Source organism: Hamadaea sp. (assembly GCF_013362815.1).
Lineage (GTDB): Bacteria > Actinomycetota > Actinomycetes > Mycobacteriales > Micromonosporaceae > Hamadaea.
In genome coordinates, this window is sequence record NZ_JABFVK010000033.1 from 1 (window position 1) to 47,769 (window position 47,769).

The window sequence follows — 47,769 nt, forward strand, 5'->3', positions numbered from 1 at the left end:
AGGCGGCGGCGAGCGCAAGCCCGGCGAGCGAGGCGAAGGCGGGAACAGCGAAGGCGCCGCCATAGCCGTAGGCGTCGGCGAGCCGGCCGGCCACGGCAGCCCCGGCGGCGACCCCGGCCACGACACCGGAGGCGACCAGCGTCATGACCGCCGACGCGCGCCGGGCGGGCCCGATCGCGCTGGCCAGGGCGTTGACCGCGATCAAGTACGGCGCGCTGACGACGCCGAGCACTGCCATCGCCACCAGTACGCTGGTCAACGAAGTGCCGAGGAAGGCGAGCGCGATCGCACCTCCGGCGAGGGCGACTGCGGCCGTGGCGTACCGCAGGATCGGGCCCCACCGGGCGGGCAGCCACGCGGTGGCTACTCCGGCCGCTGCGCTGCCTACGCCGAGTACTGCGTAGATCAGCCCGGCTGCGCCCGGCATACCCGACTCCTCCGCGTACGCCATGACGCCGGTCTGGGTGGCGCCGAAGAGCACGCCGATGACGGCCATCGCCGCCACCAGCAACGCAACCGCGCCCTTCGGCAGCCGGTCGCGGCGGTGCGACGGAGCGGCGGCGCGTACGGGTGGAACGGCGGTTCGGTGCAGTGCGAACGGGATCGCCGCCACGAGCAGAAGTCCGGCGGCGACGATCAGCGGCAGTCCCGGCGGCCCGGCGAGCGCGATGATTCCGACCAGGGCCGGACCGGCCATGTAGGACAGTTCGTCGGCCGCACCTTCGTAGGAGAACGCGGTGGGCAACGTCCGGCTGCGGCTCGGGTCACTGAACAAGCCCGCCCACCTGACGCGTACAAGTGGACCCACCTGGGGATTCGCGAAGCCCGCGAGCGCGGCGACCAGCGCGACCACGACGGGTGCCGCGTCGAAGGTGACCGCGAGCACCACGGCGGCCAGCGCCATCGCGTCGATCACCGCGGCCGTGACGCCGACGAGACGCTGCCCGTGGCGGTCGGCGAGGGCGCCCACGATCGGGCCGCCCACCGCCGCACCCAGCCCGAACGCGGCCGCGACCGCACCGGCGACGGCGAAGCTGCCGGTGGAGACGGCGACGAGGGTGACCACACCGAGCGGACCCATGGCGGCCGGTAGGCGCGCGAAGAACGCCATGACGAGGAAGAACGGTCCGGCGGTCTGGACCAGCGCGCGATAGCGAGACAAGCGAGGGCTCCGAAGTAAGAGTCTTCGCGCACCGTCCCACCCAACCGGTACGCCCCTTACGGCCCTGAACTCGGCAAGGCTACCCGACGGAGGAGGGTGACTGCGAGGTGTAAAGGCGCGAGATCACATCTTCGATCTCGGGTTCGGCGATGGTCACGTCCCGCAGGCCGCCGACCGCGACGAGCCGGGCCAGCAGGTCGCCGACCTCGGCCGTGCTGTCCAGCGCGAACTCGACGCGAGCCCCCTCGACCCGTTCCAGGGTGACGCCGGGCACCTCGACGGAGAGCCCGGTCACGGCGGCGGCGAAGTCGACCGTGACGCGGCGGCGCGAGCCGTAGCGCGCGTGCAGTTCGGTCAGCGAGCCGTCGTGGACGACCCGGCCGTGGTCGATGACCACGATCCGCCGGCAGAGCCGCTCGATGTCGGCCAGGTCGTGCGTCGTCAAGACGATCGTCGTGTCGCCGCGCGCGCCGAGTTCACCGAGGAACTCCCGCACCGCCTGCTTGCTCAGCACGTCGAGCCCGATCGTCGGCTCGTCGAGGAAGATCACCTGCGGCCGGTGCAGCAGCGCCGCGGTCAGCTCACCCCGCATCCGCTGCCCGAGCGACAGCTGACGGACCGGGGTGTCCAGGAAGGCGTCCAGGTCCAGCAGGCTCCGGCAGCGGCGCAAGGCCGCTTCATGATCACTCACTGGTACGCGATAGACGTGGCGCAGCAACGTGAACGACTCCCGCAGCGGCAGGTCCCACTGGAGCGCCGACCGTTGGCCGAAGACGACGCCGATCTGAGCGGCGAGCTTGCGCCGTTGCGGCACCGGGGTCAGCCCGCACACGCTCAGTTCGCCCCCGCTAGGCGTGAGTACGCCGGTCAGCATCTTCAGCGTCGTGGACTTCCCCGCGCCGTTGGGACCGAGGTAACCGAGCAGTTCCCCGCGTTCCACGGTCAGGTCGACGCCGTCCACCGCGCGTACTTCGGTGGCTTCCCGGCGGAAGCGGCCCACCTTCTTGCGTACCGTGAAGTGCTTGCTGAGCGAGCGAACCTTGATGACTGTCATGATCCCGTGCTCCTGTAATGCCGGACTCCGGTACGCCAGATGAGCGCCGCGACGACGGCGGCGAGCGGGCCGGTCAGCGGGGCGGCCCAGCCGGTCCAGGCCGGCAGCCCGACCGGGTCCGGCTCGCCCAGCAGGACCAGCGCCGGATAGTAGGAGATGAAGCCGAGTCCCAGCACGAAGCCGAAGAGCCGCCGGAACCAGGCCCCGTAGATGGGCAGCGGATACGAGGTGAAATCGCGGCCGCCATAGGTGACGATGTTGCCGAGTTCGCCGGACTCGATCCACCAGAAGGCGACAGTCGCCGTGGCGACGAAGACCGCCGAGAAGAAGAGCGCCCCCGAGACCAGCGCGACGGCGAGCAGCAGAACCTTGCCCGGCGTCCAGGAGATGCCGGCGAGATGCAGCGCGACGCCGAGGATGACCGACCCGTACACGATCCGGCTCAACCGCCGGATGCTGAAATCCACCGCGAGCAACTGCCCGAGTACGCCCAACGGCCGCACCAGCACGGTGTCCAGCGTCCCGGTCCGGACGTAGACGCGGATGCGCTCGATGTTGCCGACCGCCAGATCGGCCAGCGAGAAGGCGACCGCGGTGATCCCGAACATCACCAGCACCTGCGGCCGGGTGAAGCCGCCGAGGTCGTCGGTGACCTGGAACATCACCAGGAGCGCCAGCAGATCGGCGGAGAGCACGACCAGATTCCCCGCCATGTCGAGCCAGAACGACAGCCGGTATGACGCCTGGCTGCGTACCTGGGCGGCGGCGAGCGCGAGATAGGGCCGGTCAGCCACCTTGCACCACCAGCTTCCGCTCGGCCCGGCGCTGGACGAGCTCGCAGGCGCCGATCAGCAGCCCGGCCCACCACAGTTGCAGTCCGACGATCAGGAACGGTCCGGGCTGTCCGGCGTACTCGGAGATGACGTCGAGCGGCGCTTGCAGCAGGGACGGGAAAGGCGTCGCCACCCAGAGGGTCCACATCAGCGGCTCCGGCAGGAAGTGCAGCGGGAAGTACAGGCCGCCCAGCAACCCCGAGCAGAACAGCCACAACATCATGGGCCCCCGGTTGTCGAGCAACCAGTACGCACAAGCGTTCACCAGGTAGCGGCAGCAGAAACACACGACGACCGACAGCAGGATGGAGAGCAGTCCGAGCGGATAGGTCCAGAGGTGCTGCGGCGCGGCCAGGCCGAAGACGAGGCTCGCCACGATCAGCGGCGGGGCGAACCGGATGAGCATGGCCAGCCCGGCGCGGCCGAGATCCTGGGCGAGATAGGTGGTCAGCGCGCGCTGTGGGCGTAACAGATCCATCACGACGTCGCCGCTGCGGATGCGGTCGGCCAGCTCGGTCCAGCCCCAGAGCTGGACGACGCCGAGGAGGCCCTGGCCGAGCCAGACGAAGGTCAGCAGCTGCTCGGTGGAGTAGCCGGCCGCCATCCCCGTTCCGGCCGAGACCGCGAGCAGGACGTAGGACCGCAGGAACCCGAACATCGTGTTGGTCGCCAGGGAGGCGAGGGCGGCCTGCCGATAGGTCGCGTAGCGACGGAAGCCGATTGCCGCTAATGCCCCGAATCGTCCCACCACTTCGGAGAAGTTTCGGAAAGGTACCCGAGCCACAGTGGCGGTGACATTCGGCACGCCGTACCCTCCCGTTGCAACCGCATCTTCTCTGCCGGCCGGGGTGACCCTATCGTCGTCAGAGAGCGGCGGGACAGCCGATTTCGCCGGGCCCCCGGCGACCCGATCTTCACGAGGTGTGGCGTGACCATCGAGCGCACCAACGACCGGCCCGGTTCGGACGTCCCAGCTTGGGCTGGCTCGCCGACCTCGCCGTGGTCGAAGGTGCCCGCTCCGCGCCAGACCGAGGAGAACACCGATCCGCAGGCGCGCGGCCAGGCCACCCCACCAGGACCGTTCCCGCCCCGGGCCACCGGGACGGCGCAGCCGTTCCCGCCGGGCGGGCAGCCCGGCCCGAACGGGCACGGGCAACATCCAGGTCAGCCGCACCACCAGGGGCAACCGCCGCAGCCCGGTCAGCACCAGCATCCGGCAGCCGGCTTCGCCCAGCCCGGCTACGGCCCGCAAGGACAGTTCCCGCCGGGCCAGTTCCCGCCCGGTGGACCGCAGCCCCCGCACGGGCAACCGCCGCAGGGACCGCAGTACGGGCCGCCGCCTGGCCAGCCCGGCTACGGCCGCGGACCGCAAGGCCCCGGGCAACCGCAGGGTCCGGGACAGCCCGGCCAGCCCGGTGTCGGCCAGCCCGGCCCCGGACAGCCCGGCCAACCCGGTCACGGTCAGCCGGGACAGCCCGGTATGGGGCCGGGTCACGGGCAACCGCCGCAGGGACCGCAATACGGGCCGCCGCCTGGCCAGCCCGGCTACGGCCGCGCGCCGCAAGGCCCCGGCCAGCCTGGATTCGGTCAGCCGGGTCAGCCCGGTCAGCCGGGTCAGCCGCAAGGACCAGGCCAGCCGGGACCGGGCCAGGGCCAGCCCGGACAGCCGGGCCAGCCGCAAGGTCAGGGCCAGCCCGGACACGCGCAGCCGGGCCACAGCCAGCCGCAGGGCCAGCCGGGTCAAGGCCAGGGCCAGCCCGGTCAGGGGCAGCCGCACGGCCAGCCAGTCCAATCGGGCCAGCAAGGTCAGGTCTACGGCCAGCCGGGACGGGCCGCGCACGGTTCAGCAGCGGTGCCGCAGGCAGCTGCCGCGCCGCCGATGTCGGCTCCCCCGATGTCCGCTCCGCCGAGCGCGCCGCCCGCAAACGTCGCGTCGCCGGTCAGCGCCCCGCCGCCGGTCAGCGCCGTCCCCACCAGCGCCGCGCCCATTAGCGCGGTGCCCGCGAGCGCCGCTCCAGTGAGTGCCGTCCCGGTCAGCGCGGCTCCGACCAGCGCCGCTCCGGCCAGTGGCGTACCGGTCAGTGCCGCACCGACCGACCAGGACGGCTCGGACGCGCCGGTCTCGCCCGCCGCGGTGGCCACGCCCGACACCGTGCTTCCGGTCGCCGCCAGTGCGAGCGGCGCGGCTCCGGCACTGTCCGCGCCGACGATGTTGCATCCACTGGTACGCCCGAAGACGCTGGCCGACGTGACGGCGGCCGAGGAGCAGGCGGCCGAGGTCGAGCCGAGCCCGGCTGCGGAGACGCCCGAGGAGCCCGAGTCCGCCGAGGAATCGTCGGCCGAGGAGAAGACGCCGGACCCGGAGCAGGAGCTGGCCGCGATCGAGTGGCGGTTCCACCATGACACCCTCCGCGAGCTCGTCGACGATCCCGATCTGCTGCGGGAGCTGCGGGATCGGCTGACCACCAAGCTCACTCCGGCGACCGACAACGCCGTACGCGCCCGGCTGTTGAGCCTGCGCGCCGTGGTCTCCCGGATTCTCGGCGACCTGAGCAAGGCGCTGTCGGACGCCAAGATGGCGCTGATGCACGCCGAGGCGACCGGTGAGCTGCGCCGGATCGCGATCGCTCAGGCTCGCTTGGCGCACGTGATGCAGTGGCGGGGCGACTTCGCCGACGCCGACCAGCTCTTCGCCGAGGCGAACTCGCCTGAGCTGCCCGACCGGCTGCGCGCGACGATGCACGAGCACGCCGGGAAGTCCTGCTACGACCAGGGCCGCTACATCGAGGCGTGCAACCACTTCGAGAAGGCGCTTGAGCTGCGCAAGGTCGAGGACCCGGAGTTGATGGCCCGAACCGAGATCGCGCTCGACGCCGTCTTCCGCAAGGTCGCCGAGAACGGCTGGGGCCCCTATCCGCGTACGCGGGACGAGATCCTGCGGGTGCACAAGCCGCCGATTCCGCAGTTCGACGACAAGAAGCAGTGCTGGGGTTACGTGGATCCGTCCGGCACCACCGGGATCACCCCGGCGTTCGCCGACGTCCAGCCGTTCCGCGACGGAGTCGCCTGGGTACGCCGGCCGGAGTCGGAGACCTGGGAGCTGATCGACGAGGCCGGGCTGCGCCTGATCGACGCGCAGGCGGGCTGGCTCGGCGTCGGCTCGTTCAACGAGGGCCTGGCCTGGGTGTCCCGGGACGGTCACAGTGGCTGGGTGGCGATCGACAAGAAGAACCGGATCGTGATCCCGGGCGGCTTCGACGACGTGCGGCCGTTCCGCCGCGGAGTGGCCGCCGTACGCCGCGGCGGTTGGGGCGCGGTCGACAAGACCGGCAAGGTCGTGGTGCCGACGCAGTTCGCGGCGTTCGCCACCGCGCTGACCGACGGCCGCTACGTCGACGGCTTCACCGACGAGGGCCTGGCGATCGTCGACAACGGCGGCCGCAAGGGCGTCGTCGACAAGACCGGGAAGATGGTCGTCCCGCCGGTGCATCCGGCGCTGGTCATCCACCCGGTCGCGTTCCTGGTCGCCAGTCCGCAGGGCAAGTGGGGCGCGCTCGACCGGCGCGGCCGGCCCCTGATCGACATGGAGCTGGGCAGTCGCATCGCCGTCATCGAGGAGATCGACCGGCTGCTGGCGGACACCAAACCGGTGCTGTGACGGCCCTCCCGGCGGCTCACCCGAGAACCTGTCCGGCGGAGCTGACCCGATAGGGTCGGTGCCATGGAGTTCCGTCATCTCGGCCGCTCTGGCCTGCTCGTCAGTGAAATCTCCTACGGCAACTGGATCACGCACGGCTCTCAGGTCGAGGAGGAGGCCGCGCAGGCGTGCGTACGCGAAGCGCTCGACCTCGGCATCACGACCTTCGACACCGCCGACGTGTACGCCGGGACCCGCGCCGAGGAGGTGCTGGGCCGCGCGCTCAAGGGCGAGCGCCGGGCGGGGCTGGAGATCTTCACCAAGGTCTACTGGCCGACCGGGCCGGGCCGCAACGACCGCGGTCTGTCCCGCAAGCACGTCATGGAGTCGATCGACGGGTCGCTGCGCCGTCTGCAGACCGACTACGTCGACCTGTACCAGGCTCACCGCTTCGACTACAGCACGCCGCTCGAGGAGACGATGGTGGCGTTCGCCGACATCGTCCACGCGGGCAAGGCACACTACATCGGCGTCTCGGAGTGGACCGCCGAACAGATCCGGCAGGCGCACGCGCTCGCGACCGAGTTGCGCATCCCGCTCGTCTCCTCGCAGCCGCAGTACTCCATGCTCTGGCGGGTCATCGAGGCCGAGGTCGTCCCCACCTCCGAGGAGCTGGGGCTCGGCCAGATCGTCTGGTCGCCGATGGCGCAGGGCGTCCTGACCGGCAAGTACCTGCCGGGCCAGCCGCCGCCCGCCGGTTCCCGGGCGACCGACGAGACCAACTCGCACTTCATCCAGAAGTGGCTCGCCGACGACGTGCTGACCCGGGTGCAGCAGCTCAAGCCGATCGCCGAGCAGGCCGACCTCACGCTGGCCCAGCTCGCGGTGGCCTGGGTGCTCCAGAACCCGAACGTGTCCAGTGCGATCGTCGGCGCGACCCGGCCCGAGCAGCTCCGGGACACCGTCAAGGCGTCCGGCGTCAAGCTCGGCGCGGACCTGCTCAAGGCGATCGACGAGGTGCTGGAGCCGGTCGTCGAGCGCGACCCCGGCCAGACTCAGTCGCCCGCGCAGCGCCCCTGACCCCGCCCCGTTGGCACCAGATCCACCACACGTGAGCGCTGGATCAGGGTTCCGGGTCGAATCTTGGGTCAAGATTCGACCCGGAACCCTGATCCAGCGCGATAACCCGAGCGCGAAGCGAACGCGGGAAGCTACGGAGCGAGGAGGCTCATCCGGTACTCGACCCGGTCGTCCTCGACGAGTATCGCGGTGGCCGCACCGGCCGCGACCGCCTCTTTCCAGGTCTGACCCAGCCAAGACTCGGCGTCGGCCTGCCCGCCGAACGACTCGGCCGGGTGTTCGACCGGTTTGCCGTCCGCGTCCTCATAACGCCATGTCCACGCCATCGCCGTGCCTCCCTCGCTGCGGGCAAGACCAACAAGCCATTAGATTACGTGCCATGGCTCATGACCAGTGGACGGCCACGCTCGTGCTGGGCGGCATCCGGTCCGGCAAGTCCGACTTCGCCGAGACGCTCGCCGCCGAGGCGGCGGCCGGCGGCCCGGTGCGCTACGTGGCGACGGCGCAGACCGATCCCGCCGACGAGGCATGGCAGCAGCGCATCGAGGCGCACCAGTCCCGGCGCCCGGCCGAGTGGACCACCGAGGAGCTTGAGGACTCCACGGATCTGCTGGTCGCGCTGCGTACGGCGGAAGCAGGTGAGGTGCTGCTCGTCGACGATCTCGGTGGCTGGGCGACCCGGCTGCTGCCGCTGACCAAGGAGGAGCGCCGGGAGCGGATCGACGCGCTCGGGCGTTCGGTCGCGGCGTGCCCGGCCAAGGTCGTGCTCGTCAGCCCGGAGGTCGGGCTCAGCCTCGTCCCCGCGACGGAGTCCGGCGCGGACTTCGCCGATCTGGTCGGGGAGATCAACCAGATCGTGGCGGACGCCACCGAACAGGTCGCCCTGGTCATCGCCGGGCAGACCACCTGGTTGAAACCGCAAGGCGCTCCGGCGGCCGAGAGCCGGCCGGCCCGCCCGGTGATCACCTCGCAGCCCGCTCAGGCGGTCGAGATGGACGTCCCGGAGGTCATCACGCCGGTCGCGGAGCCCGACTCCGCTGAGGCGCCGGGCGCGCTCACCGCGCCGACGATGGCGCTGCCGATGATCGCGACCGGGCTGGTCATCCAGGCCAACATGGAGCTGCCGCTGCCGGACGAGGAGGCCGAGCGGGACGCCAAGGCCCGGCTCGCCGCGCTGGACCTGCCAGGCTCGGGCTTCGGCAAGCTCGCCAAACCGATCCAGTTCGCCGCGGCGACGCAGCGGACGGCGACGCCGCATCCCTGGCGCTCGGTACGCATGATGCTCCTGTACGCCGACCACGAGGGCAACATCGCGGCCGGCGTGGAGCCGGGCGACTCCGCGCACTGGGCCGCACAGGCGCGCTCCGGCACCGGCCCGATCGGGCTGCTGGCCGCGCGTACCGGGGCGACCATCCAGGTCGTCGACGCGGCGACCGCGGGTGACATCGAATGGGTCGACGCGGCGACGCCCGAGGCCGTGGAGGCGGGGCTACGCCACGGCTGGCGGCTCGCCGAGGAGGCGGTGGACGCCGGGGTCGACCTCGTCGTGCTGGGCGCCTGCGGCGCGGGTGCGGACACCGTGGCGGCGACCCTCGTCTCGGCGATGACCTCGGGTGAGGTCGCCGCCTTGCTCGGCCGCCGGGTGAGCGCCGACGGCCGGGTGGACGACAACTCGTGGATGAAGCGTTGCGCCGCCGCTCGCGATGCGCTGAGCCGGCTGCGCAACGACTCGCTGTCGCCGAAGACGTTGCTGGCCCGCATCGGTGGCGTCGACTTCGCCATCGCGGTCGGCATGCTGCTGGGCGCGACCGCACGGCGTACGCCGGTCATGATCGACGGGCCGGTCGGGGTGGCTTCCGCCCTGCTCGCCCGGGATCTCGCCGGACAGGTGCGGCACTGGTGCCTGCTGCCCGACGCGGGTGGCGATCCGGCCACGATCCAGGGTGCCGACGTCCTCGGCCTCGATCCGTTCCTCGACCTGCGGCTCGGCCTGGGCGAAGGCTCCTCGGCGCTCGCTGCGCTGCCCATCGTCCAATCCGCGATCAGCCTCGCCCAGACCGCGATGGCTGCCGGGGCGCCCGCCACCGGACGGGCCACCTTGCCGGAGACGGCTGACGGCGTACCAGCTGAAGAAGCGGAAGAGAAGGCGGAGATCGATGCCGCCGACGGCCTGGAGTGACGCGCTACGCCTGGCGCTGACGACTTTCACGGTCGCGCCGGTCCGGACCGGCGTCCTGGACCGGCGCGTGGCCGGGCGGGCGATGGCCCTGGCGCCCTGGCTGGGCGCGCTGCTCGGGGCGCTGCTGGGTGCGGTGCTCGCGGGTCTGCGCGAGGTGACCGCCGCGCCGATCGCCGGGGCGCTGACCGTGGGTCTGGCCGCGCTGCTGACCCGTGGCCTGCACCTGGACGGGCTCGCGGACACTGTGGACGCCATCGGGTCCTATCGCGACCGTGAGCGGGCCTTGCGCATCATGAAGTCGCCCGAGGTCGGCCCGTTCGGTGTGGTCGCGCTCGTGCTGGCGCTGCTGCTCCAGACACTCACGCTCGCTCAGGCTCCCTTCTGGACGGTGGTTGCGGCGTTCGCGGCCGGCCGCTGCGCCATCACGCTGGCCTGCGCGCAGGGCATCCCCTCGGCCCGGCCGGACGGGCTCGGCGCGTTCGTGGCGGGGACGGTGCCGCGGGTGGTCGCGCTGCTCAGCGCACTCGCGGTGGCAGCGCTCGCGATCCCCGCCGTGCCGGGCCGTCCGTGGCAAGGCCCGGCCGCCGTCGCCCTCGCCCTGCTCGCGGTGCTTCTTCTCCTGTTTCATCTGGTACGCCGACTGGGCGGGATCACCGGAGACGTCTTGGGCGCGGCGACCGAGATCGCCGTGACGGCGGCCCTGATCGGCTTGACCCTGCACTAGAACACGTGTTCTAATCGACGTATGCGATGGCTCGGCCAAGCTGCTTCTTCAGCTTCACCCTCCCCAGAGTTTCCGGCTGCATCGGCGACCCCACCCCTGCCGCCGATGCAGCCGGGTTTGTTCGACATACCGGGCGCGGTCGCACGGACGTTCGACACGCCGGGCTTCGCCGGGATGACGTTCTACGAGATCAACGCCAAGTCGCTGCTCAACCGAGTGCCCAGCCAGTCGCAGGTGCCGTTCGAGTGGACGGTCAACCCCTATCGCGGCTGCTCGCACGCCTGCGTCTACTGCCTCGCGGGCGATACCCAGATCCTGATGGCCGACGGCCACACCCGTCCGCTGGCCGAGCTGCGGGTCGGCGACAAGGTCTACGGCACCGTCCGGTTCGGGTCGCGCCGCCGCTACGCGGTGACCGAGGTGCTCGACCACTGGATCGCGTACAAGCCCGCGTTCCGGGTGACCCTGGCCGACGGCACCCAGCTCGTGGCGAGCGGCGATCACCGGTTCCTCACGACGAAGGGCTGGCGGCACGTCGCCGAGGGCGACCGGCTCGCCGGATTCGGTCAGGAACCGCCGGCCGGCCCGCTGGAGGGCGCGTACGTGAGCTCCATCGGCGGTCTCGACGTCGTGCACGTCGAACCGCTGGAGAAGCGGCAGAACCTGTTCGACATCACCACCGGCTCGGGCGACTTCATCGCCAACGGGGTGGTCAGCCACAACTGCTTCGCCCGCAACACCCACACCTACCTCGACCTCGACTCGGGGCACGACTTCGACAGCAAGGTAATCGTCAAGGTCAACGCCGGTCAGGTGCTCCGCCGGGAACTGGCCCGGCCGTCCTGGACCGGCGCGCCGATCGCCATGGGCACCAATGTGGACTGCTATCAGCGGGCCGAGGGCCGCTACGGGCTGATGCGCGAGATCCTGACCGCGTTGCGCGACTTCGCGAACCCGTTCTCCATCCTGACCAAGGGCACGTTGATCCTGCGCGACCTCGACCTCCTGAAGCAGGCCGCCGCGGTGACCACGGTCCGGCTCGCGCTGTCCATCGGCTTCGTCGACGAAACCCTCTGGCGCACCGTCGAACCGGGTACGCCGAGCCCGCAGCGCCGCCTCGACGTGGTGCGCCGCTTGTCCGACGCCGGATTCGAGGTCAACGTCCTCATGGCACCGATCCTGCCCGGGCTCACCGACACCGAGGAGTCGATCGGCGAGACCGTTTCGGCGATCGCGGCCGCGGGAGCGGCCGGAGTGATGCCGATCCCGCTGCATCTGCGTACCGGGGCGAAGGAGTGGTATGCCGCCTGGCTCGCCCGCAACCACCCCCATCTGCTGCCCCGCTACCGTTCGCTGTACGGGTCGCGGGCGTACCTGAGCCAGGATCAGCAACGCGTCATCAGCGCTCGGGTGCGGGCCGCCGCCCGGCGATGCGGACTGCTGCCGCCCACTCCCCTGCGTACCGCCTGACGCCCCCGTCCTTTCCGCGCGATCATGAACCTCTTTCCGCGCGATCATGAACTATCGGGCATGATCCACCGGTGTGTCGTGTCCCGGGCGGCCTGATCGTTTCCCTACGAGACTGATCGACTTCGCCTCAGGCGCGGCGGGGCCAGACGGTGCGGAGGGCGACGAAGACGAGGAAGCCGGCGAAGAGGCGATCCGCCACCGCCTGCGGGAGGCGTACGGACAACTGAGCTGTCGCGAGCGCGGCGAGCATCCCGGAGCAGCCGATCCAGAGCGCCTCGGGCAGCGATCCCAATCCGTTGCGGAGGTTGCGCCAGCTGCCCAACGCCGAGGTCGGCAGGATCACCAGCAACGACGTCCCCTTGGCGAGGACGGCGGACAGGCCGTAGCCCAGCTGCATCAGCGGCACCATCGCCGCCCCGCCGCCGACGCCGGTCAACGCGGCCAGCACGCCGATCGCGATCGCGACGGGGACCAGCCACACCAAGCGCCAGCCGTGATCGACCGCTCCCGCCGCCTCGCCGGTGCCGAAGGCCATCCGGATCGCCATGCCGAACGCGAAGACCGCGAAGATCCAGCGCAGTACGCCGACCGGCAGCTTCGTGAGCAGATGGGTGCCGATCCACGCCCCGATCAGGGAACCGGCGATCAACGGGAGAGCCACGACGACGTCGACCTGGCCGTGGACGGCGTACCCGATCATGGCGGCGAGCGACAGCGGGCCGATCGCGAGGAACGAAGTGGCGACGGCCTGCCGCTGATCCCGCCCGCACCACGCGACCAGCGCCGGGACGACGACCGCGCCGCCACCGACGCCGAACAGCGCCGACATGACGCCCGCGAGCAGCCCGATGCCGACCAGCACCGGCCGCCGAGCCGTCATCGGGCTTCGTCGTACTGCTTGACCAGCTTCTTCGGAGCGGTACGCCGCCACGCCTCGACGACGAGCTCGTGCAGTTCGTCGGGATCCACCTTCGCGAGGTCCACCTGAACCCAGCCGAACCGGCCCACGTACGCGGCGAAAGCGTACACGTCAGGCTGGGTGGCCAGCAGCTGCTCCTGCTCGTCCTTGCTCGCCTTCACCGTGCAGGTCGGACTGTCCGGCGACCCCGAGGCGAACATCTTGCCGTTGACCCGGAGCGTCGGGTGGCCCCACTCGGCCACCATGACCTCCTCGCCGCCGGGCAGGTCGAGAACCCACTGCTTGAGCTGCTCGTACGTCACCGCCATACCGGCGACCCTAGCCGACGGCGATCTCCCCGACTGCCGCCCGGTGTCGCTCTTCCAACTGGTGGAGCAGCTGCATCGCCGCCGTCGCCGACACGAGCTGCGGATCCGCCAAGCCGATCTCGTCCCGGCGCCAGACTCCGACCATCGGATACCGTTCCCCGCTCAGCAGATCGATCCACAGCACCTCCGTCACCTTCCTCGGCGTGAACGCCTGGCTCCGCCTGGTCGCGAAGGCGCTGACCTCCGACCAGGGCACCGTGAGCGAGATGACGCTGTTGCGAACTCTCACCTGCTCGGCATCCGCATACACGCCCAACCTGGGCGACCGGATCAACGGAACGAGGAATAGGACGCCGAGGAAGACGAGGACGGTCGCCGGCTTGCGCAGGAATGCGGCGATGTCGAGGACCAACAAGAGTGCGACGAGCCCATGTAGAACGTAGAAAGCAGGTCCGCGAGGGTGAAGGCGCTTCATGGATGAAGGCTAATGGAACCGCGTCCGGCGCGGGGGTTGCCGCTGGGAGCGCTCTCAGCTGATGATGTCGCGATGGAGAGCATCACCAAGCGCAGACTGACCCCCGACGACATCCGGGAGTTCGTCCGCGCCGGTCTCGGCTCGGCCGCCGAGGTCGTCACGCATGCCGAGTTTACCGAGGGCTTCTACGCCGCCGTGTACGGTGTGGCGCTCGCCGACGGCCGGCAGGTGGTGCTCAAGGTCGCCCCCGATCCGACGCTGCGTCAGCTGCGGTACGAGGTCGACCTGATGCGTACGGAGATCGAGTTCTACGAACGGGCGGCTTCGGCCGGCGTGCCGCTCCCCCGGCTCTGGTACGCCGACCCCGACACCGGCTTCATGATCATGGAAAGGCTCGGGGGCAGCCTGTTCTCCGAGGCGAAGAAGGAGATGAGCGCCGAGGAGATCCGGGCGGTCCGGCGGCGTATCGGTGAACTCAGCGCGCGGCTCAACGGCGTACGCGGAGAGTTCTTCGGGTATCCGCGCCGCGATGGGCGTACCAGATCAGCCAGCTGGCGCGAGGCGTTCCAGGCGATCATCGCGGACATCCTGGCCGACGCGGAGGAGTTCGAGCGTGACCTGACCCGGCCGGTAAGCGAGGTGCGGGCGTTGTTCGAGCGGCATGGAGCCGCGCTGGACGTGGTGACCGAGCCGGCGTTGGTCCACTTCGACCTGTGGGACGGCAACATCTTCGTCCGCCGCGACCCCGACGGCTGGGCGATCGAGGGCGTCATCGACGGCGAGCGGGCGCTATACGCCGATCCGATCCTGGAGCTCGTCTCGCTGATCACGTTCTGCGGCGAGGACGAGGCCGACGCGGTCGTCGACGGCTACCTCGGGCGGCCGCTGACCGACGACGAGCAGCTCCGGCTGTGCCTGTATCGGGTGTACCTGTGGCTGATCCTGGTGGTCGAGCCCGCCGTGCGGCGCTACCCGCCGGAAGAGGAGCAGCGGGTGCTCGACTGGGTTCTGCCGAACCTCAGCCGGGACCTGGACCGCCTCGCCGGCACCTGATTTCGCGCTGGATCAGGGTTCTGGGTCGAATCTTGAGCGAAAATACGACCCAGAACCCTGATCCAGCGCGCCTGACGGGAGCGGACCTAGCGGACCGAGGGGGTCACGAACGGCGGCCGGGTGACGGTCATGATCGAGCGGCGGCCCCGGATGTCGACCTCGACGGTGTCGCCTTCGACCAGTCCGGCGGCGGCGTCGATCAGGGCCAGCGCGATGCCGATCTTGCGGGTCGGCGAGAAGGTGCCGCTGGTGATCTCGCCGACGATGTCGTCGCCGACGTAGACGCTCATGTGCGGACGCGGGATGCCCCGATCGGTGGCGACCAGGCCCCGCAGCGTACGCACAGAGCCGGCCTCCTTCTCCGCCAGCAGCACGTCCCGGCCCCAGAACTCCGGCTTGTTCCAGCCGACCGCCCAGCTCGACCGCGCCTCGACCGGGCTGATCTCGGGCGACAGATCCTGCCCGTGCAGCGGATACCCCATCTCCGTACGCAGCGTGTCCCGGGCGGCGAGGCCGCAGGCGCGCGCTTCGATCGGCGTACCGAAGATGGCGTCCCACACTTCGGCGGCCCGGGCGGCCGGGACGACCAGTTCGTAGCCGTGCTCGCCGGTGTAGCCGGTCCGGCAGACGGTCAGCTCGACCAGGCTGTCGCCGACGGCCAGCGTCGCGGTCTCGAAGCTCATGTAATCGTGCTCGGTCGGCAGTCCGAGGGCGGCCAGCAGGTCGGCCGACTTGGGGCCCTGCACGGCGAAGACCGCGAAGTCCTCGTGCTCGTTGGTGACCGTGATCCCGGCCGGGGCGGCGGCGGTCAGCCGGCGGACGACCTCGGTCGTGTTCGCCGCGTTCGGGATCAGGAAGACGTGATCGTCGGCGAACAGGTACGCGATGATGTCGTCGACGACGCCACCGGTCAGGTTGTCGCAGCACAGCGTGTACTGCGCCTTGCCCGGCTTGATCCGGTTGAGGTCGTTGGTCAGGCACGCGTTGACGAAATCGGCGGCGCCCGGTCCGGCGATGCGCGCCTTGCCGAGGTGCGACACGTCGAACACGCCGACGGCCTCCCGGACCGCGGTGTGCTCCTTCAGGACGCCGCCACCGGCGTACTCGAGCGGCATCTCCCAGCCGCCGAAGGGCGCGAACTTGGCCCCCAGCGCCACATGGCGCTCGTGCGCGGGCGAGCGGCGGAGAGGCTGGTGAGCGTCGCTGGTCACGTCAGACATGGGGACGAACTTACCCGGTGCCCGACATGTGGTTAGAGTCGCAGGGTCAGGATCAATCTGTGATTCGGAGAACCCGGGTGACCACCTCTATCGCACTGAGCTTGTTCGACACCGACCCCGCGGAGCTGGCCGTGGACGCCGTCGTCATCGGGGTGCACAGCCCCGGCGAGGACGCCGAGTCGCGTGATCTCCTCCTGGCGTCGGGCGCGCAGAGCGTCGCCGCCGCGTTCGACGGGCGGCTGAGCGCCACGCTGAGCCTGCTCGGGGCGACCGGTTCGGCCGGCGAGGTCACCAAACTCGCCACGCTGGGCGCGATCACCGCTCCGCTCGTCGTGGCGGTCGGCCTGGGTCCGGAACCGACCGGGGCCGCGCCCGCCGCCGAGACCCTGCGGCGCGCCGCAGGAAACGCCGCCCGTGCGCTCGCCGGGACGGCCAACGTCGCGTTCGCGCTGCCGCTGTCGGACGACGACTCCGTTCCCGCCACCCCGTCGCTGCGAGCCGTCGTCGAAGGCGCGCAGCTGGGCGCGTACAAGTTCGCGGGATACAAGTCCAAGCCGCAGCCCAGCCGCAAGGACCCCGTCGACGCGATCTCCGTCCTCGTAGCGGATGCGAAGGACGAGGCGGCCCAGGCCGAGCTCGACCGCGCCGCGATCGTGGCGGCCGCCGTCTACCGCACCCGCGACTGGGTGAACACGCCCGCCAACCAGCTGCGCCCGCCGGTGCTGGCCGAGCAGATCGCCGACGTCGCCAAGGCCGCCGGGCTCGACGTCGAGGTGCTCGACGAGGCGGCGCTGATCGACGGCGGCTACGGCGGCATCCTCGCCGTCGGCCAGGGCTCCGACGCCGAACCCCGGCTGGTACGCATCGCGTACCGCCCGGAGGGTGTCGCCGACCCGGTGAAGGTGGCCCTCGTCGGCAAGGGCATCACGTTCGACACCGGCGGCGTCTCGATCAAGCCCGGTCAGGGCATGTGGGAGATGAAGAGCGACATGGCGGGTGCGGCCGCGGTCGCCAGCGCGATGGTCGCGATCGCCGCTCTGCGCCCGTCCGTGCAGGTCACCGCGTATGTTCCGATCGCCGAGAACATGGTCTCGGGTTCGGCGTACCGGCCAGGTGACGTCGTCACGATGCGTGGCGGCAAGCGGGTCGAGGTGCTCAACACCGACGCCGAGGGCCGCATGATCCTGGGTGACGCCATCGCCCGCGCCTGCGAGGAGTCCCCGCAGTACCTGCTCGAGACCTCGACGCTCACCGGCGGTCAGGTGGTGGCGCTCGGCAAGCGAGTGTCCGGCCTGATGGGCACCGAGTCGCTTACCGCCCGCATCAAGGCGGCCGGCGACTCCGTCGGCGAGGCGGCGTGGCCGATGCCGCTGCCGGACGACATCCGCAAGACGATGGAGTCCGAGGTCGCCGACATCCTCCAGGTCAGCGCCGGGATGGAGCGCTCAGGCCACATGCTGCAGGGCGGCATCTTCCTGCGTGAGTTCGTGACCGAGGGCGTCGACTGGGCGCACATCGACATCGCCGGCCCGTCGTTCTCCAGCGACACCAACGGTTACATCGCCAAGGGCGGCACCGCGGTTCCGCTGCGTACGCTGCTGGCCGTCATCGACGACATCGCCGCCAACGGCTGATCCACTCCTCGGTGGCGGTATCCCGGATAACGCGGTCTTCCTTCGCGCGGAGGCCGCGTTATCTCCGGATGACGCGGGCTGGCGTCGCCGCAGTCGAAGCGGGTGCCGCGGGCGCCGCGGGCGCCGCGGGTGCCGTGGGCGCCGCGGGTGCCGTGGGCGCCGCATCCCGGGACAACGCGGCTTTCCGTCGCGCGAAGGCCCCGCTATCCCGGGATAAACGCGGCCTAGCGTCGCCCTATCCGGAGAATGAAGGGCTCAAGCCGTCCGGCGCTGCCGGGCGTTGTAGTCGCGCATCCGTTGCGGATAGCCGGTCAGGTGGACGTCGTAGACCGGGATGTTGAGCGACCGGCCCCATCGCCACGCGACCTGTGGTGAGCCGACCCGGCGGCGGGTCCACTCGCCGTCGTGCGCGATCAAGATCACCGTGGTCTGAGTCACCGTGGTCTGCGGCTCGATGTACGCCTCGACGCCGTACTTGTTCCGGGCAAACCACTCAAGATGCGACAAATCAACCGGCTGCTGCCGGGTGGTGCTCCCCGAAGGCGTCTGGTCGCCGTCGAGAAGCCGCCGAAGCCATCCCACTGACGCTCCTCATCCGTTGTCGAAGACGGATCCGTTGTCGAAGAGGTCCAAGAGTACGCGGGGGTAACGTGTCCTTGGGCACCTCTGTGCGCGGCGTGGGCCGCCGAGTGACAAGATGACCGGCGTGGGGTGTGCTCTCACGAAGAGCCGCCCGGCTGGCAGCGACGCACTCGGTGGGAGATGACGTGAGCGACACGTTCGATGTGGTGATTCTCGGCGGTGGCAGCGGTGGTTACGCGACCGCGTTGCGCGCGGCGCAGCTGGGCCTGAGCGTCGCCCTGATCGAGAAGGACAAGCTGGGCGGCACCTGTCTGCACCGCGGATGCATTCCGACGAAGGCACTGCTGCACGCCGGCGAGGTCGCCGACCAGACTCGCGAGGCCGCCGCGTTCGGGGTGAAGGCGGAGCTGATCGGCGTCGACATGAGCGGCGTCAACGCGTACAAGGACGGCGTCGTCGCCGGTCTCTACAAGGGTCTGCAGGGCCTCGTCAAGGCGGCCAAGGTGACCTACGTGGAGGGCACCGGCAAGCTCGTCTCCCGCGACACCGTCGAGGTGAACGGCCAGCGGTACACCGGCCGCAACGTGGTGCTCGCCACCGGCTCCTACTCCAAGACGCTGCCCGGCCTGGAGCTGGACGGCGAGCGGGTCATCGCCAGTGAGCATGCCCTGACGATGGACCGTGTCCCCGCGAGCGCGATCGTGCTCGGCGGCGGCGTCATCGGCGTCGAGTTCGCCAGCGCCTGGAAGTCGTTCGGCGCGGAGGTGACCATCGTGGAGGCGCTGCCCCGCCTGGTCGCCGCCGAGGACGAGGACATCTCCAAGCAGCTCGAGCGGTCGTTCCGCAAGCGCGGCATCGCGTTCAAGACCGGCAAGCCGTTCGAGAAGGTCGAGAAGACCGACAGCGGCGTGAAGGTAACCATCGCGGGCGGCGAGACGCTGGAGGCCGAGGTCCTCCTGGTCGCCGTCGGCCGGGGCCCGGCCACTGCCAACACCGGTTACGAGGAGCAGGGCGTAGGCATGGAGCGCGGGTTCGTGCTCACCGACGACCGCCTGCGTACCAACCTCCCCAACGTCTTCGCGGTCGGCGACATCGTCCCCGGCCTGCAGCTGGCCCACCGCGGCTTCCTCCAGGGCATCTTCGTCGCCGAGGAGATCGCCGGGCTCAACCCGGTGGCGCTCGTCGAGTCGGGCATCCCGCGCGCGACCTACTGCGACCCGGAGATCGCCTCCGTCGGCATCACCGAGGCGCAGGCCAAGGAGAAGCACGGCGCGGAGAACGTCACGACCTACAACTACAACCTCGCGGGCAACGGCAAGAGCAAGATCCTCGGTACGCAGGGCTTCGTGAAGCTGGTCCGGGTCAAGGACGGCCCGGTGGTCGGCGTCCACATGATCGGCGCGCGGATGAGCGAGCAGGTCGGCGAGGCTTCCCTCATCGTCAACTGGGAGGCGTTCCCGGCCGAGGTCGCTCAGCTGATCCACGCGCACCCCAGCCAGAACGAGGCGCTCGGCGAGGCGCACCTGGCTCTTGCCGGGAAGCCGCTGCACGCCCACAACTGAGCTGTCTACGATCGTCACAGAGAAGATCGAATAACGAGGAGTCTGGACTCATGCCGGTATCGGTCACGCTTCCCGCACTTGGGGAGAGCGTCACGGAGGGCACGGTCACCCGCTGGCTGAAGAGCGTCGGCGACCGGGTCGAGGTCGACGAGCCCCTGCTGGAGGTCTCGACCGACAAGGTCGACACCGAGATCCCGTCGCCCAGCGCCGGTGTCGTGTCGCAGATCCTGGTCGCGGAGGACGAGACCGCCGAAGTCGGCGCTGTGCTCGCCGTGATCTCCGAGGACGGGGCTCCGCAGGCTGAAGCGCCCGCCCCGCAGCAGGCGGAGGCCGCCGCGCCGCAGCAGGCTGAGGCGCCCGCGGCGGAGCAGGCCGAAGCGCCCGCCCCGCAGGCTGCCGCACCGGCTGCCGCGCCGCAGGGTGGCGGCGAGGGCACTCCGGTGACCCTCCCCGCGCTCGGCGAGAGCGTCACGGAGGGCACGGTCACCCGCTGGCTGAAGAGCGTCGGCGACTCCGTCGAGGTCGACGAGCCCCTGCTGGAGGTCTCGACCGACAAGGTCGACACCGAGATCCCGTCGCCGGTCGCCGGGACGCTGCTGGAGATCAAGGTCGCCGAGGACGAGACCGCCCCGGTCGGTGCGGTGCTCGCACTCGTCGGCGCGGCCGGTGGCGCGCCCGCCGCCGCTCCGGCCCCCGCCGAGGCCCCGAAGCCGGCCGCGGAGGCACCGAAGCCCGCGGCAGAAGCCCCGAAGCCGGCGGCTCCGGCCCAGCCGGTCGCGGAAGCCCCGAAGCCCGCAGCTCCGGCGGAGGCCCCGAAGCCTGCCGCGCCCGCGCAGCCGGCGGCCGGTTCGCAGGTCAACGGCGACGCCGGTGGCTACGTGACCCCGCTGGTCCGCAAGCTCGCGGCCGAGCACGGGGTCAACCTGGGCAGCCTGAACGGCACCGGCGTCGGCGGCCGCATCCGCAAGCAGGACGTGCTCGACGCGGCGGAGAAGGCGAAGGCCCCGGCTCCCGCCGCTCCGGCTCAGCCCAGCGCGGCGCCGAAGGCGGCCCCGGCGAAGGCCGAGCCGAGCCCGCTGCGGGGGCGTACCGAGAAGCTGACCCGGATGCGCGCGGTCATCGCCAAGCGCATGGTCGAGTCGCTGCAGGTCTCGGCGCAGCTCACCACGGTGGTCGAGGTCGACGTGACCAAGGTCGCCAAGCTTCGCGAGCAGGCCAAGAAGGACTTCCTCGCGCGCAACGGCGTGAAGTTGTCGTTCCTGCCGTTCTTCGCGCTCGCCGCGGTGGAGGCCCTGCGCCAGCACCCGTCGGTCAACGCGAAGATCGACGTGGAGGCCGGCACGGTCACCTACTTCGACGTCGAGCACCTGGGCATGGCGGTCGACACCGAGGACGGCCTGATGGTTCCGGTGATCCACAACGCCGGTGACCTCAACCTCGCCGGGCTCGCCAAGCGCATCGGCGATATCGCCGAGCGCACCCGCAGCAAGAAGCTCACCCCGGACGAGGTCTCGGGCGGCACGTTCACGCTGACCAACACCGGCAGCCGGGGCGCGCTGTTCGACACGCCGATCATCAACCAGCCGCAGGTCGCGATCCTCGGCACCGGTTCGGTGGTCAAGCGCGCGGTCGTCGTGGACGACCCGGACCTGGGCGAGCTCATCGTCCCGCGCTACATGGTCTACCTGGCCCTCTCCTACGACCACCGGCTGGTGGACGGCGCCGACGCGGCCCGCTACCTGACCACGGTCAAGGAGCGCCTGGAGGCGGGCAACTTCGAATCCGACCTCGGTCTCTGAGCGACGACGGATCAGCCCCCGGCCACCACGGCCGGGGGCTTTTCTATAGCTTGATCGCATGAGGATCGTCGTCGCCGGGGCCTCGGGCTTCCTGGGCCGGCCACTGATCGCGTACCTGCGGTCCGCGGGTCATCAGGTCACTCAGCTGGTACGCCGAGAGCCCGACCAGCCGAGTCAGCTGCGTTGGGACCCCACCCGACCGGTACGCCTCCCGGCCGGCACGGACGCGGTGGTGAACATCGGCGGGGCGGGCGTCGGGGATCACCGGTGGACGAAGGCGTACAAGGATCTGATCTATCGCAGCCGCGTCGTGCCCACCACCACGATCGCCAATGCCGTACGCGAACAGGGCATCCCGCTGCTGGTGAACGCCTCCGGCGTGGCGGGGTACGGCGATCGCGGCGACGAAGTGCTGACCGACGACGCCACGACCGTCACCGGGGACTTCCTCGCCGATCTCAGCGTCGACTGGGAGAGTGCGGCGATGTCGGCCGCCCCGGCCCGGGTGGTGGTTCTGCGTACGGGGCTTCCGTTGCACCGCAGCGGTGGCCTGCTCAAACCGCTGCTGCTCGCCTTCCGGCTCGGCGTCGGCGGCAAGCTCGGCAACGGACGGCAATGGCTGCCCTGGGTGTCCCGGGAGGACTGGCTGCGGGCGGTCGGCCACATCCTCACGACCGATGAGGTCGCCGGGCCGGTGAACGTGGCCGGGCCGACCCCCGCCACCAACGCCGAGTTCACGAAGACGCTGGGCGGGCTGCTGCACCGGCCGACGATCATGCCGATCCCGGAATTCGGCGTACGCCTCCTGATCGGCGAATTCGCTGACGAAGCGTTCAAGAGCACCCGGCTCGTGCCGGAAGCGTTGCAGCGCACTGGTTTCGAGTTCCACCACCGAACGATCCGGGAGGCCCTGGTCGCAGCCCTGCACGATTGATCCACTCGGGGTCTGGTGCCACCGAGCCGTTAAGAATATTCTGCGGCTTGGCCATTCTCGTGAAACATTCACGATATTCCCCCTCCCCCGAAGGAAACGTTCATGGCACTCACCCCCAGCCGCCGTTCCTTGTTCAAGGGCGGCCTGGTCGCGGGCGCGGGCGCGCTGCTTCCGCTGGCCGCCACAACCGCGGCGTACGCCGACGACGCCTCGCTCGACTTCATCATCGACTGCGATGAGTGGGGCGCCCGGCCGCCGTCGAGCGCGCTCGTCATGCGTACCGGCACCACCCGGAAGATCGTCATCCACCACATGGCGTTCCCGAACGTCACCGACTACTCCCGCGAGCAGGCCATCGCCCTGGCGCACCGCTGCCAGGACCTGCACATGGACGGCAACGGCTGGTCCGACACGGGGCAGCACTTCACCATCAGCCGTGGCGGGTACGTCCTCGAAGGTCGCCACCGCAGCTTCGAGGGTCTGAAGTCGGGGCTGGCCCAGGTGCAGTCGGCGCACTGCGTAGGCGAGAACACGCAGAGCATCGGCATCGAGAACGAGGGCACCTACATCACCGAAACGCCGCCGCAGGCGCTGCTCGACTCGCTCGTGAAGCTGTCCTCGGCGATCTGCACCCAGTACAAGATCCACGCGCACAACATGTTCGGGCACTGGGACTGGAACAGCACGCAGTGCCCCGGCATCGCGTTCTACCGGCTCTTCCCGGAGCTGCGCCGGCGGGTCGCGGTCGCGATCGGCACACGGCTGTCGGAGGTGCCGGACCGGACCTGGCCGGACATCTTCACCAGCTCGGCCGGCCAGACCGTGGTCGCGGCCAAGTACCTGCTGCGCAACCAGGGGTACACCAACCTCAACACCACCGGCACCTTCGACGCCGCGCTGCTCGCCGCGATCCAGGACTGGCAGGGCAAGCACGGCATCACGGTGGAGAGCGACGGCACGATGTCCGACCCGACCTGGGAGACCCTCGCGGCCGGGATCGGCAAGCACGATTCCGGCGAGCACGTCGCGGGCGCCCAGTTCGTGCTGAAGAACAAGGGGTACACCGTGGACGTCACCGGCGTCTACGACTGGAACACCAAGATGGCGATCAAGGAGATGCAGGTCCTGCACGGGCTCGACGACAACGGCAAGATCGACGTCGACACCTGGTGCGCGATCGTCGGCGGCATCGTCAAGGCCGAGTTCGCCACCGTCCTCGCCTAGCCCGTTGATCATGAACCTATGGTTCCCCTCGACGGCGTGTCACCGCCCCAAACTCCTTGATCGACAACCGCCAGGAATAGGGGGTTGATCATGGTGCTGAGGGGGCCGACACGCCGTCATGGGGGACCATAGGTTCATGATCAACGGGGCGAGCGCCGGGAGCAGGGCGGAGCCAGGGTGGTGATGAGGTCGGCGGTCGCTTCCGGCGAGGAAGTCGCCTCGACCAGGCACAGCTGTCGGCGTACCAGCTGAAAACCGGACGCGAGGCCGTCGGCGACCGCGGACATCGAACCGGTCGGATGCGCGCGCAGCACGACCTCGACGTGCGCCGCCAGGTCGCGCGGCGGTCCCGGCACGACACGCTGCGCGGACCGCAAGGTCTCCTGCCAGGCCGCGAGGTTTGCGCGGACCTCGCCGCTCTTCCCCGGGTACGCGAGCCGCAGCCAGCAGTGTTCCCCGGTGCCCGGCGCGGGGCTGAGCTGGTCCCACCGGTCGACCAGGCGCTTGACCTCGGCCTCGTCGGCGTGGACGCCGAGCAGCAGCGGCAGGCCGAGCCGGGCCGCGAGGTCCACAGTGGCCTCCGACACCGCCGCGACGTGCACCGGGAACGGCGTGACCGGCGGGATCACCGCGAGACCGTCCACCTCGGACGCCCCGGACAGCCAGCGCAGCAGCAGCTCCAGGGACTCCGGAAAGCCGCTCTGGTACCGGCGGACGCCGCCGCCGAGCACCTCGATCTCGATCCACGGACCGCCGCGCGCGACGCCGAGTTTGAACCGGTCGCCGTGCAGCGTACGCAGAACGGCCGCCTCCTCGCCGAGCGCGATGGGATGGCGCGCGGACAGGACGCAAGCCGCCGTTCCGACCGTGATCCGGCTGGTGGCGGCGAGGATGTGCCCGGCCAGCAGAGTGGCCGACGGACATTGCCCGTACGCCGTGAAGTGGTGCTCGGCCAGCCAGACGCCGTCGAAGCCGGCCGCTTCCGCAGTCAGCGCGTGCCGGGCGGCGGCGGCCGGACCCCACCGGCTCGTCAGAAACACGTCGAGCACCCTCACCCCTCCCTCGTTACCTGCAGATCAGGGATACGCATGCTTCCGAAGGCTCGGGAAGGCTGCATATCCCTGATCTGCAGCTGAAAGGCGGACCGTCAGCAGTCGCGCAGTTCGGGCGACTGATTCAGCAGCTGACCACGCGGCGAGATGAACGCCTGGTAGGTCGCGCCGCCGACGGCGGAGAGCCGGAACGCCGCGACCCGGTGGCAGTTCTGGAAGGCGAACTTGACGCCGAAGTGGCGGTCGAGCCCGCCCCGGATCGCGTCGCTGGCCAGCGCCCGGAGCAGCTGCCCGCGCTCGGCCTCGCTCGGCGGCGGGACCTCGTGCTGACCGAACTCGGCGGCCGGATCGGCAGCCAGATCCGCGGCGGCGGTGCTGACGACGGACCAGGCGTACGGGAGTGACTGGCGGACGCAGTCGACGAACTCGGCGTCGTCGACCTGGCCGGCTTCGGCCCGCTCCAGCAGCGCGGTGGGCACCTCAAGGGACATTGCGTACTTCCTTTCCGACGGGCTCGAGCGCCTGCGGCCCGAGCACGAATGTGGGATCGACCTGAGCGCCGAGGTCATCCCCGGTCTTGGCGTTGCCCCAGGCCTGGGCGTTGCGCAGGTGGAATTCGACGGCTCGGGCGGTGTAGCGGGCCCAGTCCTTGACGCAGCCGTCCAAAGTGGTCCGCAGTAGCTCCAGCGCCGCTGCGTTGACCGGCTCCAGCTCGGCGAACGGCCGGGATGCACCCCGCTCGGCCGCCTTCACGTACGCCGACCGCCCGAACCAGGTGAGCAGGTCCTCGCCGACGTGCTCCCGTAGGAAGTCCACATCGGAGTCGTCGTCGACCTTGTTGCCCACCACGTGCACGCGTACGCCGAAATCGCGGGCGTAGCCGATGTACTGCCGGTAGACGCCGACACTGCGTACGGTCGGTTCGCAGACGAGGAAGGTGGCGTCGAACCGGGTGAACAGCCCGGAGGCGAAGCTGTCGGCGCCCGCCGTCATGTCCACCACGACGTACTCCCCCGGCCCGTCGACCAGGTGGTTCAGCAGCAGTTCGACCGCGCCGACCTTGGAGTGGTAGCAGGCCACGCCGAGGTCTTCGGTGGCGAACGGGCCGGTGACCGCGAGGCGCACACCGCCGACTTCGCGTACGGCCGCGTCGTAGATCGGGTTGTCACCGGTGACGGTGATCAGCCGGGAGCCCGACCCCGGCGGCGTCGTCTTGACCATGGCGGCCGCCGAGGAGATCCGGGTGTTCGTCCCGCGCAGGTACTCCTTGATCGCCGGGAGCTGGTCACCGAGGGCGGGCAGCATGACCGCCTCGTCCTCGGTCGCACCGAGCGCCGCCGCCAGGTGCTGGTTGATGTCGGCGTCCACGGCCAGCAGTGGACTGCCCGTCTGGGCGAGGTAACGGGAAAAGAGTGCGGCCAGCGTGGTCTTGCCCGACCCGCCCTTGCCGACGAATGCCGTCTTCATACTGATAGTGGTAGTCGTTTTCAATTAGACTGTCGAGGACGACACTCCGGGCATTGCTAAAGTTCTCCGGTGGCGCGTACGCAGGTCGAGAACCCTCCCGCTATGGCACCGCCCCCCGCGCGGACCCGGCTGTCGAAGAAGCCCGACCTGGTGGTGGCGGCGATCGCCCTGATCCTGGCGATCTACCTCACCGGCGGTCTCTGGATCGCGCCGACCCATCGCGTGATCGCGGTCAACGCCAGCGACCAGGCGTTGTTCGAATGGCTGCTGAGCTTCGGCGCGCGCGCGTTCACGCACGGGGAGAACCCGCTGCTGACGAACTGGCTCAACGCCCCCGACGCGGTCAACCTCGCCGTGAACACCTCGATCACGGCGTACGCGGTGCTCCTCGCGCCGGTGACGATCTGGTTCGGCCCGTCGGTCAGCTTCGCCGTGATCTTGACGCTGAACCTGGCGGCCACGGCGTACTGCTGGTTCTGGCTGTTCCGCCGTTATCTGCCCGGCACGACAGCCCTAGGCGCCGCGGTCGGCGGGATCTTCTGCGGCTTCGCCCCGGCGCTCGTCTCCCACGCGAACGCCCACCTCAACTGGACCGCCCAGTGGCTGGTGCCGCTCATGATCGCCGCGATCGTGCGGCTCGGCCGGCGACGGCGGTGGATCCGGGACGGGATCATCCTCGGACTGCTCATCGCCGCCTGCTTCTCGATCGCGGCCGAGCAGCTGTTCTTCGCCGCGCTCGCCGGGGTGATCTTCGTCGCGGCCTGGGCGTTCACCCAACGGCAACAGGCCAGGGCGATGGCCGCGCCGGTGCTCAAGGGGCTGGCCGTCGCGGCGGCGGTGTCCGGCGTACTGCTCGCCTATCCGTTGTGGCTGCACTTCGCCGGTCCCTACGGCTATCACGGCACCGGGTTCGACGCTCGCGTGCACAGTGAGGATCTGGCTGCGTACGGGGCGTGGCCGGTGCGGTCGCTAGCCGGGGCGATCGGACTCGACTCGTCGTTGGCCGCGAATGCGACCGAGGAGAACTCCTTCTTCGGGCTGCCGTTGCTGCTGCTCAGCATCGCCGCGTACCTGATGCTGCGCCGGATCGCCGACCGCGCGCTCGTCCGGGCCCTGGGGGTGACCGGCGTGGTCTTCGCGATCCTCTCGCTCGGCCCGCAGTTGCGCTGGTGGGGCTCGCTCACCTCGATCCCGATGCCGGCTGCGCTGCTGGTGAAGCTGCCCGTGTTCAACGCGGCGCTGCCGTCACGGCTCGCCCTGGTCGTCGCGCCGGTGGTCGGTGCGCTGCTCGCACTGCTGGTGAGCCGTCTGCGGGCCCTGCCCGGTCCGCGGTGGCTCTGGCTCGCGGGGCTGGTCGCGGCCCTGCTTCCGCTGGTTCCGACGCCCTTGCTGGTACGCGAAAGGCAGCCGGTGCCGCACTTCATCAGTTCCGGCGACTGGACGCGTTACGTGAGCGACCGCGGCGTGCTGGTCTCGGTGCCGATCGCCAACGACCTGCTGCCGGACGGTCAGCGGTGGCAGGCCGACGCGCTGGCCCGGTCGGCCGGCGACCGCGGACCGGTATTCCGCATCCCGGCCGGGTTCTTCCTCGGTCCCGGCGGCCCCGACGGCACCGGGCGCATCGGCCCGATTCCGACGTACGCCCAGACGCTGCTCGAAGACGTCACCAAGACCGGATACGTCCCGCCGATCACCGATGCCGAGCGCACCCGGTTCCGGGCGGACCTGAAGTACTGGAACGCCGAAGCGGTGGTCCTCGCCGACGACGTGGACGGCGCACATTGGCCGGCGCATCAGCCCGCCCTGCTTGACGTCATGACGAAGCTGCTCGGCCAGCCCCAGCGCGTCGACGACGTCTGGCTCTGGCCCCTCTAACCCCGTCCTTTCCGCGCGATCATGAACTACCGGGCATGATCGACCGGCGTGTCGTGGCCCAACGAGCATGATCGTTCCCCCGCGACCCTGATCAACGCGTGAGCCGCCGCACAGCGGCTCGCCCCCGCGACGCGGCGCAATAGGCTGGGAGCGTGACGATGACAGAACAGCCGTCCACCATCGCGGTGCAGCGCCTGGGCCGGGTCGAGTACCTGGCGGCGTGGGACTTGCAGCGTGAACTGCATCAGGCGGTGGTCGAGGGTCACGAGCCCGACACCGTCCTGCTGCTCGAACACCCCCCGGTCTACACAGCGGGGAAGCGTACGCAGCCTTGGGAGCGCCCGTTCGACGGGACACCGGTGATCGACGTCGACCGGGGCGGGCAGATCACCTGGCACGGCCCGGGCCAGATCGTCGGCTACCCGATCATGAAGTTGACCGCCGTCCCGGGTGGGCACGCGATGGACGTCGTCGCGTACGTGCGGCGGGTCGAGCGCATGCTCATCGCGGTCTGCGCCGACCTCGGCGTACCCACCGAGCGGGTCAAGGGCCGATCCGGAGTCTGGGTACGCGAAGACGACCGCGGCCCCGACCGCAAGATCGCCGCCATCGGCATCCGGGTTGCCCGATCGGTGACGCAACACGGGTTCTCGCTCAACTGCGATCCCGAAATGACTTGGTACGACCGCATCGTCGCCTGCGGCATCCGGGACGCCGGGGTCACCTCGCTGAGCCAGGAGCTGGGCCGCGACGTGACCGTCGACGAGGTGCTGCCGATCGTCGAGCGCCACCTTCCCCTGCTGCGGGAGTGAACCCGGCAGCAGGGGAGGCGCGCTCAGGTCAGGGCGTGACCCGATGCAGGTCGCGCGGGAAGAAGGTCACCTCGCGGACGTTGGCCGCGCCGGTCAGCTGCGCGACGAACCGCTCCAGCCCGATCGCGAATCCCCCGTGCGGCGGCATGCCGAGCTTGAAGACCTCCAGGAACGCCTCGTACGGCGCGAGCGTCTCGCCTCGTTCGGTCAGCGTCGACACGTAGTCGGCGTACCGGTGCAGGCGCTGGCTGCCGGAGACCATCTCGATGCCCCGGAAGATCAGGTCGAACGCCCGCGAGTAGGGCGCGCGGCCTGGTTCCGGATGCGTGTAGAAGGCCCGCTTGAGCGTCGGATAGCCCTCGACGTAGACGAAGTCGGAGCCGTGCTCGCGACGACCCCACTCACCAACCGCCCGCTCGTAGGCCGGGGACAAGTCCTCCTCGTCCGCCGGCGCACCCGCGATCTTCAACGCCTCGCTGAAGTGCAGGATCGGGATCTCGGCCGGCACCTCGGGCAGGTCGAACCCGGCCGCCGCCACCGACGGCACCGCCTTCGCCTCGGCGATCATCCCGGCGACCACGTCGCGGAGCACCTTCATGACGTCGCGCTGGTTCTCGATGAAGCCCAGCTCGGCGTCGAGCGAGACGTACTCGGCGAGGTGCCGCGCGGTGTCGCTCGGCTCGGCCCGGAAGGCCTGGCCGACCTCGTAGACCCGCTCGAACACGCCGACCAGCGTCTGCTTGTAGAGCTGCGGAGACTGCGCCAGGTACGCCTTGCGCCCGAAGTAGTCGAGGCCGAAGACGTTCGAGCCGGACTCGGTCGCGATGCCGACGATCTTGGGGCTGTGCACCTCGGTGAAGCCGAGCCCGTCGAGGGTGGACCGGAAGCCCCGGACCACGGCCGCCCGCAGGTCGAACACCGGCCGCCGGGCCGGGTGTCGCAGGGTCAGCGCCGCATGGTCGAGCAGGGTCGGCAGGTTGACGTTGAGGCTGGGCCGGAACAGCTCCACCGGCAGCGCCTCGACGGCGTCCGACAAGACCTCGACGGTCGGGCCGGTGATCTCGACTCCGCCGGGGGCCACCTCGTTGGCCGTCACGGTGCCGGTCACGCTGACCACGGTCTCCTCGCTGAGGCTCTCCAGCTCGGCTGAGGTCGTCACCACCTGGGCGAACCCGGAGCGGTCCCGGAGGATGAGGAAGGCGACGGACTTGAGCATTCGGCGGCGGTGAATCCAGCCGGCGATCGTCACTTGCTCGCCGATGTGCGCGGCGAGTTCAGCGGACAGGATGCGTTGCATGGTGTGAACCTCCTCGATCAATCGCAACGCGATCCCCAGGGAGGTGCGGGCGAGCGGGAAACCTCGCGGTACCACCACACCTTCGCCGCTCGGGCGAGCGGCCTCTCGATCAGGTTGACGGAGATCATCCCGGCGGGGTTCTACCGGCGCACGCGCCCTCTTCCCCGCAGCTCAGGACCGGTCCACCCGGGCGTCAACCGGTGACTCGGCCCGTCATCGCTGTTGCCGAACAGGGTAAACGTGACCGAAGAGACGCCGCAACCGGGTTGTGGCGGTGCTTACCTCGACTGCTACCAGGGGTCCAGTGAGCGTAGTCTTTGGCTCGTGACCATGGTTGCTCCCGAGGGTCGGCGCATGCTGCGCATCGAGGCCCGAAACGCCGAGACCCCGATCGAGCGCAAGCCCGACTGGATCAAGGTCAAGGCGAAGATGGGCCCCGAGTTCACCCAGCTGCGCGGCCTCGTCCAGCGCGAGGGTCTGCACACCGTCTGCCAGGAAGCCGGCTGTCCCAACATCTACGAGTGCTGGGAAGACCGCGAGGCTACCTTCCTCATCGGCGGGGACCAGTGCACCCGGCGCTGTGACTTCTGCCAGATCGACACCGGCAAGCCGGCCGAATTCGACGCCGACGAGCCCCGGCGCGTCGCCGAGTCGGTCGTGTCGATGGAGCTCAAGTACGCCACCATCACCGGTGTCGCCCGCGACGACCTCCCCGACGGCGGCGCTTGGCTGTACGCCGAGACCGTCCGGCAGATCCACAAGATGGTCCCCGGGTGTGGCGTCGAGCTGCTGATCCCCGATTTCAATGCCGACCCGGCCCAGCTGGCCGAGGTGTTCGGCAGCCGTCCCGAGGTGCTCGCGCACAACCTGGAGACGGTCCCCCGGATCTTCAAGCGCATCCGCCCGGCGTTCCGCTACGAGCGGTCGCTCGAGGTGATCACCCGCGCCCGGGAGGCCGGTCTGGTCACCAAGTCCAACCTGATCCTCGGCATGGGCGAGGAGCGCGAGGAGGTCTCGCAGGCGTTGCACGACCTCTACGAGGCCGGCTGCGAGCTGATCACGATCACGCAGTACCTGCGCCCGACGCCCCGCCACCACCCGATCGACCGCTGGGTCAAGCCGGAGGAGTTCATCGAGCTGATGGCCGAGGCCGAGCAGATCGGTTTCGCGGGGGTCATGTCCGGGCCGCTGGTGCGCTCGTCCTACCGGGCCGGGCGGCTCTACCGGCAGGCCCTCGACGCCCGCAAACTCGCCGCCGCCTGAACCTGATTAGACTTCAAGTCATGGCGAAGCCCTCAGAGGAAAAGGTCTCCTTCGGCGGACGGCTGAAGCAGATCGGCATGGTGTTCAAGTTCACCGCAAAGCAGGACAAATGGTTCGTTCCGCTTGTGGTGGCGGCCGTGCTGATCCCGATCGCTCTGACGGTGCTGGTCGTCGGGCTGACGAGCAGCTGGATCTGGATCCCGATGGGCGTCATGGTGACGCTTCTCGCCGTCCTGCTCGTGCTCAACCTGCGCAGCAACTCGGCGATGATGAACGCGATCGAGGGGCAGCCCGGCGCGGCCACCCAGATCCTGTCGTCGCTGCGCGGCAACTGGCGGACGAAAGAACAGCCGATCGCCTTCACGGTGAACAACGACTTCGTGCACCTGCTGCTCGGCCCGGCCGGCGTCGTGCTGATCGGCGAGGGCGAGCCGCAGCGGGTCAAGCAGCTGCTCGGTGAGCAGAAGCGCCGGCTCGGCAAGGTCATCGGCCAGACCCCGCTCTACGACGTGATCGTCGGCTCCGGCGAGGGCCAGATCTCCATCCGCAAGCTGCGTACGCACATTCTGCGGCTGCCGAAGAACCTGTCCGGCAAGGAGATCAACTCCCTGGACCGGGCGCTGACGGCGCTCACGGCGCGGCCGCAGATGCCGAAGGGCGGACTCCCGAAGGAGTTCCGCCCCCCGAAGGGCGCCATGCGCCAGATGCGCGGCCGCTGACCACGGTCGCGGATTACTTCCGCAGGCTTCCGGTGTACTGCTTGTTCGTACTGCCCACGAGGCATGTGACCGAGTGGTCGCCGCGCGTCCACACCGTCGAGGTGTGCGGGTAGAGGTAGTAGATCTCGAGCGTGTCGTCCTTCTGGGCGTCCGCGGTCAACGCGTCGACCCGCTCGGAGCAGCCATCCTCGGACTGCTTGATCACCTTGTCGCTGCCGGGGTAGGTCGTGCCGGTGAGGTTGAAGACGGCGTACACCTCGGCCCCGTGCGCCTGCGAGCAGGGCACGACGTCGACGGCGTTGACGAGGCCCTCGGCCGGCAGCTTCTTGAGGCAGTCGCCGAGCTTCAGCTCGACCGAGCTGACCGAGCCTTCCCCGGTCACAGTGCCGTTCGAGTCCCGCTCGGGCTCGTTCAGCGCGCTGATCGCGATGCCGGCGCCACAGGCCAGCACCCAGACCACGGAGAGCACGAGGCCGGCGATCGCCATGCCGCGGCCCTTCTGATTGCGCTTCTTGATCTGGCTGAGGGCGACGAAGCCGAAGATGACGGCGAAGAGGATGCCGCCGAGGATGCCGAAGATCAGCGACGCGACGGCGAAGCCGTTGGTGCCGGACGGCGGCGGGGTTTGCGGCTCCCACTGCGAGCCCGGCGGCGGGAACTGTCCCGGGGCACCGTACTGCGGCTGACCGTACTGGGGCTGCCCGTACTGAGGCTCGGGCTGGCCGTAGGACGGCTGGCTCTGCGGCTGGCCGTACTGAGGCTGCTGGCCGTACTGAGGCTGCTGCGGCGCACCGTACGGCTGGCTGGGCTGGCCATAGGGCGGCTGGTTCTGGGGTGGAGGGGGGTATGTCACAGCATCGGAGCCTAACGGCTCCGGCAGCAGCCTGCTCAGGCAGGCAAAATGACGCTGCGCGCGAACCGGTCGTGTACGCCCCGGCGCTCGGTGTCCATGATCAACGCGGGCACGACGAGCGCGAGGAGGAAGCCGCGCAACGCCGCCCGGGGTACGCCGATCGGCCCACCCCCGTCGACGCTCACGCAGCGGATGCGGGCCAGCCGCATGCCCGGAGTCTGGCCGAACAGGCCGAGGAAGAAGGCGTACTCGCAGATGAGCACGGCGACCGGTTGCCAGGTGGCGGTCCGCAGATCCGGGACGAAGAACCCGGAGATCAGCAGACACAGCAGCCAGTCGACGAAGAGCCCGACGAAGCGCCGGAGAAGCGTCGGGACTGCTTCTTGCGAGGTCTCGGTCACGCGCGTCAGCGTACTCGCCTAGGCTTTGATGAACGCACGGTGGCGCAGCGCACGTGCCATGTAACACGGCCGAAACAAAGCCGACACGGCTGGGCAACGCCGCCTCCGTACCGTCGCGACCAGCCAACGGCCACCTGCGCAAGTCGACGAACGCCTTGACCAGTGACCGCGAGCGCACCGATCTAGAGCCATTGCCAGGAGGACGTGTTGTTCGCCAATCCCGAGGAACTCCTGCGGTACCTCAAGGACGAGGACGTCAAGTTCGTCGACGTCCGTTTCTGTGACCTGCCCGGTGTGATGCAGTTCTTCACCGTTCCGGCGGGGTCGTTCGACGAGAGCGCCTTCACCGACGGTCTCGCCTTCGACGGTTCGTCGATCCGTGGCTTCCAGGCCATTCACGAGTCGGACATGCTGCTGCTGCCCGACGTCACGACGGCGTTCATCGACCCGTTCCGGGCTCAGAAGACCCTCGCGCTGAACTTCTTCATCCACGACCCGTTCACCCGGGAGGCGTACTCGCGCGACCCGCGGAACATCGCCAAGAAGGCCGAGGCCTACCTGGCGGGCAGCGGCTTCGCGGACACGGCCTACTTCGGCGCCGAGGCGGAGTTCTACATCTTCGACTCGATCCGCTACTCGACCCAGGCCAACCAGGCGTTCTACCACATCGACTCGGTCGAGGGCGCGTGGAACACCGGCGCGGCGGCCGAGGCCGACGGCGGCGCGAACCGCGGTTACAAGCCCGGCTACAAGGGCGGCTACTTCCCGGTCGCGCCGACCGACCACTACGCCGACCTGCGCGACAGCATGGTCGCCAACCTGGTCGACCTCGGCTTCACCGTCGAGCGCGCGCACCACGAGGTGGGCACCGCCGGCCAGGCCGAGATCAACTACAAGTTCGCCACCCTGCTCGCCGCGGGCGACCAGATGCAGCTGTTCAAGTACGTCGTGAAGAACACGGCGTGGCACGCCGGCAAGACCGCGACGTTCATGCCCAAGCCGCTGTTCGGCGACAACGGCTCCGGCATGCACACCCACCAGAGCATCTGGCTCGGCGGCGAGAACCTGATGTACGACGAGACCGGCTACGGCGGCCTGTCCGACGTGGCCCGGTGGTACATCGGCGGTCTGCTGCACCACGCGCCGTCGCTGCTGGCCTTCACCAACCCGTCGGTGAACTCCTACCGTCGTCTGGTGCCGGGCTACGAGGCGCCGGTCAACCTGGTCTACTCGCAGCGCAACCGCTCGGCCTGCACGCGTATCCCGGTCACCGGCACGAACGCGAAGGCCAAGCGCATCGAGTTCCGCTGCCCCGACCCGTCGTCCAACCCGTACCTGGCCTTCTCGGCCATGCTGATGGCGGGCCTCGACGGCATCAAGAACAAGATCGAGCCGCCGGCCCCGATCGACAAGGACCTCTACGACCTCCCGCCCGAGGAGGCGGCGAGCGTCCAGCAGGTCCCCGGCTCGCTGGCCGACGTGCTGACCAACCTGGAGTCGGACAACGAGTACCTCCAGGCGGGCGGCGTGTTCACCAGCGACGTCATCGAGACCTGGGTGGACTACAAGCGCTCGACCGAGATCGACCCGATCCGGCTGCGCCCGACGCCGCACGAGTTCCAGCTCTACTTCGACGTATAAGACGTCAACAGAAGGCCCCGGCTCTCGCCGGGGCCTTCTGCGTCTGCTCAGGCAGTACGCAGATACGAGAACTGCGCCGCAGCCGGCCGATAGCCGAGCCATTCGTTGACCGCCAGCATCGGCGCGTTGACCTCGTCGTTGCTGGTGTACGCCGCAGTCACCCCCGCGGCGGCGGCACGGCGTACGGCGTCGGACTTGGCGAGCTTGGCCAGCCCGCGTCCCCGATGCGACCGGAGGGTGCCGGTCCCGCCCGACCACATCCGGCCGCTCGACCGGTCGACTTCCACCAGCGTGTACGCGGCGGCGACGCCGTCGGCGAGGGCGACAACGCTGAGGTCGAGGTCGACAGCCGGGTTCTGCCAGATCTCGGCGTACCAGTCGTCGTAGGGGACGGCGTCCATCGCGGTCTCCCCCGGCTCGTCCACGACGGTCGCGGCGTCGACGGCGTACAGCTGTTCCGGTCCGGCTTCCCGGGCCGAGACCAGCACGACGCCGTCCGGCAGCTCGGGTACGGGCGGCAGGTTCGAGACGTCGGTCAGGTCGAGCTTGGAGTACCGCAGTTCCCCTGTACGCTCGAAGCCCCGCCGCTCCAGGAAACCGGCGACGTCCTCGTCCTCGGTCGCCCAGACCTGGGTCTTCTGCGCACCGTGTTCGGCGAGGTGGGCGTCGAGGGTGGCGTACAGCCGGCCGCCGATGCCCTGCCGCCGGTGATCGGGGTGGACCATGATGAAGAAGTTCGCCGCGCCCTGCTCCGTCGTCCAGGTGTTGAACGAGGCCCGGCCGGCCCCCACCACCTGCCCGTCGACCTCCGCGATCAGCACCTTCGCGTACGCCCGCTCCGGAGTGACCTCCCAGACGTGCAGAATCCGCTCGGCGCTGAACACTTGGTAGGGCGTGACGACCCGGCGCAGCGCGTTGAACGCGGCGGCGTCGGCAGGTCCGGCAGCCGGACGGAGGAGTGCACTCATACCCGAAGGTCTACCAGTCGCCGCAACCTCTTTTCTGACCCACTGGTCAGCAGCTTATGCTGCACGCCGTGCCGGAAAACATGAGCCGTACCCGCGTTTGGCTGAAGCGGTCCCGCAAGATCGGTCTGTGGACGCTCGCGGTGGTGATCGTCCTCGGTCTCGTCGGCGCGGGGACGCTGGTCTGGTCCATCCGGCGGGCGCTGCCCCAGCTCGACGGCACTATCGCGCTGCCGGGGCTGTCCGCCGAGGTCAAGGTCCAGCGGGACGAGCACGGCATCCCACAGGTCTACGCGACGACGACGGCCGACCTGTACCGCGCCGAGGGCTACGTCCACGCCCAGGACCGGTTCTGGGAGATGGACTTCCGGCGGCACGTCACCAGCGGCCGGATCGCCGAGCTGTTCGGTGAGAGTCAGCTGGAGACCGACGCGTACTTGCGGACCATGGGCTGGCGACGGGTCGCCGAGCAGGAGTGGAACCTGATCTCGGCGGAGTCGCGGGCCAACCTGACCGCGTACGCGGAGGGCGTCAACGCCTATCTCGCCGGCCACGCGCAAAAGGCGATCAGCTTGGAGTACTCGCTGCTCGGCCTGCAGAACTCCGGCTACGAGATCGACAAGTGGGACCCGATCGACTCGCTCGCCTGGCTGAAGGCCATGGCCTGGGATCTGCGCGGCAACATGGAGACGGAGATCCGAAGGGCCGCCTTGCTTGCCGAGGGGCTGAGCGTCGAGCAGATCGAACAGCTCTATCCGGCGTACCCCTATGATCGAAATGTTCCGATCGTGCCGGGCGGCGAAGCGGCCGGAGCGACCACGGCGCAGCCCGCCGTGAAGCCGACGAAGGCGCAGGGCGACCTGCTCAAGGGCCTGGCCGACGGCCTGGACCGGATGCCGCAGCTGATGGGCGACGGCGGACCGGGCATCGGTTCGAACTCGTGGGTGATCAGCGGTGATCTCACCGCGACCGGCAAGCCGATCCTCGCCAACGACCCGCACCTGAGCCCGTCGCAGCCGGGGATCTGGTACCAGATCGGCCTGCACTGCGCGTGCGGAGCGGAGTCGCAGGAGGTGGCCGGGTTCAGCTTCTCCGGCGTGCCCGGCGTCGTGATCGGGCACAACGCCCGGATCGCCTGGGGCTTCACCAACCTCGACCCGGACGTCACCGATCTGTACTACGAGAAGGTGACCGGCGATCAGTACGAGGTGGACGGGCAGCTCAAGCCGCTGACCACGCGCCAGGAAGTGCTCAAGATCGCCGGTGGCGGCTCGAAGACGATCACCGTACGCTCGACGAGCCACGGCCCGCTGCTCTCCGATGCCAGCGACGACCTCAAGAAGCTCAGCAAGGACGGGTACGCCGTCGCGCTGCGCTGGACCGCGCTCGACCCGGGCCGGACCGCCGACGCGTTGTTCGCTCTGAACAAGGCCGGGAACTGGACCGATTTCCGGGCGGCGGCCGCCTTGTTCGAAGTGCCCGCGCAAAACATGATCTACGCCGACGTCGACGGCAACATCGGTTACCAGTCGCCGGGCCGCATCCCCGTACGCACCAAGGGCGACGGCCGCTGGCCGGCGCCGGGCTGGGATTCGGCGTACGACTGGACGGGGTTCATCCCCTTCGACGAGCTGCCGAGCGTCCTCAACCCGAAGCAGGGGTACGTCGCGACGGCGAATCAGGCCGTCATCGCCCCGACCTATAAACACTTCCTGACCAGCGACTGGAGCTACGGCTACCGGTCACAGCGGATCAACGACATGATCCAGGCGACGGCGAAGGCCGGAAAGATCACCCTCGACGACGTGCAGAAGATGCAGTTCGACAACCGCAACGGATTCGCCCCGACGCTCGTGCCGTGGCTCTCGCGGACCGCGCCGGACACCGCGAAGCAGGCCGTCCAACTACTCGACGGCTGGGATTACCAGCAGGGTGAGGACTCGGCTGCGGCGGCGTACTACAACGCGGTGTGGCGCAACCTGCTCCGGCTGACCTTCGACGAGCTGGGCTCGGACTACGCAGCCGACGGCGGCGACCGGTGGTTCGAGGTCGTCCGGAACCTGCTCGACCACCCGGACGACGCCTGGTGGGACGTCAAGTCGACGGCCGGGCCCGAGAACGGGGAGCAGATCCTGGCCCGGGCGCAGTCGGACGCCGTCGCCGAACTGACGAAGGACCAGGGCAAGGACCCGAAGAAGTGGCGCTGGGGTGCGATGCACACGCTCACCGCGACCCACGCGACCTTCGGGACCAGCGGCATCGGCCCGATCGAGTGGCTGTTCAACCACGAGAAGACCGGGGTCAGCGGCGGCGACTCGATCGTCAACGCAACCGGCTGGAGCGCGGGCGAGGGTTACGAGGTCGACGCGGTGCCCTCGATGCGAATGATCGTCAACTTGTCCAACCTGGACGACTCGCGGTGGATCCAGCTGACTGGCAACTCCGGACACGCCTTCGCCGACACCTACGACGACCAGTACGAACTGTGGCGTACCGGGCAGACGTTGCCGTTCCGCTTCGCCCGGGCGTCCATCGACGCCGCCACGCAACACACGTTGACACTGACCCCGTGACGCCGTCCCCCGCAAGATCGATCGAAGGGCTAAGCTGACGCCGTGGCGCTCTATGTCATCGGTGACACGCATGGGCATCGTGCCCAGGTCACCGAGGCTCTCCGCGAGGCCGGCCTGCTCGACGCAGGCGGCTCATGGGCGGGCGGCGACGCCCGGCTGTGGTTCCTCGGCGACCTCACCGACCGGGGTCCCGACGGCATCGGCGTCATCGATCTGATCATGACTCTCCAGCCACAGGCGGCCGCCGCCGGCGGCGAGGTCGGCTGCGTCCTCGGCAACCACGATCTGCTGATCTACGGCTCGCGCTACATCCCGGACGCGCCGATCACAGCCGAGCGCACGATCATCCAGTCCTGGGCGCTCAACGGGGGTCAGGGCACCGACCTGGACGGCCTCACCGACGCCCAGCTCGGCTGGCTGGCCGCGCTGCCCGCCGTCGCCCTCGTCGAGGACAACCTGCTGATCCACGCGGACACGACGGCGTACCTGGAGCTCGGGGACAGCATCGACGCGATCAACGCGACGGTCCGGCAGATGATGGCCGAGCGCGATCCCGAGACGTTCGGCAGCAAGATGCGGCTCATCTTCCGCCGCTTCGAGTTCCTCGACCCGGCCACCGGACCCGCGCGCGCCCGTCAGCTGCTCGACCGGCTCGGCGGACGGCGGATCGTCCACGGTCACTCGACCATTCCCGAGACCTTCTCGGTCCCGCCGGCCGAGGTCGACTCGCCGGTCGTCTACGCCGACGGGCTGGTGATGTCGGTCGACACCGGGATCGCGCTCGGGGCGCGGTGCGTACCCTTCGAGCTGGCCCCCGTCCCCGCCTGACGGGCTGTCGATCACCCGCTCAAGGAGTCGATCACCCGCTAAACGGATTCGCGACCTGCGGAAACGTCGTCGATCACCCCGATTAGTTCATGATCGCGCGGAAACGCTAGAAGAACAGGCGCTCGACGACGGCGCGCGCTCGGCGGGTGGCCCGCAGGTACTCCTCCAGCACCAGGGTCGGCTCGCCTTCGTGGCCGAGGATCTGCGCGATGCCTTCCAGCTCCGGGCCGTGCCGCGGTATCTGGTCCGCCGCTCGCCCGCGCACCAGGGTCAGCGCGTTGCGTACGCGGGCCGCGAGGCTCCAGGCCGTCCGCAGCACCTCCGCGTCCGCCGCCGAGGCCAGGCCCGCGTCGGTCGCGGCGGTCAGTGCCGTCAAGGTCCGCGTCGTCTTCAGCTCTTCCAGCTCGTACGCGTGACGCAGTTGCCAGAGCTGGACAGTCCATTCCACATCCGCGATCCCACCGCGTCCCAGTTTGGTGTGGGTCAGCGGATCGGCCGCCCGGGGCAGGCGCTCGTTCTCGACCCGGGCTTTGATCCGCCGGATCTCGATGATCTGCTCCCGGCTCAGGCCGCCCTCGGGATAACGGATCGGCTCGATCAGCTCGATGAACCGGGCGGCGAGCGCCGCCGAGCCGGCGACCGGGCGGGCCCGCAGCAGCGCCTGCGCTTCCCAGATCGCGCTCCACTTGGCGTAGTAGCGCTGGTACGCCGTGAACGACCGGACGAGCGGCCCCTGCCGGCCCTCGGGACGCAGATCGGCGTCCACCCCGAGCGGCGGATCCTGCGCAGGCGCGGCCAGCAGCGTACGCAGATTCTCCGCGACGGCCAGCGCGATCCCCTGTGCCTCGTCGTCTCGCAGACCCGATCCGGGTTCGTAGACGAACAGCACGTCGGCGTCGGACGGATAGCTCATCTCGTAGCCGCCGAGCCGGCCCATGCCGATGATCGCGAACTCGAAGTCCTCAGGGGCGCCGGCCGCCTCCCGCGCGACCGAGAGCGCTGCCGCCAGCGTCGCGTCCGTGATGTCGGACAAGGCCTGCCCGGTCGCCAGTTCGGTCGGACGCAGGAACAAGTCGGCGCACGCGGTGCGGAACAGCTCGCGACGGCGTACGGCGCGAACGGCTCGGATGGCTTCCTGGGGCACCCGGTAGCGGCCGGCGGCCGACGACATCGCCTCGATCAGGGCCGGCCGTTCGCGGGGGGCCAGTTCGGCGTCCGACGCCATCAGGCGCAGTGCTTCGGGGTCGCGGGCGAGCAGGTCGACGGCGTACCGGGAAGTGCCGAGCAACCGGGCCAGCCGGAGGGCGACCGGTCCTTCGTCGCGCAGCAACCGCAGGTACCACGGCGTCGCGCCCAGCTTCTCCGAGACCTGCCGGTACGCCAGGAGCCCGGCGTCGGGGTCCGGCGCGTCGGCCAGCTCCTCCAGCAACACCGGGAGCAGGGTGCGCTGGATCGCCGCCGTGCGCGAGACTCCCCCGCTCAACGCCTCGATGTGCCGCAGCGCGCCGGCGGGGTCGGCGTACCCGAGCAGTTCGAGGCGTTGCCGGGCCTGGGTCGGCTGCAACGACAGCCCGTCCGCCGAGACCTGGGCGACCGCCGTCAGCAGCGGCCGGAAGAACAACTTCGCATGGAGACGCCGGACTTCGGCGGCATGCGATACCCAGTCCGCCCGGAACATCTCCTCCGCTGTCCGGGTACCGCTTCCGGCGTACCCCATGGATTGCGCAAGCCAGCTGAGGGCTGCGGACCCGGCGCCGCCGTCAGCGGGCGGGACGGTGTGCGTGCGTCGCAGTTTTTGCAGTTGGAGCCGGTGTTCCACCTCCCGGAGGAACCGGTACGCGAGCCCGAGCGCCTCGCCGTCATGCCGCCCGACGTAGCCGCCGGCGACGAGCGAGCGCAGCGCGGTGAGGGTGTTGGGCGAGCGCAGCGTCTCGTCGGCGCGGCCGTGCACGAGCTGGAGGAGCTGGACCGCGAACTCGATGTCGCGCAGGCCGCCGGGGCCGCGCTTGATCTCGCGGTCGATCTCGCTACGCGGGATCTGCTCGACGATGCGGCGGCGCATCTTGCGGACGTCCTCGACCGCCTCGGGGCGTTCGGCGGCGTGCCAGATGAGCGGCTGCAACGCGACGAGCCACGAGCGGCCGAGCGCGACTTCGCCCGCGACCGCCCGGGCCTTGAGCAGGGCCTGGAACTCCCAGGTACGCGCCCAGCGCTGGTAGTACGCGAGATGGCTGGCCAGCGTACGCACCAGCGGACCGCGCCCGCCCTCGGGTCGCAACGCGGCGTCGACCGGCCAGGCGACCTGACCGCAGATCTCCATGAGCCCGGCGGCGATGGTGGTGGCAGCAGGCAGGTCCTCGTCCTCGGCGGCGACGAAGATGACGTCCACATCGGACACATAGTTGAGCTCGGTGCCGCCGCACTTGCCCATGGCGATGACCGCCAGCCGCGGCGAGCGGCCCGGCACCCGTTCGGCGGCGAGCCGGTACGCCGCCCGCAAAGTAGCGTCGGCGAGCGCGGTCAGCTCCGCCATGGTCTGCTCGACGTCGACATGGTCGGCGAGATCCGCCGCGGCGATGCGCAACAGCCCGCGCCGGTACGCCAGCCGCAGCGCCGGGACGTCGGCGATCCCGGCGTGCACCTCATACCGAGCCGGCATCGTATGCCGAAGGCACCGCCATTCGCCGGGCTGAGCGACGAGGTGATCACCGAGCGCCTCGGACGCCCCCAGCACCGTGACGAGCCGATCGCGCAGGTCGGGATCGCCGCCGACGGCCTCCACGACCGAGGGGTCCCGTTCGTGCAGCCGGGCCAGCTGCCGCAGCGCCAGATTCGGGTCGGCGACCCGGCGCAGCTGGTCGAGGACGAGCGCCGCCTCCTCGTCGAACGGACGCTGCTCCTCGGCCACCCACAGGTTCATGCCGAGCGGGCCCAGCAGCCGCACCGGATCGGGACGGCCCGGCACCGCGGTGAAGCCGAAGCGCGCCAGCCGCCCGATCCCCGCCGCCATACCGGACGCTCAGCCCAGGAGCGGCAGGGTCGCGCGGGCGCTCACCGGCGGCTCCAGCCGTCCCAGTGCGATGTCGGCGAACCGCCGGGCGAACGGCTGCCAGACCTCGAACAGGTCGTCCATCAGGGCGTCCGCCCGCTCGATCAGCTCATCGGGATCGAGGCCCTGCTCGACCAGGTCCTCGCGGTTCTCGGCGATCCAGCTCGCGTACTGGTCGGTGTCGCACTCGAAGTGGAACTGGGTGCCCCAGGCGAGGTCGCCGACGCGGAACGCCTGGTTCGGATAGCGGCTCGAGGTCGCCAGCAGCGTCGCACCCAGCGGAAGCTCGGTGATCTCGTCGTGGTGGTACTGCAGGACGTCCGGCACGAACGGCACCGGCGCCCAGAGCGGGTCCTTCTCGGCGGCGTCGCGCCGGGCGACGAGACCGGGGCCGATCTCCGGGCCGGATGCGGAGCGCTCGACCGTGCCGCCGTGGGCCTGGGCGAGCAGCTGGCCGCCGAGGCAGATCGCCAGCGTGGGTACGCGATGCCGCACCGCCTTACGCAGCAGCGCTTCCAGCCGCGGGAACCACGGCGCGGTGTTCCCCTCGGGGTACGCGTCCTGGGAACCGCCGAGCACCACGACGGCGACGTGGTCGTCCAGCTCCTCCGGGAGCTCCTCGCCCGCATGCGGCCGGCGTACGTCGAGAGCCAGGCCCGCTTCGGTCAGCCAGTCGCCCAGGCGGCGCGCGTCGTCGGTCGGGTCGTTCTCGATCACCAGTGCGGCACTCACGCCGCCCAGTCTAGTTCCCGCGCTGCGTCGGTCATGATCCGCGCTGGACCGCGTCATGATCCGCGCTGGATCAGGGTTCCGGGTCGAATCTTGGCCGGAATACGACCGAGATCCCTGATCCAGCGCTAGAGCCCAGCGGGGGGTCGCCGTTGTACGGCCCCCACGTCCCGACCAGCCCCTGCCCGACCACCGACGCGGCGTCCCGGTAACCGCTGGAGACCAGGTCGCGCAGCAGCCCGTGGTCGAGGGTCGAGTTGAAGTCGCCCATGAGCACCCGCAACGGCCCGGTCGGCGTCGCGTCCGGCTCCTTGCGCAGGCTCGTGCGCCAAGCCGGGGTGACCGACGCGTTGTAAGGCGACGCCGGGTGCGCCGACTCCAACGTGAGCGGCACGCCGTCGACCGTGATCACCGCGTGGACCTGCTGGAACCAGCCGAACGCCATCAGCTTCGACCCGCCGTCGCTCAGCGGCCGCCGGGAGAAGAGCGCCGAGCCTTCCGCCAGGCTCGCGGGCGCGACGAACCGCTGCGGCAGCACGTCGCCCAGCCCGGCGGCGTCGGCCGCGGCCAGCCATTCGGGCGTCATCTCCTGCACCGCGAGCACGTCCGCCTGCTCGGTGCGTACTCGCCGGACGATCTCCGCCGCATCCGCGCCGCCGATCAGCAGGTTCGCGCTGGCCACCCGCAGCTCCGGCCCGGTCGCGCCGGCCAGCGCGTCACCGTCGGTCACCGCCCGTGGGATCACACAAGCCGCGAGCACGACGGCGCTCACGGCCGTGACGGCGAGTTCCGCCCATCGTCTTCGCCAGCCGAATAGGGATACGCCCAAAGCAGCGACCAGGACGGCATACGGCGTGAAGGCGATCACCTGGACGGCCGGGTACCACGCGTCGAGCCCGAACAGGCGCAGCACCGCCCAGACGGCGACCGCCCCGGCGAAGATCCACCCCGCGGCGATCCCCGCCTTACGCATGGGCGGCCCAGGTCGCGTGCATCTGGGCGTACCGGCCGTCGAGGGCCAGCAGCTCGGCGTGCGAACCGCTTTCGAGAATCCCGTGCTCGTCGACGACGACGATCCGGTCGGCCCGCATGGCGGTGCTGAGCCGGTGCGCGATGAGCAGCGCGGTCCGGCCCTCGAGCAGGCGGTCGAGCGCCCGCTCCACCCGTAGCTCCGATTGAAGGTCCAAATTGGACGTAGCCTCGTCGAGCACCACGACGCGGGGTTCGGCGAGGAACGCCCGGGCCAGGGCCAGCAGCTGCCGCTGCCCGGAGGAGACGCTCTGGCCGCGCTCGTGCAGCCGGGCGTCCAGCCCGTCCGGCGTACGCTCCACGAGGTCGCGCAGGCCGACAGCGTCGACGGCGGCCCAGATCTCGGCGTCGGAGGCGTCCGGCCGGGCGAACGCGATGTTGTCCCGGATCGTCCCGGCGAACAGGAACGGCTCCTGGGGTACGACGCCGATCTGCCGTCGCAGTGACGAGAGCGTGACGTCGCGCAGGTCGTGCCCGTCGATGAGAATCCGGCCGCCGTCCGGGTCGTAGAACCGGGTGACCAGCTTCGCCAGGGTCGACTTGCCCGCGCCGGTCGGGCCGACGCAGGCGACCGTCTCGCCCGGCTCGATCACCAGGTCGACGTCCCGCAGCACCGGACGCCCGGGCAGGTAGCCGAAGGTGACCCGGTCGAACCGGATCTCACCCACGGCCGGGGGAAGCGCGACGGCGTCCGGCTTCTCCTCGACGGTCGGCCGAGAGGAGAGCAGGTCGCGCAGCTTGACGACGGCCGCCCGGCCCTGCTGGTAGCTCGTGTAGAGCTGGACGAGCTGCTGCACCGGGGCGAAGAAGGCGTTCAGGTAGAGGACGAAGGCGGTCAGCTCGCCGACGCTGAGTTCGTTTCGCAGTACGCGCTGGCCGCCGATGAGCAGCAGGGCGGCCATGCCCAGCAGCCCGATCACGGAGGTGCCTGGGCCGTAGACGGCGTTGATGTGCCCGGTGAAGTTGTTCGCGTCGCGATACCGGCCGACGACCGCCTCGTGATCGGCGACGTTCCGGTCCTGCCGGTGGTACGCCGTCACGACGCGTACCCCGTAGATGCTCTCCGAGAGGTCGGAGTACATGGCGGCGATGGCGTCGCGCTGGCGGCGGTAGCCGTCGTCGGCGGCGTGCCGGAACCACAGCGACGCCGCCGTCAGCAGCGGCACCACCAGCAACAGCGTGATCAGCGCCAGCTCGACGTCGTAGGAGAACAACACGACGGTGACCACGACCATGGTCAGGCCCTGGATGACGAACTGGGCCAGCCCCTCCGAGAGCAGGTTCTGCAGAGCCTCCACATCGGACGTCATCCGGGTGAGGATCACGCCCGCCTTCTCGGTCGTGAAGAAGTCCAGCGACATCCGCTGCAACTGGGCGAAGACGCGTACGCGCAGATCCCGGACGGCGTCGGCGGCCAGGCGGCCGGTCTGGCGCATCCGGGCGACCGAGGCTCCCCAGGAGAGCACGACCGAGCCGATGAACGCGCCTGCCGCGATCAGCAGCGTACGCAGATCGCCCCGCATGATGCCGTGGTCGATGCCGACCTGCACGAGCAACGGACCGGCCTGCAACAGCACGGTCTCCAGCAGCAGCATCACGCAGGCGGCGGTGAACAGCCGCCACCGGCCCAGCAGCAGGCCGGGCAGGGTGAGCCGCCGTTCGCCGGGGACCGTCGGCCGGAACTCGACCGGCTCGCTCGGCTGCGGACGCCGCCGCTCGATCGCCTCCAGCCGGTCGACACCGGCCTGCAATTCGGCGGGGATGCCCGCGAAGGCGAGACCCTCCGGCGACTTGTTGAGTCCGCCGCGCCCGGCTCCGCCGCCCCCGCCGCCGCCCGCACCCGGCCCGCCGAAGCCCCCGCCGAACATCGTCATGCCGTCACCGCCCCTTCTTCGGCGTCCGCCGGTTCTCCCGCCGGTTTCTCGTAACTCGCCAGCACCGCGGCGTACCGGGGATCGTCCAGCAGCTCCCGATGGGTGCCGTCGGCGACGATCCGGCCGTCCTCGACGAGCACGACCCGATCGGCGAGCCCGATAGTGGAGAGGCGATGCGCGACGATCAAGGTTGTCCGGCCGACCATCAAATCTCGCAACGCGGTGTGAATCCGCTGCTCGACCGACACGTCCACGGCGCTGGTCGCGTCGTCGAGGACGAGCACCGGCGGGTTCATGAGCAGCGCTCGGGCGATGGCGACTCGTTGCCGCTGACCGCCGGAAAGCGTGTAACCCCGTTCGCCGACCACGGTCGCGTACCCGTCCGGGAGGTGCTCGACGAACTCGGCCGCCCCGGCGGCGCGGGCGGCCGCGATCACGTCCTCCTCGGCGGCGTCGGGGCGGCCGAACGCGATGTTGTCCCGGATCGTCGCCGAGAACAGGAACGGCTCCTCCGGCACGATGCCGACCTGCCTACGCAGATCGGCGAGGGCGTACTGCCGGACGTCGCGGCCGTCGATCAGCACCGTCCCGGCGGCGGCGTCGTAGTAGCGGGCCAGCAACCGGCCCAGGGTCGACTTGCCCGAACCGGTCCGGCCGACGAGCGCCACCGTCTCCCCCGGCGCGACCCGCAGCGTGAGGTGGTCCACCGCGACGGTGCCATCGGCGTACGCGAAACGCACGTCCCGGAACTCCAGGTCGCCGCGCAGCCGGGCCTCGACCGGGCGGTCGGCCTCGGCGATCTCCGACTCGGTGTCGAGAATCTCGTAGATGCGCTGAGCCGAAGCGGCGGCCCGCTGACCGAGCATGATCATCATGCCGAGCATCCGGAAGGGCGGCTGGAGCATGAGAACGTAAGAGTTGAAGGCGACGATCGTGCCGACCGTCGTCTGCCCGTCGATCACCATCCAGCCGCCGACGAGCAGCACCAGGGCCAGCCCGAAGCGCGGCAGGCTCTCCAGCGTCGGGGCCCAGCGACTGCGGATGAGCGCGTCGCGCCGGTACGCCCACCGCACCCGATCGGCGGCGTCGGCGAGCGCCTGCACCTGCCGGGGTTCGGCCGCGAACGCCTTCACTACGCGTACCCCTTGGGTGTTCTCGTCCACGATCGTGGCGACGCGGGCCAGGCGGGCCTGGATGAGCCAGGACACCGGGAAGATCGCCTTGCGCATCCAGACGCCGAGCAGCGCGATGACCGGCATGGTCGCCATCGCGACCACCGCGAGCAGCGGGTTGATCGACAGCATCAACCCGAAGGCGACCAGCGCGATGGCGCACTGGACCAGGATCGACGGGCCGAAGGCGAGGTACATCTGGACCGCGCGGACGTCGGAGGCGGCCCGCGACATCAGCTCGCCGGACTGGACGCGGTCGTAGAAGCCGTAGGGCAGGCGGACCAGGTGCGAGTAGATGAGCGTGCGCAGGTCGTATTCGAT

General features: G+C 70.1%; 41 protein-coding genes. 18 read left to right on the forward strand and 23 right to left on the reverse strand.

Translation table 11 applies throughout. The features are described from left to right. The 5 genes from HOV77_RS17670 to HOV77_RS17690 all read right to left on the reverse strand — a co-directional run. On the reverse strand, positions 1–1,162 hold a 1,162-nt coding region (locus HOV77_RS17670; RefSeq protein WP_290863501.1), incomplete at its 3' end, for an MFS transporter. A gap of 79 nt (positions 1,163–1,241) precedes the next feature. After that, positions 1,242–2,216 carry an ATP-binding cassette domain-containing protein gene (locus HOV77_RS17675; protein ID WP_290863502.1) on the reverse strand — a complete coding sequence of 325 codons (975 nt, stop codon included), beginning with the start codon at positions 2,214–2,216 and terminating at the stop codon, positions 1,242–1,244. After that, complete coding sequence (locus HOV77_RS17680) at positions 2,213–3,010, reverse strand: ABC-2 family transporter protein (RefSeq protein WP_290863503.1); 798 nt, start codon at positions 3,008–3,010, stop codon at positions 2,213–2,215. The genes HOV77_RS17675 and HOV77_RS17680 overlap by 4 nt, the downstream gene beginning before the upstream one ends. Further along, positions 3,003–4,889 (reverse strand): ABC-2 family transporter protein, encoded by a 1,887-nt coding sequence (locus tag HOV77_RS17685; protein WP_290863504.1) that lies wholly within the window; start codon positions 4,887–4,889, stop codon positions 3,003–3,005. The genes HOV77_RS17680 and HOV77_RS17685 overlap by 8 nt, the downstream gene beginning before the upstream one ends. Then, on the reverse strand, positions 4,862–5,191 hold the full coding sequence (locus tag HOV77_RS17690; protein ID WP_290863505.1) for a pentapeptide repeat-containing protein: 330 nt from the start codon (positions 5,189–5,191) through the stop codon (positions 4,862–4,864). Before HOV77_RS17690 ends, HOV77_RS17685 begins: the two co-directional genes overlap by 28 nt. On the opposite strand from HOV77_RS17690, the gene HOV77_RS17695 reads away from it, so the two are divergent. Next, a complete protein-coding gene (locus HOV77_RS17695; RefSeq protein ID WP_290863506.1) occupies positions 5,184–6,707 on the forward strand; it encodes a WG repeat-containing protein in 1,524 nt (507 codons plus the stop codon). The two genes, HOV77_RS17690 and HOV77_RS17695, sit on opposite strands and share 8 nt — an antisense overlap. Before the next feature lie 63 nt (positions 6,708–6,770). Next, positions 6,771–7,766, forward strand: coding sequence for an aldo/keto reductase family protein (locus tag HOV77_RS17700; protein ID WP_290863507.1), 996 nt, complete (start codon positions 6,771–6,773; stop codon positions 7,764–7,766). A 131-nt stretch (positions 7,767–7,897) separates the two neighbouring features. Here HOV77_RS17700 and HOV77_RS17705 read toward each other — a convergent pair whose 3' ends face one another. After that, complete coding sequence (locus tag HOV77_RS17705; RefSeq protein WP_290863508.1) at positions 7,898–8,092, reverse strand: hypothetical protein; 195 nt, start codon at positions 8,090–8,092, stop codon at positions 7,898–7,900. Positions 8,093–8,145: 53 nt separating this feature from the next. Here HOV77_RS17705 and HOV77_RS17710 point away from each other — a divergent pair, with 53 nt between their 5' ends. From HOV77_RS17710 to HOV77_RS17720, 3 genes are read left to right on the forward strand one after another with little or no spacing between them, the layout of a single operon-like run. Further along, positions 8,146–9,945 (forward strand): bifunctional adenosylcobinamide kinase/adenosylcobinamide-phosphate guanylyltransferase, encoded by a 1,800-nt coding sequence (locus HOV77_RS17710; RefSeq protein WP_290863509.1) that lies wholly within the window; start codon positions 8,146–8,148, stop codon positions 9,943–9,945. Beyond that, positions 9,923–10,669, forward strand: coding sequence for an adenosylcobinamide-GDP ribazoletransferase (locus tag HOV77_RS17715; RefSeq protein ID WP_290863510.1), 747 nt, complete (start codon positions 9,923–9,925; stop codon positions 10,667–10,669). The genes HOV77_RS17710 and HOV77_RS17715 overlap by 23 nt, the downstream gene beginning before the upstream one ends. Positions 10,670–10,690: 21 nt before the next feature. Next, positions 10,691–12,139 (forward strand): Rv2578c family radical SAM protein, encoded by a 1,449-nt coding sequence (locus tag HOV77_RS17720; protein WP_290863511.1) that lies wholly within the window; start codon positions 10,691–10,693, stop codon positions 12,137–12,139. Between the two features lie 127 nt (positions 12,140–12,266). On the opposite strand, the gene HOV77_RS17725 is transcribed toward HOV77_RS17720, so the two are convergent. Genes HOV77_RS17725 through HOV77_RS17735 form a run of 3 tightly spaced genes read right to left on the reverse strand, consistent with a single transcriptional unit; the run spans position 12,267 to position 13,841 of the window. Then, entirely contained in the window at positions 12,267–13,019 is a 753-nt protein-coding gene (locus tag HOV77_RS17725; RefSeq protein WP_290863512.1) for a sulfite exporter TauE/SafE family protein, read from the reverse strand. Then, positions 13,016–13,366 carry an MmcQ/YjbR family DNA-binding protein gene (locus HOV77_RS17730; RefSeq protein ID WP_290863513.1) on the reverse strand — a complete coding sequence of 117 codons (351 nt, stop codon included), beginning with the start codon at positions 13,364–13,366 and terminating at the stop codon, positions 13,016–13,018. Before HOV77_RS17730 ends, HOV77_RS17725 begins: the two co-directional genes overlap by 4 nt. A 10-nt stretch (positions 13,367–13,376) precedes the next feature. Next, entirely contained in the window at positions 13,377–13,841 is a 465-nt protein-coding gene (locus HOV77_RS17735; protein WP_290863514.1) for a hypothetical protein, read from the reverse strand. A gap of 72 nt (positions 13,842–13,913) precedes the next feature. Here HOV77_RS17735 and HOV77_RS17740 point away from each other — a divergent pair, with 72 nt between their 5' ends. Continuing rightward, positions 13,914–14,894: an aminoglycoside phosphotransferase family protein gene (locus HOV77_RS17740; protein WP_290863515.1), complete on the forward strand. Its 981-nt coding sequence runs from the start codon at positions 13,914–13,916 to the stop codon at positions 14,892–14,894. An 86-nt stretch (positions 14,895–14,980) separates the two neighbouring features. Here HOV77_RS17740 and gcvT read toward each other — a convergent pair whose 3' ends face one another. Further along, positions 14,981–16,114, reverse strand: coding sequence for a glycine cleavage system aminomethyltransferase GcvT (gene gcvT, locus HOV77_RS17745; protein WP_290863516.1), 1,134 nt, complete (start codon positions 16,112–16,114; stop codon positions 14,981–14,983). A gap of 77 nt (positions 16,115–16,191) precedes the next feature. On the opposite strand from gcvT, the gene HOV77_RS17750 reads away from it, so the two are divergent. Beyond that, the gene (locus tag HOV77_RS17750; protein WP_290863517.1) at positions 16,192–17,748 is read left to right on the forward strand and encodes a leucyl aminopeptidase; all 1,557 of its coding nucleotides are present in this window, start codon (positions 16,192–16,194) and stop codon (positions 17,746–17,748) included. A 255-nt stretch (positions 17,749–18,003) separates the two neighbouring features. Here the strand turns inward: HOV77_RS17750 and HOV77_RS17755 are convergent, their stop codons facing one another. Next, positions 18,004–18,255, reverse strand: coding sequence for a hypothetical protein (locus tag HOV77_RS17755; RefSeq protein ID WP_290863537.1), 252 nt, complete (start codon positions 18,253–18,255; stop codon positions 18,004–18,006). Positions 18,256–18,515: 260 nt separating this feature from the next. Between HOV77_RS17755 and lpdA the strand changes: the two genes are divergently transcribed. The 4 genes from lpdA (at position 18,516) to HOV77_RS17775 (ending at position 23,849) form a co-directional block, all read left to right on the forward strand. Continuing rightward, entirely contained in the window at positions 18,516–19,892 is a 1,377-nt protein-coding gene (gene lpdA, locus HOV77_RS17760) for a dihydrolipoyl dehydrogenase (RefSeq protein WP_290863518.1), read from the forward strand. Positions 19,893–19,942: 50 nt separating this feature from the next. Beyond that, positions 19,943–21,691 carry a 2-oxoglutarate dehydrogenase, E2 component, dihydrolipoamide succinyltransferase gene (gene sucB, locus HOV77_RS17765; protein ID WP_290863519.1) on the forward strand — a complete coding sequence of 583 codons (1,749 nt, stop codon included), beginning with the start codon at positions 19,943–19,945 and terminating at the stop codon, positions 21,689–21,691. 58 nt (positions 21,692–21,749) lie between these two features. Continuing rightward, positions 21,750–22,625: a TIGR01777 family oxidoreductase gene (locus tag HOV77_RS17770; RefSeq protein ID WP_290863520.1), complete on the forward strand. Its 876-nt coding sequence runs from the start codon at positions 21,750–21,752 to the stop codon at positions 22,623–22,625. Between the two features lie 102 nt (positions 22,626–22,727). Further along, positions 22,728–23,849 carry an N-acetylmuramoyl-L-alanine amidase gene (locus HOV77_RS17775; RefSeq protein ID WP_290863521.1) on the forward strand — a complete coding sequence of 374 codons (1,122 nt, stop codon included), beginning with the start codon at positions 22,728–22,730 and terminating at the stop codon, positions 23,847–23,849. 140 nt (positions 23,850–23,989) lie between these two features. Here the strand turns inward: HOV77_RS17775 and HOV77_RS17780 are convergent, their stop codons facing one another. The 3 genes from HOV77_RS17780 to HOV77_RS17790 all read right to left on the reverse strand — a co-directional run bounded on the left by HOV77_RS17780 (position 23,990) and on the right by HOV77_RS17790 (position 26,368). Then, entirely contained in the window at positions 23,990–24,889 is a 900-nt protein-coding gene (locus tag HOV77_RS17780; protein ID WP_290863522.1) for an LLM class flavin-dependent oxidoreductase, read from the reverse strand. Positions 24,890–24,996: 107 nt separating this feature from the next. Next, complete coding sequence (locus HOV77_RS17785; RefSeq protein WP_290863523.1) at positions 24,997–25,392, reverse strand: SCO5389 family protein; 396 nt, start codon at positions 25,390–25,392, stop codon at positions 24,997–24,999. Next, positions 25,382–26,368, reverse strand: a complete 987-nt coding sequence (locus HOV77_RS17790; protein WP_290863524.1) for an ATP-binding protein — start codon at positions 26,366–26,368, stop codon at positions 25,382–25,384. The genes HOV77_RS17785 and HOV77_RS17790 overlap by 11 nt, the downstream gene beginning before the upstream one ends. 102 nt (positions 26,369–26,470) lie before the next feature. Between HOV77_RS17790 and HOV77_RS17795 the strand changes: the two genes are divergently transcribed. Both HOV77_RS17795 and lipB read left to right on the forward strand, forming a co-directional pair. Beyond that, on the forward strand, positions 26,471–28,243 hold the full coding sequence (locus HOV77_RS17795; protein ID WP_290863525.1) for a DUF2079 domain-containing protein: 1,773 nt from the start codon (positions 26,471–26,473) through the stop codon (positions 28,241–28,243). Between the two features lie 158 nt (positions 28,244–28,401). After that, entirely contained in the window at positions 28,402–29,055 is a 654-nt protein-coding gene (gene lipB, locus HOV77_RS17800) for a lipoyl(octanoyl) transferase LipB (RefSeq protein WP_290863538.1), read from the forward strand. A 28-nt stretch (positions 29,056–29,083) separates the two neighbouring features. On the opposite strand, the gene aspS is transcribed toward lipB, so the two are convergent. After that, a complete protein-coding gene (aspS, locus tag HOV77_RS17805) occupies positions 29,084–30,352 on the reverse strand; it encodes an aspartate--tRNA(Asn) ligase (RefSeq protein ID WP_290863539.1) in 1,269 nt (422 codons plus the stop codon). 330 nt (positions 30,353–30,682) lie between these two features. On the opposite strand from aspS, the gene lipA reads away from it, so the two are divergent. Together lipA and HOV77_RS17815 are read left to right on the forward strand one after the other, a co-directional pair. After that, positions 30,683–31,615: a lipoyl synthase gene (gene lipA / locus HOV77_RS17810; protein WP_290863540.1), complete on the forward strand. Its 933-nt coding sequence runs from the start codon at positions 30,683–30,685 to the stop codon at positions 31,613–31,615. A 20-nt stretch (positions 31,616–31,635) separates the two neighbouring features. Continuing rightward, on the forward strand, positions 31,636–32,334 hold the full coding sequence (locus tag HOV77_RS17815; RefSeq protein WP_290863526.1) for a DUF4191 domain-containing protein: 699 nt from the start codon (positions 31,636–31,638) through the stop codon (positions 32,332–32,334). Positions 32,335–32,347: 13 nt separating this feature from the next. On the opposite strand, the gene HOV77_RS17820 is transcribed toward HOV77_RS17815, so the two are convergent. Next, positions 32,348–33,187, reverse strand: coding sequence for a DUF4190 domain-containing protein (locus tag HOV77_RS17820; protein ID WP_290863527.1), 840 nt, complete (start codon positions 33,185–33,187; stop codon positions 32,348–32,350). Positions 33,188–33,222: 35 nt separating this feature from the next. Further along, a complete protein-coding gene (locus HOV77_RS17825) occupies positions 33,223–33,588 on the reverse strand; it encodes an RDD family protein (RefSeq protein WP_290863528.1) in 366 nt (121 codons plus the stop codon). A gap of 207 nt (positions 33,589–33,795) precedes the next feature. Between HOV77_RS17825 and glnA the strand changes: the two genes are divergently transcribed. Continuing rightward, positions 33,796–35,229 carry a type I glutamate--ammonia ligase gene (glnA, locus tag HOV77_RS17830; RefSeq protein WP_290863529.1) on the forward strand — a complete coding sequence of 478 codons (1,434 nt, stop codon included), beginning with the start codon at positions 33,796–33,798 and terminating at the stop codon, positions 35,227–35,229. Between the two features lie 47 nt (positions 35,230–35,276). Here the strand turns inward: glnA and HOV77_RS17835 are convergent, their stop codons facing one another. After that, complete coding sequence (locus HOV77_RS17835; protein ID WP_290863530.1) at positions 35,277–36,197, reverse strand: GNAT family N-acetyltransferase; 921 nt, start codon at positions 36,195–36,197, stop codon at positions 35,277–35,279. A gap of 80 nt (positions 36,198–36,277) precedes the next feature. Between HOV77_RS17835 and HOV77_RS17840 the strand changes: the two genes are divergently transcribed. Next, a complete protein-coding gene (locus HOV77_RS17840) occupies positions 36,278–38,767 on the forward strand; it encodes a penicillin acylase family protein (RefSeq protein WP_290863541.1) in 2,490 nt (829 codons plus the stop codon). A gap of 42 nt (positions 38,768–38,809) precedes the next feature. Beyond that, positions 38,810–39,595: a metallophosphoesterase gene (locus HOV77_RS17845; RefSeq protein WP_290863531.1), complete on the forward strand. Its 786-nt coding sequence runs from the start codon at positions 38,810–38,812 to the stop codon at positions 39,593–39,595. A gap of 106 nt (positions 39,596–39,701) precedes the next feature. Here HOV77_RS17845 and HOV77_RS17850 read toward each other — a convergent pair whose 3' ends face one another. From HOV77_RS17850 to HOV77_RS17870, 5 genes are all read right to left on the reverse strand, one after another. Continuing rightward, positions 39,702–42,605: a bifunctional [glutamine synthetase] adenylyltransferase/[glutamine synthetase]-adenylyl-L-tyrosine phosphorylase gene (locus HOV77_RS17850; protein ID WP_290863532.1), complete on the reverse strand. Its 2,904-nt coding sequence runs from the start codon at positions 42,603–42,605 to the stop codon at positions 39,702–39,704. Between the two features lie 9 nt (positions 42,606–42,614). Further along, complete coding sequence (locus HOV77_RS17855) at positions 42,615–43,433, reverse strand: type 1 glutamine amidotransferase (RefSeq protein WP_290863533.1); 819 nt, start codon at positions 43,431–43,433, stop codon at positions 42,615–42,617. A 13-nt stretch (positions 43,434–43,446) separates the two neighbouring features. Beyond that, positions 43,447–44,346, reverse strand: coding sequence for an endonuclease/exonuclease/phosphatase family protein (locus HOV77_RS17860; protein WP_290863534.1), 900 nt, complete (start codon positions 44,344–44,346; stop codon positions 43,447–43,449). After that, positions 44,339–46,276: an ABC transporter ATP-binding protein gene (locus tag HOV77_RS17865; protein WP_290863535.1), complete on the reverse strand. Its 1,938-nt coding sequence runs from the start codon at positions 46,274–46,276 to the stop codon at positions 44,339–44,341. The genes HOV77_RS17860 and HOV77_RS17865 overlap by 8 nt, the downstream gene beginning before the upstream one ends. Then, positions 46,273–47,769: ABC transporter ATP-binding protein (locus HOV77_RS17870; RefSeq protein WP_290863536.1), on the reverse strand; the 1,497-nt coding region annotated here is incomplete at its 5' end. The genes HOV77_RS17870 and HOV77_RS17865, both read right to left, overlap by 4 nt.

Coding starts and splice junctions, on each gene's coding strand:
- HOV77_RS17675 (WP_290863502.1), bottom strand. CDS start 2,216: ATGACAGTCATCAAGGTTCGCTCGCTCAGCAAGCACTTCACGGTACGC.
- HOV77_RS17700 (WP_290863507.1), top strand. CDS start 6,771: ATGGAGTTCCGTCATCTCGGCCGCTCTGGCCTGCTCGTCAGTGAAATC.
- HOV77_RS17705 (WP_290863508.1), bottom strand. CDS start 8,092: ATGGCGTGGACATGGCGTTATGAGGACGCGGACGGCAAACCGGTCGAA.
- HOV77_RS17710 (WP_290863509.1), top strand. CDS start 8,146: ATGGCTCATGACCAGTGGACGGCCACGCTCGTGCTGGGCGGCATCCGG.
- HOV77_RS17715 (WP_290863510.1), top strand. CDS start 9,923: ATGCCGCCGACGGCCTGGAGTGACGCGCTACGCCTGGCGCTGACGACT.
- HOV77_RS17720 (WP_290863511.1), top strand. CDS start 10,691: ATGCGATGGCTCGGCCAAGCTGCTTCTTCAGCTTCACCCTCCCCAGAG.
- HOV77_RS17725 (WP_290863512.1), bottom strand. CDS start 13,019: ATGACGGCTCGGCGGCCGGTGCTGGTCGGCATCGGGCTGCTCGCGGGC.
- HOV77_RS17730 (WP_290863513.1), bottom strand. CDS start 13,366: ATGGCGGTGACGTACGAGCAGCTCAAGCAGTGGGTTCTCGACCTGCCC.
- HOV77_RS17735 (WP_290863514.1), bottom strand. CDS start 13,841: ATGAAGCGCCTTCACCCTCGCGGACCTGCTTTCTACGTTCTACATGGG.
- HOV77_RS17740 (WP_290863515.1), top strand. CDS start 13,914: ATGGAGAGCATCACCAAGCGCAGACTGACCCCCGACGACATCCGGGAG.
- gcvT (WP_290863516.1), bottom strand. CDS start 16,114: ATGTCTGACGTGACCAGCGACGCTCACCAGCCTCTCCGCCGCTCGCCC.
- sucB (WP_290863519.1), top strand. CDS start 19,943: ATGCCGGTATCGGTCACGCTTCCCGCACTTGGGGAGAGCGTCACGGAG.
- HOV77_RS17770 (WP_290863520.1), top strand. CDS start 21,750: ATGAGGATCGTCGTCGCCGGGGCCTCGGGCTTCCTGGGCCGGCCACTG.
- HOV77_RS17775 (WP_290863521.1), top strand. CDS start 22,728: ATGGCACTCACCCCCAGCCGCCGTTCCTTGTTCAAGGGCGGCCTGGTC.
- HOV77_RS17785 (WP_290863523.1), bottom strand. CDS start 25,392: ATGTCCCTTGAGGTGCCCACCGCGCTGCTGGAGCGGGCCGAAGCCGGC.
- HOV77_RS17790 (WP_290863524.1), bottom strand. CDS start 26,368: ATGAAGACGGCATTCGTCGGCAAGGGCGGGTCGGGCAAGACCACGCTG.
- HOV77_RS17795 (WP_290863525.1), top strand. CDS start 26,471: ATGGCACCGCCCCCCGCGCGGACCCGGCTGTCGAAGAAGCCCGACCTG.
- lipB (WP_290863538.1), top strand. CDS start 28,402: ATGACAGAACAGCCGTCCACCATCGCGGTGCAGCGCCTGGGCCGGGTC.
- aspS (WP_290863539.1), bottom strand. CDS start 30,352: ATGCAACGCATCCTGTCCGCTGAACTCGCCGCGCACATCGGCGAGCAA.
- lipA (WP_290863540.1), top strand. CDS start 30,683: ATGGTTGCTCCCGAGGGTCGGCGCATGCTGCGCATCGAGGCCCGAAAC.
- HOV77_RS17815 (WP_290863526.1), top strand. CDS start 31,636: ATGGCGAAGCCCTCAGAGGAAAAGGTCTCCTTCGGCGGACGGCTGAAG.
- HOV77_RS17835 (WP_290863530.1), bottom strand. CDS start 36,197: ATGAGTGCACTCCTCCGTCCGGCTGCCGGACCTGCCGACGCCGCCGCG.
- HOV77_RS17840 (WP_290863541.1), top strand. CDS start 36,278: ATGAGCCGTACCCGCGTTTGGCTGAAGCGGTCCCGCAAGATCGGTCTG.
- HOV77_RS17850 (WP_290863532.1), bottom strand. CDS start 42,605: ATGGCGGCGGGGATCGGGCGGCTGGCGCGCTTCGGCTTCACCGCGGTG.
- HOV77_RS17855 (WP_290863533.1), bottom strand. CDS start 43,433: ATGACGCGGTCCAGCGCGGATCATGACCGACGCAGCGCGGGAACTAGA.
- HOV77_RS17860 (WP_290863534.1), bottom strand. CDS start 44,346: ATGCGTAAGGCGGGGATCGCCGCGGGGTGGATCTTCGCCGGGGCGGTC.
- HOV77_RS17865 (WP_290863535.1), bottom strand. CDS start 46,276: ATGACGATGTTCGGCGGGGGCTTCGGCGGGCCGGGTGCGGGCGGCGGC.